The following is a 45,379-nucleotide window of genomic DNA, read 5'->3' as shown; positions in this document are numbered from 1 at the left end:
CTTGGCTCCCTCCCCCGCTGGGGGAGGGTTGGGGTGGGGGCACGGCTGCGCCTGGAAAGACGCGGCACTCATGCGGAGGCCGCATGCCCCATCCCTACCTTCCCCCAGTGGGGGAAGGAGAAACGCGGGCTCAGTCGATCTTGTCGGAGTCGAGCTTGAAGTCGCGCGACTGGAAGCCCGAGGCCGTGTTCGGGCCGTACCACTTGATGAAGATCTTCTGCGCCTCGCCCGACTTCTCGAGCTCGCGCAGCGTGTCATCCACCACGGCCTTCAGGCCGCTCTCGCCCTTCTTGATACCGATGGCCAGCGCCTCGGTGCTCAGGTTCTGCTTGAGCACCACGTACTGCGCCTTCTGCGGGCCGAGCTTGGCGTAGCTGCGCAGCAGCGCGGCCTCGTCGTCCACATAGCCCACGCCCTTGCCCTGCTGCAGCGCCTGGAAGGCTTGCTGGCTGGTGTCGAAGGTCACGACCTCGACGTTGGGCACGGCCTTGCGGATGTTGGGTTCCTGCGTGCCGCCGCGGATGGTCAGCACCTTCTTGCCGGCGAGCTGCGGCACCTCGGTGATGCCGCTGTCCTTCTTCACGATGGCCTTCTGGCCGGTGACGAAGGTGGTGAGCGAGAAGTCGATCTGCGCCTCGCGCTCCTTGTTGTGCGTGAGGCCGGCGGCGACGAGGTCGACGTGGCCCTGCTGCAGTTCGGGAATGCGCGCGGCCACGGCGATCTGCTTGAGCACCGGCTTCACGCCGATCTTCTTTGCAATGGCGTTCACCAGGTCGACTTCGTAGCCGACGATCTGGCGCGTCTTGGGGTCGACGAAGGTCGCGGGCTCGTCGGTGCCGAGCACGCCGACGACCAGCTCGCCCTTTTTCTTGATGTCGGCCAGCTGGTCGGCGTGGGCGAGGGTGCCGAGCAGGAAAGTGGAAGCCGCGAGGGCCGCGGCGGCGATCAGGTTCAAGCGCATGTTCTTCTCCTTGGTGGAAAGCAGAGGGGCGGGACCATATCAATAAAACCGCTGATTATTAAATCGTCAATCGACATATGCATATGGTCAAGCGGAAGGCCGTCCTGGCGGGCTGGGTTAAATTCGCGGCGCGAAAACACGCTTCCGGCGCCTTCCTTCCGGCCCCTCCCGCTTCCCTCCAGCATCTCTTCGAGCGAGATCCTCATGATCATCAAACCCCGCGTGCGCGGCTTCATCTGCGTCACCACCCATCCCGCCGGCTGCGAAGCCAACGTCCGCCAGCAGATCGAGTACGTCAAGGCCAGGCCCGCCATCGAGGGCGGCCCGAAGAAGGTGCTGGTGATCGGCGCATCGACCGGCTACGGCCTCGCGGCGCGCATCACCGCCGCCTTCGGCTGCGGCGCCGACACGCTGGGCGTCTTCTTCGAGCGCCCCGGCAGCGAGGCCAAGCCCGGCTCGCCCGGCTGGTACAACACCGCCGCCTTCGAGCGCGCGGCGCACGCCGAAGGCCGCTATGCGAAGAGCATCAACGGCGACGGCTTTTCCGACGCGGTGAAGCAGCAGGTCATCGACACCATCCGCGCCGACCTGGGGCAGGTCGACCTCGTCGTCTACAGCCTGGCCGCGCCGCGCCGCACGCACCCGAAGACCGGCCAGGTCTTCAACTCGGTGCTCAAGCCCGTGGGCAAGGCCGTGAACCTGCGCGGCCTCGACACCGACAGCGGGGCCGTGAAGGAAACGGTGCTCGAAGCCGCGACGCAGGAAGAAATCGACAACACCGTGGCCGTGATGGGCGGTGAAGACTGGCAGATGTGGATCGACGCGCTGCAGCAGGCCGGCGTGCTGGCCGACGGCGCGAAGACCACGGCCTTCACCTACCTGGGCGAGCAGATCACGCACGACATCTACTGGAACGGCTCCATCGGCGCGGCCAAGAAGGACCTCGACCAGAAGGTGCTGGGCATTCGCGCACGACTGGCTGCCAAGGGTGGCGACGCGCGCGTGTCGGTGCTCAAGGCGGTGGTCACGCAGGCCAGCTCGGCCATTCCGATGATGCCGCTGTACCTGTCGCTGCTCTTCAAGGTGATGAAGGAGCAGGGCGTGCACGAGGGCTGCATCGAGCAGGTGCACGGCCTCTACGCCGAGAGCCTCTACGGCAGCGCCCCGCACATCGATGCCGAAGGCCGCCTGCGCGCCGACTACAAGGAGCTGGCGCCGCAGGTGCAGTCCCGCGTGCTCGAACTGTGGCCGCAGGTGACCAAGGAAAATCTGTACGAGCTCACCGACTTCGCGGGCTACAAGACCGAGTTCCTGCGGCTCTTCGGCTTCGCCGTGGAGGGCGTGGACTACGAGGCCGACGTGAACCCCGATGTGGGCATTCCGGGCATCGTGCAGCTCTAGCAGGCCCCTCAAGGGATACTCCCGCCCATGCAGATACAAGAAAAGCCGCCCGCCGGCACGCCCTTCGACTGGATCGGCGGCGAACCGAAGGTGGAGGCGCTGGTCGAGCGCTTCTACGACCTGATGGACCTCGAGCCCGCGTATGCGCAATTGCGCGCCGTGCACGGCACCAGCCTCGACAACGCGCGCCAGCGCCTGTTCTGGTTCCTCTGCGGCTGGCTCGGCGGGCCGCAGCACTACACCGACCGCTTCGGCCATCCGATGCTGCGCGCGCGCCACCTGCCGCAGAGCATCGGCGGCCACACCATCGGCATCAAGGAACGCGACCAATGGCTGGCCTGCATGGACCAGGCGATGGGCGAGACGGGTGTGCCCGAGGACTTGCGCGCAAGGCTGCGCGACTCCTTTTTCAAAACCGCCGACTGGATGCGCAACCGCGGCGAGTGACCGACCCCACAACGATTCCGAAAGACGTTTCTCTCATCATGAATTCCATCGTCATCATCGGCGGCGGCCACGCCGCGGCCCAGCTCTGCGCCGGGCTTGCCGAAGCGGGGCAGGGCGCGCGCGTGCACCTCGTGTGCGAAGAGGCGTGCGAGCCGTACCACCGCCCGCCCCTGTCCAAGGCCTTCCTGAAGAGCGCGGAGGAAACCACGCAGCCGCACAAGGCCGCCGACTGGTACCGCGAAGCGGGCATCGCGCTGCACCTGGGCGACGCGGCCGTGGCGATCGACCGCGAGGCGCGCACCGTCACGCTGCGTTCGGGCGCGGTGCTGCCGTGGGAGCGCTTGGTGCTGGCCACCGGCACGCGCGCACGCCAGATGCCCGACCTGAAGCCGGGCCTCGAAAACGTCGCGAGTCTGCGTGCCGCCGAAGAAGCGCACCGCCTGCGCGAGCGGCTTGCATCGGCCGAGAAGGTGACCGTGCTCGGCGGCGGCTTCATCGGGCTCGAGGTGGCGGCCACCGCGAAGGCGCTCGGCAAATCGGTGCAGGTGATCGAAAGCGCGCCGCGCCTGCTGGGCCGGGCGGTCTCGCCCGAGCTGTCGGCGCATGTGCTCGCCACGCACCGTGCGGCCGGCATCGACATCGTGCTCGGTGCGCAGACCGGTGCCTTCGAAGTGGAAGGCGACCGGCTGGTGTCGATCCAGGTCAACGGCGTGAAGCAGCCGGTCGACCTGCTGCTGCTCGGCATCGGCGCCGTGCCCGAGACGGCGCTCGCACAGGCGGCCGGCATCGAATGCGCCGACGGCATCGTGGTCGACGGCCACATGCAGACCAGCGCGGCCGGTGTGCTCGCGGTGGGCGACTGCACGCGCTTCCCCGACCGCCGCGCGGGCCGCGCGCTGCGGCTCGAGTCGGTGCAGAACGCCAACGACCAGGCGCGCACCGCGGTGGCCACGCTGACCGGCGCGGCGCGTGCGCACGACGCGGTCGCGTGGTTCTGGTCCGACCAGGGCGGCATGCGCCTGCAGATGGTGGGCCTGATGCCGGCCGAAGGCACGCCGGGCCTCGTCAGCGTTCGCCGCGCGGGGCCGAAGCCCGATGCGTTCTCGCTGTTCCACTACGTCGATGGGCAGCTCGTGTGCGTGGAGTCGGTGAACGCGCCGGTCGACCACATGATGAGCCGCAAGCTGCTTGAAGCGGGGCGTAGCCCTGATGCTGCGGCGGTGGCGGACGCATCGGTTCCGCTGAAGAATCACTTGGCGTAAGCCGGCTGCGTTTCCTGCTCCCTCCCCCGCTGGGGAGGGTAGGGGTGGGGGCACGACGGCGATGGATGAGGCGCTGCCCGTGCAAAGGCCGTGAGCCCCCATCCCAGCCTTCGCCCGGAAGGGGAAGGAGCAAGGCAGAAAGCGTCAGCGCCGCGCGGGCGCCAGCAGCACGACGAGGGCGCCGGCGCCGCCTTCCGCGGGCTTGGCCTGCACGAACGCGATCACCTCGTTCTTCTGGATCAGCCAGCGCTGCGCCTTGGTCTTCAGCACCGGCTGCCTGCCTGGCGAACCCAGCCCCTTGCCGTGCACCACGCGCACGCAGCGCAGCCCCTGCTTGCTGGCGTTGCGGATGAAGCCACCGAGCGCCTCGCGCGCCTCGTCGCTGCGCAGCCCGTGCAGGTCGACCTGCCCCTGGATCGCCCATTCGCCCTTGCGCAGCCGCGCCGTCACGTCGGTGCCGATGCCGGGCCGGCGAAAGCTCATGGCGTCGTCCACGTCGAGCAGCGTGGTCACGTCGAACTCGTCGGAGAGCGACTCGCGCAGCACGCGCTGCTCGTCGAGCTGGTGCTGCACCGGGATCGGTGCCGGCGGCAGCGGCGCAAGCGGCACTGCGGCCTTGCGGCGCAGCGGCTCGGTGGCGCCGATGGCGCGTGCAAAGAGGTCTTTCTCGGCGGCGAGCTTGCGTTCGGCCGCGGCCTTTGCGGCCGCCTCGGCGGCTTCGCGCTCGCGGGTTTCGGCGAGCGTGCGCTGCACCTGCTTGAGGTCGGCGAGGTTCTTGAGAGACGGGGCGCGTGCGGCCATCAGAGCACGCCCTTCTCGGCCATCGAGAAGCTCTGTCCGGGGCTCACGATGATGTGGTCGAGCACCCGCACGTCCACCAGCGCCAGCGCGGCGCGCAGCGTCTGCGTGAGCGACTCGTCGGCGCGCGAGGGCTCGATGTTGCCGCTGGGGTGGTTGTGCGCCAGCACCACCGCCGCAGCCTGGTGGTGGATGGCGCGCGTGACGACCTCGCGCGGATAGACGCTGGTCTGCGTGAGCGTGCCGCGGAACATTTCCTCCAGCGCGATCATGCGGTGCTGCACGTCGAGGAACACCACCGCGAACACTTCGTAGGGGCGCGAGCCGATGTGCAGCTGCAGGTACTGCTTGACCGCGTCGGGCGAGTCGAACACCGTGCGCTCCCTGAGCCTTTCGCCCATGGCGCGGCGCGCCAGTTCGAGCACCGCGATCAGTTCGGAGCGCTTGGCGCTGCCGCCCATGCCCTTGATGGTCTTGAGCTCCTCGGCGCCGGTGTGCAGCAGGCCCGAGAGGCCGCCGAAGCGCTCGAGCAGCTGCTGCGCCAGCTGCAGCACGTTCATGCCCGCCACGCCGGTGCGCAGCAGCAGGGCCAGCAGCTCGGCGTCGGCCAGCGCGGATGCCCCTCGCGAGATGAGTTTTTCGCGGGGACGGGCGTCGAGAGGGAGATCCTTGAATGCCATGAAACCCTGGGGTGAAACCTTGGCGGAGCCGGGTGAAGTCCCGGTCCTTAAAATGAGGTCCAGTTTATCGGGACACCCACCTTGTCTTTGCCCACCTCCGCTGCCCCCATGTCCCAACTCGTGACTTCCGGCTCCTTCCTGACCCTGCACTACCGGCTGGCCGGCCCGGCGGGCGACATCATCAACACTTTCGCCGACAAGCCCGCGACCCTGTCGCTCGGCACCGGCGAGCTTTCTCCGGCCATGGAGCAGCGCCTGATGGGCCTGGAAGAAGGCGCGCATGCCACCTTCGAGCTGCCCGCCGGCGAGGCCTTCGGCGAGCGCAACCCCGACATGCAGCAGTGGGTGGCCAGGAAGCTGCTCGCTCAGATGGGCGACCCCGACGAGCAATACGCCGCGGGCGACGTCGTGCAGTTCCCCACGCCCGACGGCACGGGCAGCTACGCGGGAGCGGTGATCGAATCGAATGACACGGCGGTGCGCTTCGACTTCAACCATCCGCTGGCCGGCCAGCCCGTCACCTTCGAAGTGAAGCTGATCGGCGTGCTATGAACCCCGACATCTCGGAAGTCATCCTTGCCGAACCGCGCGGTTTCTGCGCGGGTGTCGATCGCGCCATCGAGATCGTCGAGCGCGCCATTGCCAAGTTCGGCGCACCGATCTACGTGCGCCACGAGATCGTGCACAACACCTACGTGGTGAACGAGCTCAAGGCCAAGGGCGCGATCTTCATCGAGGAACTGTCCGACGTGCCGCCCGGCGCCACGCTGGTGTTCAGCGCACACGGCGTGAGCAAGGCGGTGGAGCAGGAGGCGCGCGACCGCGGCTTCGAGATCTTCGATGCCACCTGCCCGCTGGTGACCAAGGTGCACGTCGAGGTCGCCAAGCTCGCGAAGGAGGGCTTCGAGTTCATCATGATCGGCCACAAGGGGCACCCCGAGGTCGAGGGCACGATGGGCCAGCTCAGCAGCGGCATTCACCTCGTCGAGGACGTGGCCGACGTGGCGAAGGTCTCGCCCTCGCAGACCGAGAAGCTCGCGGTGGTCACCCAGACCACGCTGAGCGTGGACGACGCGGCCGAGATCGCCGCCGCCGTGCGCACGCGCTTTCCGGCCGTGCGCGAACCCAAGCAGCAGGACATCTGCTATGCCACCCAGAACCGCCAGGACGCGGTGAAGATCATGAGCCCGCAGGTCGACCTCGTGATCGTGGTCGGCAGCCCCACCAGTTCCAACAGCAACCGGCTGCGCGAACTGGCGCAGCGGCTGGGCACCGAGAGCTACATGGTCGATTCGGCCGAAGAGCTCAAGCCCGAGTGGTTCGAGGGCAAGACGCGCATCGGCCTCACCGCCGGCGCCTCGGCCCCCGAGGTGCTGGTGCGCGAGGTGATCGAGCGCGTGCGCGCGTTCGGCGCGGTGTCGGTCCGCAAGATGGACGGCATCGAGGAAACCATCAAGTTTCCGCTGCCCAAGGGGCTCAAGCTCGACGACATTCCCCCTCCAGGACATATCTCTTGAACGACAAGAAAACCTTCGACTGGCGCTCTGAAATAGATAGCGCTTCCCGCAGGCTGAGCGAGCGTGCCGGCCACTTCCTGCGCGAAACCCCGCTGTGGAAGCTGCCGGCGGCCGCCTTCGGGGTCGCGGCGCCGGGCGCCGAGATCTGGCTGAAGCTCGAGCACATGCAGGTCAGCGGCAGCTTCAAGGCGCGCGGCATGATGAACCGGCTGCTGGCCAACGACATTCCCGACAGCGGCGTGGTCGTGGCCTCGGGCGGCAATGCGGGCATCGCCACGGCGGCCGCGGCGCGCGCTCTGGGCGTGCCTTGCCAGGTGTTCCTGCCGGGCGTGTCGCCTGAGGCCAAGCGCGCGCGGCTGCGTGCGCTGGGCGCGGAAGTGGTCGTCGTCGGCGAGCTGTACCCCGATGCGCTGGCCGCCTGCCTGACGCGCCAGAAGGAATCCGGCGCCTTGCTCACCCACGCCTACGACCAGCCCGAAGTGGTGGCCGGCGCGGGCACGCTCGGCCGCGAGATCGAAGAGCAGGGCGGTCTTCCCGATGCGGTGCTCGTGAGCGTCGGCGGGGGTGGGCTGATCGGCGGCCTCGCTGGCTGGTTCGAGCAGCGCGCCCGTGTGGTGGCACTCGAACCCGAAAAGGCGCCCACGCTGTTTCGCGCTCGCGAGGCCGGAGAGCCGATCGACGTGGAGGTGGGCGGCATCGCGGCCGATTCGCTCGGGGCGCGCCGCATCGGCGCCATTTCGTGGGAAATCACGCAGCGGCAGGTGCGGCACGCCCTGCTGCTGTCCGATGAATCCATCCGCGCCGCCCAGCAGTGGCTGTGGAAAGAGCTGAAGCTGGCAGTGGAACCGGCCGCCGCGCTGCCGCTGGCCGCGCTGCAGACCGGCGCTTACGCGCCGCGCGCGGGCGAGAAGGTCTGCCTGATCGTCTGCGGGGCGAACGTCGACCCCGCGACGGTCGCCTGAGAGTCGAAGGCGGCCGCCGCCGGGCCGCCCCAAGGCGAGCCGCGCCTCCCCCTCGGGGGGGCAAATTACACGGAGCGAAGCGCAGTGAAAAGCCGGGGGGCCTTCACTTCTCGCAGTTCACCATCCACGGCACGCCGAACTTGTCGGTGAGCATGCCGAAGCCCTTGGCCCAGAACTGCGGGCCGTAGGGCATCGTCACCTTGCCGCCTTCGGCCAGCGCGTCGAACAGCTTCTTGCCTTCGTCCACGCTGTTCGCCTGCACCGAGAGCGAGAAGCCCTTGTAGCCCTCGAAGGGCCACTCCGGCGGGGCGTCCGAGGCCATCAGCTTGTGGCCGCGGGCCTCGAGCGTGGCGTGCATGATCTTGTCCTTGTGGCTGGCCGGCGTCTGGGCGCCCATCGGGCTCTCGCCGAAGGTCATGCTGAAGGCGACCTTGCCGTCCAGCGCCTTGGCATAGAAGGCGAGCGCTTCGGCGGCATTGCCGTTGAATGTCAGATAGGCTTCCATCGTTTTTCCCTTCGAGGTGGGTGAGTGGGATCGCGATGCTACGCCCACCTAAAATCCCCCCATGCTTGACATCACCCTGCTCCGCAAAGACCTGGCCTCCGCCGTGGCCGGCCTCGAAAAACGCAAGAAGAACCAGCCGTACCTCGACGTGTCGGCGTTCACCGCGCTCGAGGCCGAGCGCAAGACGCTGCAAACCCGCACCGAGGAAATCCAGGCGCGCCGCAACACGCTGAACAAGCAGATCGGCCCGCTCAAGGCCAAGGGCGAATCGGTCGACGCGCTCATGGCCGAGGTCAACGCGCTCAAGGCCGAGCAGGAATCGCAATCCAGGCGCCTCGAAGAGATCCAGCCCGCACTGCACGCGCTGCTGCTCGCCGTGCCCAACCTGCCGCACGCCAGCGTGCCGCTGGGCGAAGACGAGGCCGGCAACGTCGAGATGCGCCGCTGGGCCCCGAAGGGCGGCGCCGGCGCAAATGCCACGCCGCTGGCCTTCGCACCCAAGGACCACGTCGACCTCGGTGCGCCGCTGGGCCTGGACTTCGAGATGGGCGCCAAGCTCTCGGGCTCGCGCTTCTCCGTCATGAAGGGCCCGATCGCCCGTCTGCATCGCGCGCTCGCGCAGTTCATGGTCGACCTGCAGACTGAACAGCACGGCTACACCGAGTGCTACGTGCCCTACGTGGTCAACGCCGCCACGCTCAGCGGCACCGGCCAGCTGCCCAAGTTCGAAGGCGACCTGTTCGCCGCGAAGAAGGGCGGCCAGGACGGCGAACCCGCGCCCGACCATTCGGCGCTGTACCTCATTCCCACCAGCGAAGTGCCGCTGACCAACTTCGTGCGCGACGAGGTGGTGGCCGAGTCGCAACTGCCGATCAAGCTCACGGCCCATACGCCGTGCTTCCGCTCCGAGGCCGGCAGCGCGGGCCGCGACACGCGCGGCATGATCCGCCAGCACCAGTTCGACAAGGTCGAGATGGTGCAGATCGTGCACCCCGAGAAGAGCTACGACGCGCTCGAACAGATGACCGGCCATGCCGAAGCCGTGCTGCAGGCGCTGGAGCTGCCATACCGCGTCGTGCTGCTGTGCACCGGCGACATGGGCTTCGGCGCCGCCAAGACCTACGACCTCGAGGTGTGGCTGCCGGCGCAGGACACCTACCGCGAGATCAGCTCGGTCTCGAACTGCGAAGCCTTCCAGGCGCGTCGTTTGCAGGCCCGTTTCAAGAACGCGCAGGGCAAGAACGAACTCGTGCACACCCTCAATGGTTCCGGCCTGGCGGTGGGCCGCGCGCTGGTGGCCGTGCTGGAAAACCACCAGAACGAAGACGGCTCCATCAACGTGCCCGCGGCGTTGCGTCCGTACCTCGGTGGGCTCGAAGTTTTGCGCGGCTGAGCCCAGGGCTTCAAAAAGTACAATTTCCTCTGCTATAATCGAAGGCTCGACAGCACCGGAGAGGTGGCAGAGTGGTCGAATGTACCTGACTCGAAATCAGGCGTACTAGCGATAGTACCGAGGGTTCGAATCCCTCCCTCTCCTCCAAGAAGTCAATAAACAAGCGCCTTTCGGGGCGCTTTTTTATTTCTTACACCATTGTTCCTACCAATTCGATTGACGGTCGAACTTGGGTACAAAGTGCATTGCCTCGGCCTTCGCAAGGATAGGTCTTGTCCCCTGCTTTCCCCTCGCCAAGCAGATGTTGTCGGCTACGTTGCTCTGACCATGGGCGAGGGCCACGTCCCAGCGTTCCGTTGGTGCAGTCGATCAGGCAGACGTCGCCACGGCCATCGTGCAGCGGCGATCGCCAGCTTCCGCGAGTCGGCTGCCCTTGGGGGGCGAGGCACGCAAAAAAATATGGACGGCGCCAAGGAGGGCGTGCTGACATCCAGCCTTGTTGAGGTCGACTGGAAGCTGGCGCTTGGGGGGAGGCGCGCGATGGCATGCCTTGCATGCACGCCACGTACGCGAAGTGCCTTGCTGTCCTGTGTGAGTGGCGAATTTTTTGAACGCGACCTGCTGTCGCAAAAAAGGGAACTGCGGATCGGCTTTGATGTCTAGGGCAATCCCGGGCTCGAAGCTTGCGTGAAGAAGGCCACACTGGCATGGCTGGTGTCTATCTTCTTTCCATATAGGGCTTCTTCCTCCATGTCTTCCCGTTCATTTCGTCATGGCACCTTGTCCGCCGTTGCCTTGCTGACCCTGGCGCTGGGCGCCAGCGCACAGACGTCGCTGCATCAGCAGATCGGGCCTGTCGTCAACGGTATGTACCCCTCGCTCGACACGCTCTACAAAGACCTGCACGCCAATCCGGAGATCGCCTTCCAGGAAGTGCGAACGGCTGCGAAGCTGGCCGGCGAAATGCGCAAGCTCGGTTTCGATGTCACCGAGAAGGTCGGCGGCACGGGCCTCGTCGCGATCTACAAGAACGGCGCAGGCCCGACCGTGCTCGTGCGCACCGAACTCGACGCGCTGCCCATGGAAGAGAAGACCGGCTTGCCGTACGCGAGCAAGGCCAAGACCCAATCGAACGGCCGCGAGACCTTCGTGGCACACAGCTGCGGCCACGACATCCACATGGCGAGCTGGGTCGGCACCGCGCGCACGCTGCTCACGATGAAAGATCAGTGGAAGGGCACGCTGATGTTTGTCGCGCAGCCCGCTGAGGAAACCGTGTCAGGTGCCAAGGCCATGCTTGCCGACGGCCTGTTCAAGCGCTTTCCCAAGCCCGACTTCGCGTTCGCTCTGCACACCTCGCCGTCGCCCTATGGCTTCGTCGGTTACAAGGTCGGTGCGATCAGTTCTAACTCTGACTCGCTCGAGATCACCTTCAAAGGCCGCGGCGGCCATGGATCGGCGCCGGACAAGACGATCGACCCGATTGCGATTGCCGCCCGTTTCATCACTGACGTGCAGACCGTGGTGAGCCGTGAGAAGGACCCGGCCGAGTTCGGCGTGGTCACCATCGGTGCGGTCCAAGCCGGCACAGTGGGGAACATCATTCCCGACACGGCGGTGTTGCGCGGCACCATCCGCAGCTACCAGCCGGAGGTGCGCGAGAAGCTGCTGGCCGGCGTTCGCCGCACGGCCAACGCGGCCGCGATGATGGGCGGTGCGCCCGAGCCGACGGTCGAGCTGGTGCCCGGCGGGGCTGCGGTGGTCAACGACGAAGCGGTGGTCAACCGGACGGCGGCGGCACTCAAGACGGCGTTCGGCGACCCGAAGGTGGTGCAGGTTCGGCCCATCACCGCGAGCGAGGATTTTTCCGAGTTCGGCAATGCGGGCGTGCCATCGATGATGTTCTTCGTGGGCGTGCTCTCTCCCGAAGAGGTGATGGCGTCGCTCAAGCCCGGCGGCAAGCCCTTGGCCTTCAATCACTCGCCCTTCTTCGCGCCGGTGCCCGAGCCATCGATCAAGACGAGTGTGGAGGCCATGAGCGTGGCCGTGCTCACCACCATGGCACCCAAGTAGCTCGGCGTGCGGCTGCCGCCGGCGACCGTAGTCTTCGACATGGCGTCGGCAGAACGCCGATGTCACGGCGCAAGAATTGGCGATTGGCCTCGTCTGCAATCTGTGGCAGCGCATGGAGACGACCTGATTCGCGCGTGGTACTTGACCAACGGCAGCGATGTGGCACTTGTCACCTACGTGGTAGCGGCGGCAAGCGGCAACGCCGCGGCCGAGCTCGCCGACGCGGGCGCCATCGTCAGGTCCATCGACTTCGGCTGAACGCCGACGGACAGAATGCGGCCAGAACCAGACATTGCCCACCGCTTCTCAGATTCCCTGCGACGACGCCATGTACCTCAATGAACTGTGCCTGATGACGCCGCCCGCAAATCGCAGACACCGCAGAGCCTTATGAAGCTATCGCAAATTTTTGAGCAGGAGCGCAGCCGATATGTGCAGTTCCTGGTGGAGACTACGGCGCGAATTACCGCCGAGTCCAAAAGAGTGGTCGGAGAACTGCTGCTCAGCATAAACAACGAGGCCATCCCGTACCCATATCGTTACGTCCGAGTCGACATCATGTCTGACGGTCTCGATGGCCTGCCAAAGCCAGCCGAAGTGGTGGTCGACGTTGACGAAGCATTCGAAGCGCGGGAATTCAACTTTGGAGCTTTCGCGGTAGAGGTCTACCCCTTCACTTGGAATTCCATCCAGGTGCTGGTAAACGGCCCAATCAAGGACCTAAGGCAGTTGGAAGGCTGGATTACTCGCTGGCTGGACGTTGAGAGCGAAAATCCTCCGGGTCCCTTCGGGACAAGCCAGGCAATTCACTCATTCTCCCAAGTCGAGAGTCAGGATGGATGGTGGTACCTTACCGGCGACTTTGGCACTGCCCCGGCCGATGCGCTATCGGAGTTCATTGAGCTTCTGGCGGGCCAGGGCATGACACGTATTGTCATAAGAAGCGGTCGGTGACTTCTTTCCTAGGCCCATTGTCGCCCTGCGGGGTACAGCAGCCTCCGGCCAGAACCAGTCGTTCGGCGCGAAGGCAGAATTTGCTCCAGACCGGACGCTCGCGGTCGAATCAGGGCGACCTCCAGACACATGCTTCGGTTGCCGGATCTAGATATGCAAGCTCGCCGCCCAGCATGGCCGGCCGTCACCGAAGGAATTGCTTTGGAATCAACACAAGACCAGAACGGCGCATCACCGAGCAAGCTGGAGCGCTACGAAGGCGCCTTGCTTGGGCTCGCGGCTGGTGATGCGGTTGGCACTACGGTCGAGTTTAGTCCTCGAGGCACGTTCGTGCCCATGACTGACATGGTCGGCGGCGGCCCCTTTCATCTCAAGGCAGGAGAGTGGACGGACGACACTTCCATGGCACTTTGCTTGGCGGCTAGCTTGATTTATATCAACGGCTTTGACGCACGCGACCAGATGAACCGCTACTGCAACTGGCGCAACGTTGGCTATCTCAGCAGCACCGCCGAATGCTTCGATATCGGGTTCACGGTGTCGACAGCGCTCAACAGCTACCTCGAGGGCGGAGACCCTTTTGCCGGAGATCCAGACCCGCGCACGGCGGGAAACGGCGCACTGATGCGGCTTGCTCCAATTCCGATGTTCTACTTCGCAGACGAGCAGGAAGCGTGGCGCTATGCGGGAGAAAGCACCAGGACGACACATGGAGCGCAGGAGGCCATCGAGTGCTCACGGCTCTTTGCGCTCCAGCTCAGGGCGGCCCTGGCTGGTGCTGACAAAGAATCCGTGCTCGGTGCGCAGCCGCTGGAGCAGTTGAGTTCGAAGGTCCGAGCGTTGGCTGATGGGAATTATCTGTACAAATCACGTGATGCTGTAAGGGGAACCGGCTATTGCGTGGAATCACTCGAGGCTGCCTTATGGTGCTTTGCGCAGTCTTCGTCCTTCAAGGAGGCCATACTTCTCGCTGTCAACCTTGGAGACGACGCTGATACCACCGCTGCGATTTGCGGGCAACTCTCAGGAGCTTTCTATGGCGTGCAAGGTATTCCCCACGAGTGGCGCAAGAAGCTCGTGATGCTCGCCGAGATGAGCCAGATGGCTCACCAGCTGTTGACGCTTTCCGAACGGCGTTAATCTTGCCAGCCGAGATGCGAACATTTCAATGTTCGTGCGGTAGCCAAGCTGGCCGAGGGACGGCACCCGGCCAGGACCGGTCGCTCGGCGATACGCCACAATTCGCCCCGGTTAGCAGTCATTCGCACCTCTTCCCAAAGGTACCGATGCCACTTCAATTCTTCGACGCATCTCTGGTCGGCCCCTTCTCGAAGCGCGAGCTCGACGAAATGAAGGACATGATCCGCGCCGATTTCCCTTCGTTTGAGTTCGACCCGAGCTACGTGCACGTCGTCGAGGAATTCAACGGTGGCAGGCCCTCAACGAGATACTTTCGCACGCGCGTTGGTCAACTTGCTCCACCGATAGAACGGTTCCTCCACTTCACGGCCGGTCATGACCTTAAGGACCATCAGCTCGGGTTCTTAAACGCCAATGTCTTCTGGTCCGCTCTCGAGAATCGTCTCGGGTCGCTTCTGCCGTTTGCCGTGCTGGCAAACAACGATGCCCTTTGCTTCGACTGCGGTTCGGGCGAGTCGCAGGTCGTCCTCTGGAGCAACGAGCGGTCCGAAGAGGACGAGCCGTCGTACGAGGGTGTAGCGGATTCGTTCGACGACTTCTGCGCAGCACTCTCGTCGGTGGCCACCGAGTGACCGCGATGCGCCGGGCTCGGCGGCCTTGGAGCGGTGCCGAAGCTCCCGCCCAACCGGCTACAGTCGGCCAGAAGGAGTCGGTCGCGCACGCGGTCTGATTGCGCCCGAATGGCTCGTCTCGTTCATAGAACAAGGAGAAGGCATTGAAGGACCCAAACGAGTTGTTCCAGGCAACCCTGGACAGGCTGTCGCCGTTGCTCGAACCGGGGTGGATTGAACTGGTTCTCGACTATCACGTCGATGAAGGACAAAGCGACCTGGCGGGAAGCTATCTCTGCCGCACCGCCTCTGGACTCGAGGAAGTGGCAATCGTGTCTCCGCCGGCGCTCGATGGCCTGTTCCGTGACCTACGGGCCAGCCTGCCAGGTGGCTCGCAACGTCCGTTCTCTCATTGCAAGCTCCGTGTGTCGAGAGGCGACGGTTCTTTCAAGGCCGACTACACCTACGATTCTGTCGATTGGACCGAGTTGTTGACTTCCTCCAACTGGAACTTCACCGAAGCTCCGACCAAGCGCGTATCGCAAACGGGTGTTGGTGCGAAGTAGGGGCGAGCACTGCGGCCGGCTACAGTCGGCCACAAGCCGACCTTCGATAGCGGCTCACAGTTGTGTCAGAAATGAGGAGATTGGAACGGCATGGTGGCGCGTAAAGACGAGGTGACGGTAGAGCTGAGCGACGTGAGAAGCTCGCTCGAACTTCAGAATCGGCTAATGACCGCGCTCGACTTTCCAGGGTGGTACGGCCGGAACTGGGACGCCTTCTGGGACGCAATCGCAGGGTTGGTGGAAATGCCGCACCGGCTGCGATTTGCCGGCTGGGCCGACTTCGCAGACCGCCATCCGCGTGATGCCAAGCAGCTCCGTGAGTGCCTTGCCAGGATGCGAGCCGAACTGCCAACCCATGCCGCCGTGGTTGCCTATGACTAGGGGCGGGATGCGGTCACAGCCGGACTATTGCGTTGTTCACGTTAGGAGCACCCATTGAGCCTGCCTGATACGAAAGAGGCCATTCGCCGCCGGCTCTTCATCGCGGCTGTTCGCAGCGGCAACCAGACTCCACAGTTTGGCTTTCAGATCTGCCCCGACTGCGGCGGCCGAGGCTCCATTTGCGTGGAGCGAGAAGTGAGTGGGCGCCGGAGTGCGGCGTTCGAGGAGTGCCCGGAGTGCCACGGTGAGACCATAGTCCCTGCATAGCAACTCACGCGATACAGCCGATCAAATAGCCCGGCGGTGCATCCGTTTTTGAGTAGCGGCGACTTCTGCTCAGGGTTCGTTCACGACGGGAGCGCGACCGGCTACAGTCGGCCAGGACCGGACATTTAACCGAAGGAGCGGACATGAGCCAAGACGTGAGCCCATCTGACGCGGACAGGGCGAGAAGCGTTGTCTCGGAACACCCGCTTTGGGCAGAGGCTTCGGCTCACGTGTACTGCGAGAGCGATATCTTCAGCTCTCAAAAGAGCCTCATTGAGCGTGCGCGCCTGACTGACGAAGAGCGTGTCGCACTGCAAGCTGCGCTCGCGGATGCAGATTCAGTTTTGGTGGTCAGCTATTACACAGCCGACAAGATGCCGGAGCCGCTCTCGGGGGGAGGAAAACTGTACGGCTTTTTGGTCCATCCCCATTCTTTTGCGCTGCTGCACGCTGGTGAAGGCACTTGGCGCTCGTAGCTCTTTCCACTCTCACGCGCCCAGCCTGGCGCGAGGCTACATTCGGCCAAGAGCAGTCAGCGCGATGACCAATAGCATTCAACATGAGCTTCACTCTTGACTACACAAGCACCGAACCGGTGTCTGAGCGGGTGGCGGCGCAGGTCTCTGCCGACGCCCGCGACCTTCGGAAGTCGTTCGACTGGTGGGCGGAATCCCTGTCGATCGAGTTGGACGAAGACTCCAAGCACTTGAGTGGTGGAGCACGAGTGATGCTGGGCGGCTACGGTTCCGTCCGGATCACGGAACCAGAGGACAACTTGATGATGTGTCGAGACATGCGGCAGATAGTCAAGGCGCTAGTGCGATGGTCGCAGAGCTACAGCATCACTTGGAATCTCAGCGTGGCGGGTCACGACATTGGGCGGGTCACCGGAGACGCGAATGATGCCGTCGCCGCTCGGCTCCTGGGCCCATGCGATCAACCGGGATGGCCGGAGAGCAGGATTCAGGAGATTCTGAAGAAGCACAAGGCGCGGAAGAGCAGGTAGCTCCCCAGGAGGGGGGCTACGGGGGACGTGAACAATTTCCGCTTTTGCGCGCCGGGAAAGATGGCTTCGCGACCGGCTACAGTCGGCCAGAACCGGCCGCTCGGAGCCAAGGCAGAATTCGACCATGACCCGGAGCCCTTCCAGATGACGATGCTGCAGCATGTTCAAGCGTGGATTCAGCACGCTCGCGCTGTTGCCGGACCGTCCTTCGACGACGGCCCGGTACCGGTGGCGCTTTTCGATGCCTTCGATGTTGATGACATCGGGTTTCCTTTTCGCAACATTCCTGTGCGGTCCTGGCTGCTGCACGAAGGGACCTGGGTCGATACTTCCGCGAGAGCTTTGTCCGGAGTGCCATACGCGGCGTTCTGCATCGATGTGCAGACGCGGAAGGCGAGAATTCAGTATGGATGGGCGGCCCGCTATGGGGCAGGCCTTGAGGTTCAGTTTGATTCCGAGGGCGTGGCCACGTCTGAGAAGATGGCTTGGATTTCCTAAGCCAAGGCCTGGTTGAATGGGTCCGCTGGTAGCCCACTGTCGGCCACAACCAGTCGTTCGCTGCAACGACGCAATGCGGCCAAGAGTCGACACCCCAGACGAGCCCTGAATAGAGAACCAACTATGAAATGTTCGCAATGTGGCGGTGTCGATTTTGAAACGCCCGCTGAGCACAGTGCGCTGGAAATCTGGACATGTGAAGGCTGCGGCTCCGAGATGGCGGTTCACTGCCACTACCTTCCTGACATCTCCGGGTTTCCCAAGCAAGATTGGTTCGCCGGGAAATTTCTTGTTGGGGGGAGAGCCAACGCTGCCAAAAGCTATCTGAAGCTAAAGCGTCTTCTCAACGGTTGCGAACGCTTCGACCCGAGCAGGCTTGAGAAGCAGTTTCTTAGTGGGGCTCTCGAGTGGGATTTGGGGCTGTTCCCCGACTTCGAGGTCGAACGCCTCACAAGCGAATCGACGGCGACAGGAATTCAGATCGAATTCGACAAGGTCCCCGAATAGAGGCGGCCAGAATCGATATGGGCAACTCTCGACGGTGCGCGCGAATCTGGGCTTCGACCTCAGACGGCCTGAATCCGGCGACTGCTATCCGGCGCTTTCAAGGACTGCTCACGGTCCATTGCGCCAGGCCTGCGACCAGCTACAGTCGGCCAGCAGCGGTCGTCCGAGACAAGCTATCAACTAAGCCAAGAATCGCACCTTCGATGAGTCACCTCACCATTTCGAGCATCAACTGGCTTTCAGATAGCGAGGACGCCGATGTCACACTTTCCAGCGATGTGGCCACGGTGGTGGCCTTCTGCTTCCAGTGCTCTTACAAGGTTGGCCAAACAGTTCCCAACCTGCTGCATCCGGTCATGGTTGGCGAACTGCAGTCTCCATATCTACAAGACTGGCCGGCGGACGAGAAAGCACTCGTTGGTGCAGAGCGGCTGGAGCGCCACGGGAGCTCCGGGTATCGCGGTTGCGGCGAAGTAGTCGATCAAGCTGAGGGACTGGTCCAGGTTCGCGGCTTTGTCTTCAACTTCGGGGATGTCCCGGCTGGTGCCGAAACTGTCCGGTTTCAGTTTGACCGACTGGACCTTTGGTGAGCACAGATGTGAGCAGATAGACGACTGCTTTCGAGAACAGCGAACTTCGGCTTAGGGCCCCAACCGGTCATCGGGCTCGCTCCGAAGCGGTCATCGGGCTGCTCCTTAGTGGTCATCGCGCCCCGCTCGAATGCGGTCAACGCTGGATGCAGCGTTCGTCTTGAGCTGCCGCTGCCCGCGATGGTAGAACGTCAGGCCATCGATGACGAAGCTAAGCACGCGGTGACCCACTTCAAGCGCGTGAGCCGGCGGCGCCACGTGCCCGATCTAAAGCGGCACGTGCAGGCAACATGCCCGCAACCTGCAGCGCCTGCAGCGCCTGCCGCGCCTGCAGCGCCTGCAGCGCCTGCCGCGCCTGCAGCGCCTGCAGCGCCTGCAGCGCCTGCCGCGCCTGCCGCGCAGATGGCGTAGCCCATGGCCTCAACGCCAACCTCGTTCACAAGTGGCGCCGCATAGCTTGCGACAAGATGGCACAGTGCGCCGCCGTCAAAGGCCCAGCTCGGTCAGACCCGGATGGTCATCCGGACGGCGGCCGAGCGGCCAGTGGAACTTGCGTTCCTCGGCCTTGATGGGCTTGTCGTTGATGCTGGCATGGCGGTCGGTCATCAAGCCGTTCTCGTCGAACTCCCAGTTCTCGTTGCCGTGGCTGCGGAACCAGTTGCCGGCGTCGTCGTGCCATTCATAAACAAAACGCACCGCGATGCGGTTGCCGGTATAGGCCCAGAGCTCCTTGATCAGGCGGTAGTCAAGCTCTCGTGCCCACTTGCGCTCCAGCAGCGCCTGGGCCTCGGCACGGCCCTGCAGGAACTCGGCCCGGTTGCGCCAGTTCGTGTCAGGGCTGTAGGCCAGCACGATCTTGGCCGGATCACGGCTGTTCCAGCCGTCTTCTGCGAGGCGAACCTTCTGGATCGCAGTTTCGAGGGTGAACGGGGGCAGGGGGGGACGGGTTTCCATGGCAATTCCTTTATCAATGAAGGGTCTGTTGTGAGCCACAGACCAGCGGCATGTAGACAGGTCTGTCTACGTGGACGAATTCTGGCGCAAGTAGACAACTCTGTCTATAGTGGAGCTATGAATAAAGTTGTCAGCATCAGCAACAGTGACCTACCGGCTAGAGAACGCATCCTGCGCACAGCACACGACCTCTTCTACGCCGAAGGCCTTCGAGCCACCGGGATCGACCGCGTCATTGCGGAGGCGGGCGTGACCAAGGTGACCTTCTACAGGCACTTTCCAAGCAAAAACGACCTTATCCTGGCGTACCTGGACCTTCGCCACGAACAGTGGATGAAGTGGTTCACCGAAGCTTTGGAGCGCCACGGCGGCCCGTCGAAAGGCGCTCAGGCGCTCCCGCCAGTGATGAAGGAATGGTTCCGCGGCAAGGCGCTCGGCGATTTCCGAGGCTGTGCCTTCCTCAACGGCGTCAGCGAGATGGGACCCAGGATGCCTGCTGTCGTCGAAGCCACCCGCCAGCACAAGCAGCAGATGACCGACGCCATCGAAGCGTTGCTGCCGCAGTCGGGTCAGCGAAAGCGGGCGGCCGAGGCCTTGGCCACTGCTGTGGATGGGGCCGTCGTGCAAGCCCAGTACGGCAGTAATCCGGCACCCGCTCTGCGAGCGCTCCAGTTCATTGTCAACCAGGTGACGGACAAAACCTAAATGCGGCTGAGGGAGGGCCTGCAAAACCTTCCGTCAATCAGACTGGCGAGATGCGTAAGCGGAGAGGGCAATGCTGGGCAAGAGCCTTGACCCGCTGACCAAGAAGACCTTCAAGGAGTGGGAGCAACATCGATCCTGCTCCCGCAAACAGTCCTGCACAGCTTTGCAAACGCCAAGGCGGCAACGGATTGGTACGCATCCCTTCGACGCAACAGGGCGGCTGTGCGCGGGTTAGGTGCCGGGAAGATCGCGATGTTGCAAAGATCCGGGTGCTGCTCGCCAATGGCTTCGGGAAGAATGGTGATCACATGGCTACGCCTGACGACCTCAAGCAGGGCGCTGATGGTGTTGGCCTCTATGGCGATGGAAGGCGATATGGCCTGAGACCTCAAGTACTCGTCCACGTGGACCCGCGTTGCGAAATCAGGACTCAGCACCCCAAGCCGTTCAACCGACAACATCTGAGGCGTGACGGCCTCTCCGAGGGCGGCGAAGCGGTGGGCTCGGCCGACTACGACACTTAGTCGCTCCACCAGAATGGTCTCACAATCAATGTCGTCCGCAGGCCGCGAGACATTGAACGCGATGCCCACGTCCACCTCGTCGGCCGCAACCGCTGCAGCAATGGTGTCGAGAGACATCTCCTTCAGCCGAATGATGATCCCGGGATACTTGGTATGAAAGGCCGTCACCAAGGGGCCGACCAGGTAGGCGGTGAAGGTTGGCGTCGTCGCCAGACGCAGTTCACCGCGCTGGAGATCCTGCACGTCATGAATGGCCCGTCGCGCAGCAGCCAATTCACGCAGCGCTCGGCGCGCATGTTCAATGTAGACGCTACCCGCGTCCGTCACCCTCACGGTCCTGCCGCTGCGGTCTAGAAGCGGCACGCCCAGCGTCTCCTCCAGCTGAATGATCTGCTGCGACAGGGTTGGCTGAGAGACATGAAGGGCCTCCGCAGCGCGCGTGAAATTCCCGTGTTCAGCAACGGCAAGCAAATAGCGAATGTGACGAAGCTGCATGCCCTTGCCTTTCCGTATTTCCAGTGGTGGGAGTGCTATTGGTGGTTCCTATGGGCTCCATCCGAAACCGGTCTTGGACCGCCCGGAGGAAACGGTCGAACATGAGCTCCTCGCAACAACACGGTGATTCACATGAAACCGTTCATCAAAGGCGCGATGAAGTTTCAGGCCGATGTCTTCCCCAAGATGTCGAGCCTGTTCAAAACACTGGCGACAAGTCAGAACCCCAGTGCCCTCTTCATCACCTGCTCGGATAGCCGCGTCGTTCCGGAGTTGCTGACTCAGCAACAGCCCGGCGACGTTTTTGTGATCCGTAACGCCGGCAATATTGTCCCATCCTACAGCTCAGAACCTGGCGGCGTCACCGCCAGCGTCGAGTATGCAGTCGGTGTGCTCGGTGTGACCGACATTGTGGTCTGTGGTCATAGCGACTGCGGCGCCATGACGGCCATCGCGAAGCATACCTGTCTGGATCACCTTCCTGCGGTAGCGAGCTGGTTGCGCCATGCCGATGCCGCCAAGGTGGTGAACGAGGCGCATACCCACGACACGCCAATAGCAAAGGTCAGCTCCATGGTGTACGCCAACGTCGTTGCCCAACTGGCCAACATACGGACCCATCCGACCGTTGCGCTGGCGCTCGAACAGGGCCGGCTCAGCCTGCATGGCTGGGTCTACGACATTGAATCCGGTGAGGTCAAAGCCCTCGATGGCAAGCACGGCATTTTTGTCAGCCTCGCCAAGCATCCCGGCACCGTCGCTTCCGAGCCCCATCCGCAGCTGAAAGCTGCTTGACTCCCCCTCCCCTCTGAAAGGAAAACTGCAATGCTTCACTCCAATGTGACCCAAACTTCGCGCGTTGAATTGACCTCCCGCGTGCTTGCCGCAAAGGCAAGCAAAGACATCAGCTTCGGTGAATTGGCAGAAGGCACCGGACTTCGGGTGGCCTATGTAACGGCTGCACTGCTGGGGCAGCATGCCCTGCCGCGACACGCCGCGGAGCTGGTCTGCAGCCGACTCGGCTTGGACGCCGCCGATGCCAAAGAACTGCAGGCGATTCCCCTGCGGGGCAGCCTCCCCGGCGGCGTGCCGACCGACCCGACCATCTACCGCTTCTACGAGATGGTCCAGATCTACGGCACCACGCTCAAGGCTCTCGTTCACGAGCAGTTCGGTGACGGCATCATCAGCGCCATCAACTTCAAGCTCGACCTCAACAAGGTGGAGGATCCCGAAGGCGGCTCACGAGCGGTGATCACACTGGATGGGAAGTTCCTGCCCAACAAACCTTTCTAAGGCTCCATCGGTCTTTCCCACATGAATGAGGGGCGCCACGATGAATACGAACGAAAACGAACTCATGCTTGCGTGGAGCAAGCCACTGGTGACGGCGCGGCGCCTCACCCTTCACCAGATCCCCGAGGGGTGGCTGGCGAGTCTTGACGGCTTCCCGATGTCGTACGGGGAAACGCCGCGCGTAGCGGTGACGTGGACCTTTATCATGAGTCGCAAATCGGCCTACGAGTGATCGCGGTCGTCGGTTTGATCTGGTGCTTCGTGATCGGATCGCTGGCGGACCGGCGGTCGGGCAGCGTGACCCTGCACCCCTATCGGCGGGCACCTTCCAAGACTTGGAGGTGCCCGTCAATCTTGCGGCGAAGTACCGACGACTGGATGGAAGCGGCGCGCGTGACGTTGAGAGTCAGTCGAAGGCAGCGAACCTCGACCTGCATCGACGCCAACTAGGGTCTCTACGAACGCTCCTCGAAGATCGGCCCCGATTTTCCGGTTGTAGATTTAAGCTGCGCGTTGGCGAGTTCTCCAAGATTTCTTATAGCCCCTTCCAAGCGCGGGTCGCCGAGATGCCCGTAGTTGATGCGCAGGTGCCGGGTGTATCGGCGGTCGGCTGAAAACAAATGGCCCGGCGCTACGCCTATGCCGAGCTGAAGAGCGTCCTGGTGCAGTGCGAGCGAGTCGACGCCTTCTGGCAGCGCGAGCCACAGGAAATAGCCTCCCTCGGGGCGCGTGACCCGCGTTCCAGTCGGAAAGTATCGATCGATAAGTCGCAAGCATGCAGCCTGCTGGCGGCTGAGCGAATGCCGCAGGGCGCGCAGGTGACGATCAAAACTCCTGTGTTGGAGGTACTCCTGCAACGCCAGTTGCGAGGGGAGTGCCGTCGCCAGCGAGCTCATCAACTTGTTCCGACCCAAAGTGGCTGCAAAGCGACCGCCCGCTACCCAACCGATGCGATATCCGGGTGCCAGGGATTTCGAGAAAGAACTGCAGTGCAGCACCCAGCCAGCCCGGTCCCAGGCCTTGGCTGGTGGCGGTCTCCGAGCCCCATGCGCGAGCTCGCCGTACACGTCGTCTTCGATCAGCGGTATGGCGCGGGTGGCGAGCATGCCGACCAGTTGCTCTTTGGCTGCGTCGCTCATGGTGCAGCCCATTGGATTCTGGAAGGTCGGCATGAACCAGCAGGCCTTCACCGGATGCTGGTCGATCACGCGAGCAAGAGAGCTGAGATCCACGCCTGTACGCGGGTGGGTCTCGACCTCGACCGCGCGAAGACCGCGCCGCTCCAGTGCCTGCAACGCACCATAGAAGGTTGGCGTTTCGATCGCCACGACGTCGCCCGGCTGCGTCACCGATTCGAGTGCAAGATTGAGGGCTTCCATAGCCCCGCTGGTGATGACCAGTTCAGACGCAGGAACATCCATTCCGACGCTGCCGTAACGCAGGGAGATCTGATGGCGTAGTTGGGCGTTTCCTGGCGACAAATCTTCGACGGTCTGCCAAGGATCCATCCGCTTGAGCGCTCGCGTCAGGCCGGCGGCAAGTTGTTCGAAGGGAAACAGCTCTGGCGACGGAAAGGCCGAGCCGAGCGGGACCATATCGCGCTCGCGAGCCTGCGCAAGGACCTGAAAGACAAGCGACGAGACGTCGACCGGCATGGACCGGAGGACAGGCTCGCTGGCGGCGAGTTCATTGGTCGGCATTTCCGCCCCCGCTCGAACGAAGTATCCCGACCGCTGCCGCGCTTCGACAAGCCCTTGCGCCTCCAGCAGGTAGTAGGCAGAGAACACGGTGGACGCACTGATGCCCATTTGCGACTTCAGTTCGCGCACGGAGGGAAGGCGATCATTCGCCTTCAGGCTACCCGCGCGAATACGCTGAGCGATGTTGTCGGCAAGCTTCTCGTAGCGGTTCATGGGCATCTCTTTCTGATACGGGCGTTCTGGACCGCTCCCGAGATTGTCATATCAGACGTCGGCCTGCCCGACGCGACTACCGGCCTCCTTGCATCTGGTATGGAGATTTTCAGCTGATCTGGTTCTGTACGTATCAGCCTGGAAGATGAACACTCGACAGCACGATGAGAGTGCTTCTGTGTGCAGGCGGACTGCTCCGCCTTTCGACGCGTCTTGCAGACGCCCATTTAGCTGACCGCTACCGTTTCGTTGGATTGATTAATCAACTAATTAATTAATCTTTCCGTTTCTTCATCGGTCTATTGAGCTACTCGCCGCACTCGGGCACTTCTCGGTCTGTCCCCTGATGTCTTTTCAATCATGAATTCAATCCCTATCTCTTTTGTTATTTTCAAGGTTCTCGTGCTCAGCGTGGGCATGTATTTGGCCGTCAAGTGGCATTACGAACGGGGACAGAGGGACAAGAATCAAAAGACAGCTGCAGTGGTCCTGACATCCATCAAGGTGGGCTCGGCATTCGTCGCTTCTGCGTTCCTCGTGCTCTTCCTCACCTTTGAGTTTTGCAATTGGATGGGTCTGGACCTGACCATACGGTGATTGAAAGTCTTCGTTTTGCATTGGGCGCATTCAGCAATGGGAAGTACGACCGGTACGCCTCAAAGGTCGCGGCCAAAGTCCTGCGGTGGCGTCACAAGACGCGGCAGGCCTCGATGCCCCTGTCTAGCAGCTTCTAGTGCGACGGACGCAGGTAATGCTCGCAGATGACGTCGTCATGCACTGAGGCAAAGTTCTTCCTCAAGAACTGCCCCGGCACCCAAATGGATAGGAACCATGATGGCGTGCCTTGCGAACAGCAATGGTGGACCGGCCTTCTTCCCAAATAGGCCCGCACATCTGACCGGCCGCTCTTGGTCCGCGCGCGCTTCCAGCGAAGCTTGAGCGGCCCGCACTCAACCCGTTGCAAGCACGCGTCGCGAATGTCTGCTTACCGTCAAATTGAGCGGGGTCGGCGGCCGGCCGGTACTGGCCGAATTTGGGCGTTCGGCGTATCGCGATAGATTGCTGACCTGCTAAGAGTGTCCGGGACTGAAGTCGCCCTTTGTCGCCGATGTCGGCGCATCGAGTTCGTTTTTGCAGCGATTCCAGGATAGAAGCGATAGTGTCCGGTGCCGCCTGCCCATAGCTCTCCTGAAGCGCGTTGGCGATGTGGCGGATTGTGTCGGCCAGCAATATGCCCCACGCAGGCGCCTCACTACGACCGTTCTCCTGCCACATGCCGATCTTGAGAGAGCAATGCAGCCCGTTCTCGGCAATCCATGCGCTGAGCATCTGAATCGACTTCTCGTCGCGCTGTGCTGCTGGAGGAACGACCAAAGGTTTCATGTGGTTCAAATGCGTTTCAACGGCCGTTTTAGGTCCAGTCCTAACCCTACGCCGAAGGTCTGCTGGTGGCCGAAGTTTGCCCGATGCGCCGAACGACGGCCGGTTCTGGCCGGATGACCTGCTCCCTACCAGCCGTACCAGCGTCTGCGGCAATGGCTAGGAGGAATGCGGAGGGCGCCGCCGTCGCTTTCAGGCGCTCAGAACGCCATCCGAATGCCCACGTCGTAGCCCAGCGCACGGTGCGGCTGCATGCCGTTGGTGGTCGCGTAGCCCGGCTGAGGGAAGATCGCCGGCAGGCTCAGCACCAGCGGCGTCACGCCCATCACGGTCGGGTTGTTGCGGCCGTTGGCGATGTGGATGCGCGCCACCGAGGCATACAGCGCCGTGCGCTTGGAGAGGTTGTGCACGTAGCCGAGTGCGAGCTTGTTCACCGACGAATTGCCGTCTGGCAGATGCAGCCCGTTGACGAAGCGCACGCGTGCATACGAGGCGCGCAGCATGCCCGCACCCAGTGGCACGTTCACGCCGGCCATGAGGCCGTCGTAGCGGTCGGCCAGGCGCAACGAACCGTTGGCGAACGGGGCGGCACTGTTGCGCACGTCGCGCACGCGCGACCATTCGCCGAACACCTTCACCACGCCGAAGTCGTACGAAGCACCGAGGTTCAGGCTCTTGATCTTCTCGCTCTGTACGGTGGTGCTGGCCAGCGTGCTCTCGCCGTAGCCTAGCGCCACGTCGGCGGGGCCGCTGGCCCAGCCGATGCGCCCGCCCGCGTAGCGCCCGCGTTTGGAGGGGCTGTCGGGCGTGTTGCTGATCTTGGTGTTCTCGTGCAGCGCGTACTGCACCTGGCCGTAGAAGCCGCCCAGGTTTGGTGGCAGGAAGTAGCTGACGGCGTTGCTGGTGCGCAGGTAGCTGTCGGTGCCTGCGGAGAGGCCGCCGTTCAGCAGGCTGCCCGTGGCCAGCGCGCGCGAGGCCGCGATGTTGCTGTTGACCACGGCGATCAGGTTGGTGCCCACGCCGTTGACGCTGAAGGGGTCGAACACCGCGTCATTCCAGAATGAGGCCGTGTAGTCGCGACCCAGGCGCAGTTCGCCGAAGGGGCCGCTGAGGCTGAGCGTGGAGCGGCGCCCGAAGTTCGTGATGCCGCCGCCTGTATCGTTGTTCAGCGGCGCCTCGAGCCAGAAGCTCGCGGCCAGTCCGCCGCCGAGGTCTTCGGTGCCGCGAAAGCCGATGCGGCTGGACGCATTGCCCGAGGGCGACAGCACGGTCTGGCTCTGGCGCAGCTCGGCCGAGCGCAGCGGGTTGTGCGAACTGCTGGTGGTGCGGTAGTGGCTCACGCCTGCGTCCATCACGCCGAACAGCGTGAGCGAGGACTGGGCGAGGGAAGCGCCGGCAGCGAGGGTCGCGGCTGCGGCGGCGACGAGGGTCTTCTTCTTCTTCTTCTTCATGGTCTTGTCTCCTGGTTGTTGTGTGTGTTGTCGTCTCTGTCGTCGTGCGTCAGGGCGCCCAGCGCAGCAGCGCGAGCACCAGCGCGGCGATGAAGACGGTCTCGCCGACCATCAGCACCACCGGCTTGAGGCCCACGTCGACCAGCTCGCGCAGCTGCGTCTTCATGCCGATGCCGGCCATGGCCGCAACCAGGAACCAGCGCGACAGGTCGCTGCCCGCGGTGGCGAGGACCGACGGCAGCCAGCCCGTGCTGTTGAGCGCCACCAGCGCAGCGAACGCCACCGCGAACCACGGCAGCAGCGGCGGGCGCTGGCCGCCCACGGCCTTGCCGGTGGCACGCGTGAACATCACGGCGAACAGGATGACCGGCAGCAGCGCCGCCACGCGCATCAGCTTGACCAGCGTGGCCGTGTCGCCCGTGGCCTGCGACATGCCGTAGCCCGCGCCCACCACCTGCGCCACGTCGTGGATGGTGGCGCCCAGGAACACGCCGGCCGTGTGCGTGTCCATGCCCAGGGCGCGTGCGATCAGGGGGTAGGCGATCATCGTGAGCGTCGACAGCGCCGACACGCCCACCACCGTGAACAGCGTGGCGCGTTCCTTCAGCGGATGCGGCGGCAGCGCCGCGGCCAGCGCCAGCGCGGCCGAAGCGCCGCAGATCGCGGTGGCGCCGCCGCTGAGCAGGCCGAACAGCACGTTGAAGCCCATCAGCCGCGCCACGACCATCGACACGCCGATGGTCAGCACCAGCGACACCGCCACCAGCAGCACCGGGTGCCAGCCCAGCGCCACCACCTGCGCGGCCGTGATGCGCAGCCCGAGCAGCGCCACGCCCCAGCGCAGCACGTGGCGCGCGGTGAACTCGATGCCGGGCTTGCACGGGCCCTCGGCCGAAAGAAAGTTCATCGCCATGCCGAGGATGAGCGCGAACAGCATCACCGGCGCACCGTAGTGCTGCGACAAAAAGGTGGACGCGGCGGCGACCACCGCGCAGGCGAGCGCGCCCGGAAAGAGCAGGCGGCCGCGCGCCGGCCATGCGGCGACAGAAAAGGCGATCATGAAAACCTCAGGGCACGAGCACGGTGGCGCCGGTGGTCTTGCGGCCTTCGAGCGCGCGGTGCGCCTCGGCCGCGTCGGCCAGCGCGAAGCTCTGCTGCGGCTCGCTCACGATGCGGCCGGCCAGCACGTGGCCGAACAATTCGTCGGCCATGCTGAGCATGTGCGGGCGCGGATGGATGTAGTGCACCATCGCCGGCCGCGTAAGCCAGATCGAGCCCTTCGCCGCCAGCAGCTTGGTGTCGAGGACCACGGCGCCAGAAGAGGTGCCGTTGCTTACCAGCGTGCCGCGCGGCTGCAGGCAGTCGAGCGAAGCCTCCAGCGTGTCCTTGCCCACCGAGTCGTACACCACGGGCACGCCCTTGCCGTCGGTGATCTCGCGCACGCGTTGGGCGATGTTCTCGCGCGAGGTCACGATGGTGTGGGTGCAGCCGTTGGCCTTGGCGACGGCGGCCTTCTCGTCGGTGCTCACGGTACCGATCATCGTGACGCCCATGGCACGCGCCCACTGGCAGGCGATGAGGCCCACGCCACCAGCGGCTGCGTGGTACAGGATCGTCTCGCCGCCCTTCAATGGATAGACCTGGCGGAACAGGTATTGCGCCGTCATGCCCTTCATCATCAGCGTGGCGGCGGTGCTGTCCGAGATGCCGTTGGGCAGCGGAATGAGCACATCGGCAGGCATCACACGCACCTGTGAATACGCTCCCTGCGGCCCGATGAGGTAGCCCACGCGATCGCCCACGCGGATGTCGGTCACGCCCGACCCCACGGCTTCGACCACGCCCACGGCGTCGGAGCCCAGGCCGTTGGGCAGCGCGAGCGGATAGCGCCCCGTGCGGAAATAGATGTCGATGAAGTTGACGGCGATGAGGCTGTGGCGCACGCGCGCCTCGCCCGGGCCGGGTTCGCCGACCTCGACGTGTTCGAGCTTGAGCACGTCGGCGCTGCCGGTCTCGTGGAAGCGGATGGCCTGGTTCATGGTGCGTCTCCTGATGCGATGCGTGTGGGGCTGGGATGGAACGGATTCTTGCGGCGCGTTTCAACGTCGGGAAGTGTGGTCTCGGCGATGTCCCAAATCGGCAAATTGATGCCCCAATAAAGCAAGAACTGCGAGCGGAGTGCGCCGGATACTGGCGGCGTTGGCCCACCGAGGCCCGCATGAAAAAACCGGAGACAACCCATGAAACTGCTGCACTTTGCACGCGCCGCCGTGGCGCTGGTCGGATGCTCGATGGCCCTCGGGGCCTGGGCGCTGGGCGACAAGCCCGTCAAGCTCATCGTCCCCGCGCCGCCGGGCGGCACGATGGACATCGTCGCCCGCGTCGTCGGGCAGCAGATGGCGCTGGACATCGGCCGTCCCGTGATCGTCGAGAACCGCCCCGGTGCCGGCGGATCGATCGGCCTGCAGGCCATGCTGCAGGCGCCGGCCGACGGCAACACGATCGTGATGGCGGCGAGCAACGTGTTGGCTGAAACGCCGCAGGTCGTGAAGATGCCCTTCGATCCGCTGAAGGACGTGGTGCCCATTGCCTCGGTGGCGCGCTCGGGCGTGGTGCTCGTCACGGCCGCGAACTTTCCGGCCAAGGATTTCCAGGGCCTGGTCGCCGAGCTGAAGACGCGCAAGGGCAAGGCCAGCTTTGCCAGCTACAGCCCCGGCACCGTGTCGCAGTACGCGGGCCTGATCCTCAGCGACCGCGCGGGGCTCGACCTGCAGCACATCGGCTACCCCGGCTCGCCGCCCGCGCTGCAGGACCTGCTGGGCGGCCAGGTTGACCTGATGTTCGACGGCATGCTCACCTCGATGCCGCTCATCAAGGCCGGCAAGCTGCGCCCTTACGCGTTCACCGGCAAGGCCCGCTCGCGCTTCCTGCCCGACCTGCCCACCACCACCGAGCTCGGCTATCCCGACCTGCAGTTCCGCGGCTGGGTCGGCTTCATTGGCTCCGCCAAGCTGCCGGCCGACGTGCTGGCAAAGCTGCACGCCGCGATCGGCAAGGCCGGCCAGTCGCCCGCCGTGCAGCAGAAGCTGATCGACGTGGGCCTGGAGCCCGAACTCAGCGTCGACACGCCCGCGCTCATCGTCGAGACGAAGGCGCTGTCGGAGCGCAACGCCGCCATCGTCAGGAAGTACCGCATCCAGGCGAACTGAGCTTCGCTCGCCATTTCATCGGAGACCCTTCATGAAGATCAGATCCATCACGCCCTCCATCGGCGCGGAAATCTCGGACGTCCACCTGGGCGAGGCCTCGCGCGACCCCGGGCGCTTTGCGCCGATCCGCGCCGCACTGCTCCAGCACAAGGTGCTGTTCTTCCGCGGACAGGACATCACGCGCGCCGAGCATGCGGCCTTTGCACGCTGCTTCGGCGCGCTCGAAGACCACCCCGTGGTCGGCAGCGACCCCGAGCACCCGGGCCTCGTGCGCATCTACCGCAGCGACAACAAGCACAGCTACGAGAACACCTATCACTGCGACGGCCTGTGGCGCCAAGCGCCGGCGATGGGGGCAGTGCTACGCTGCATCGAGTGTCCCGAGATCGGCGGCGACACCATCTGGGTGAACATGGTGCAGGCGCACGACGAGCTGCCCGAAGAGATCAAGCAGAAGATCGGCAAGCTGCGCGCCAAGGCTGCTATCGAGCATTCGTTCGGCGCCGTCATGCCGATGGAAGCTCGCCTCAAGCTGGGCCAGGACCATCCGCCCGTGGAGCACCCCGTGGTGCGCACGCACCCCGAGACCGGCGAGAAGGTGCTCTACGTGGGCAGCTTCACCACGCACTTCGTGAACTACAGCACCCCCGAGAACGTGCGGCACGGCATCGACAAGACGCCCGGCGCGGCGCTGCTGCTGAACTACCTGCTCAGCCGCGCCACCATTCCCGAGTACCAGGTGCGCTGGTCGTGGCAGGCCGGCGACGTGGTCGTCTGGGACAACCGCAGCACGCAGCACTACGCGCTGAACGACTACTGGCCCGCGCCGCGCAAGATGGAACGCGCCGGCATCGTCGGCGACGTGCCGTACTGAGTTGTCCATCGATTCTGTTTCCTACATCGCAACCCGACAGAAACCACGCCATGAACTTCCTCGACGGCCACCTCTTTCCCGAAAACCAGCAGCCGCTGATCATCACCGCCGCGCCCTATGCGCCGGGCTGGCTTCCTTCCGACTTTCCGGGCGAGATTCCGGTCACGATGGAAGAGCAGATCCAGAAGGCGGTCGATTGCTACAACGCCGGCGCGACGGTGCTGCACCTGCATGTGCGCGAACTGGACGGCAAGGGCAGCAAGCGGCTGTCGAAGTTCAACGAGCTGATCGCCGGCGTGCGCAAGGCCGTGCCGGAAATGATCATTCAGGTGGGCGGCTCGATCAGCTTCGCGCCGGAGAGCGAAGGCGCCGCGGCCAAGTGGCTGAGCGACGACACGCGCCACATGCTGGCCGAGCTGGAGCCCACGCCGGACCAGGTGACGGTGACCGTCAACACCTCGCAGATGAACGTCACGGAGCACGCCGAGCTGGCGGACTTCAAGGGCACCTCGCGCGAGATCCCCGCCATCTACGAAGCCTACAAGGAGATGACGGTGCCGGCGCAGCCGGGCTGGGTCGAGGAGCACATCCGTCGCCTCACGAAGGCCGGCATCCAGAGCGCCTTCCAGTGCTACAACATCAACAGCTTCGAGTCGGTCGAACGCTTGATGCGCCGCGGTGTCTACAAAGGTCCGCTGGTGATGAACTGGGTGGCGATCAGCGGCGGCATGGACGCGCCGAACATCTACAACCTGGCCAACTTCGTGCGTGCGGTGCCCGATGGCGCGGTGCTCACCGTGGAAAGCTCGGTGCGCAACGTGCTGCCCGTGAACATGATAGGTATCGCCATGGGCCTGCACGTGCGATGCGGCACCGAAGACGTGCTGTGGAACCAGACGCGCTCGGCCAAGATCGGTACGGTGGCGCAGATCGAACAACTGGTGGAAATCTCGCGCCAGTTCGGCCGTCCGATTGCCACGGCGCAGCAGGCGCGCGAGATCTCGAAGATCGGCGTTTTCTACGACACAGCGGAAGAGTCGCTGGCGGCCAACGGCTTCGCACCCAATCGCAATGGCGCCAATCAGGGCTTCCTGCGCAAGGCGGCTTGAGAGTGAGCGTGGTGATGACGAAGTCTGTCACGCGCGCCTTTTGGCGCCTGCTCGAAGGCCTTTCGCATGCCCTCCGCTTTGAAGGCCTGGCTCAGAACGCGCGCACCGTCCCCTGAGCCACCGCGCTGGCCGTCTGCTTGCTCCACTGCGAGGCGCTGCAGCCGAAGTGGTGGCGGAACCAGTGGCTGAAGCTGCTTGGCCCCGAGAAGCCCAGCAGCTCGGCCACTTCGCTCAGCGGCAGGTCACTGTCGCGCAGGTGGCGCTTGACGAGGTCGGAGCGCACATGGTCGAGCAGGCTGCTGAAGGTGAAGCCTTCAGCCTCGAGCCGGCGGTGCAGCGTGCGGCGGTCCACGCGCAGGTGCCGCGCCACTTCCTGCGCCGTGCAGCCGCCGCCGGGCATGAGCGCGAGGATGAGTTCGCGGCAGGCTTCGCGCGTGCTCTCGCCGCGGTCTTTCAGGGCCGCCTCCAGGTACTCTCGCGCAAAACGCGCCGCGCCCTGGTCGCCTGATTCGCGCGGCTTGCGCAGATCGGCCGCCAGGCACACGAGCCCATTGAAATCCTGGTTGAACTTGACGTGGCGCCCGAAGAAGGCGCGGTGCGCCGACACGTCCGCCGGCGGGCGGTGCGTGAAGCAGACCTGCTGCGGCCGCCACTGCGGATCGATCAGCTCGGTGAGCACGCGGAACATGATGCCCACGGCCAGTTCCATCGACTGGCGCATCGGCAGCCCGGGGCTGGGCAGCAGGTCTTCGCGCAGGATGACCATGTCGCCCGTATCCTCCAGGCGAAAGCTCAATGAGGCGTTCACCAGCTTCAGGTAGCGGCCCAGCGTGTCGAGCGCGTCGCGGGGCGTGGGCTCTTCCCTCAGCACGACGCTGATCGGCCCGAGCGCCGAGAGTTTGCGCTGCGCCGCGAGCCGCAGCGCGAAATCTTCGGTGCGCGTGGCGCGCGCGGTGATCTCGAGCAGCTCGCGCACGGCGTCACCTGGAATCAGCATCTCGGGGTGCTCGAGCAACTGGGCCTTCAGCCCCACGGTGCGCAGGAAGGCATGCGGGTCCCGGCCGAGCGAGCGCACCAGGTCCACGTAGCCGCTGAGGCTCGCGCTACGCATCAGTCGGCCGAGGTGCTTCATGGTGGATTCTTCAGGAGCCCCGTGCCCGCCCGGGGGCTGATCCTGGATTGCTGTGTCTTGATGATGGCCCGATTGTGATCGGCCATGGCGTTCAGTGTCTGGTGCAGATGGAGACTGCGAAACCGGTCTTCGCACGGACCGTTTCAATGTCCCGCAAAGACAAGTCGCAGTCCCGAATGAGCAAGAAGTTTTCCGGGGTGCGCCAGACACTTTTGGCGCCAGAGCAACTTTCCCACCGGAGACAAACCCCATGAACTTCCTCGACGGCCACCTGTATCCCGAGAACCAGCAGCCCCTGATCATCACGGCCGCGCCCTATGCGCCGGGGTGGATTCCCGCCGACTTTCCGGAAGACATCCCGGTCACGATGGAAGACCAGATCCAGAAGGCGGTCGATTGCTACGAAGCCGGCGCCACCGTGCTGCACCTGCATGTGCGCGAGGCCGACGGCAGGGGCAGCAAGCGGCTGTCGATGTTCAACGAACTGATCGCCGGCGTGCGCAAGGCCGTGCCGGAAATGATCATCCAGGTGGGCGGCTCGATCAGCTTCGCGCCTGAGGACGACGGTGCCGCGGCCAAGTGGCTGAGCGACGACACGCGCCACATGCTGGCCGAACTCACGCCCCGCCCCGACCAGGTGACCGTGACCGTCAACACCACGCAGATGAACGTGACCGAGCACGCCGGCCTGGACGACTTCAAGGGACTGTCGCGCGGCGACCCTAGGCTCTATTCGACGTACAAGGACATGATCGTGCCCTCTAACCCCAGCTGGGTCGAGGAGCACATCCGCCGCCTCACGGCCGCGGGCATCCAGAGCGAGTTCCAGTGCTACAACATCAACAGCTTCGAGACCATCGAGCGGATGATCCGCCGCGGCGTCTACAAGGGCCCGCTGGTGATGAACTGGGTGGCCATCAGCGGCGGCATGGACCAGGCGAACATCTACAACTTGGCCAACTTCCTGCGCGCCGCACCCGATGGCTCGGTGGTCACGGTGGAAAGCTCGGTGCTCAACGTGCTGCCCGTGAACATGATCGGCATCGCCCTAGGCCTGCACGTGCGCTGCGGCATTGAGGACGTGCTGTGGAACCAGACCCGCACCGGCAAGATGAGCTCGGTCGAACAGATCCGGCAACTGGTGCGCATCTCGACTGAATTCGGTCGCCCCATTGCGACCGCGCAGCAGGCGCGCGAGATCATGAAGATCGGCGTGTTTTACGAAACCATCGAAGAGACGCTGCAGGCCAATGGCTTCGCGCCCAATCGCAACGGTGCCCAGCAGGGCTTCCTGCGCAAGCCGGCCTGACGCATGAGGTACACCGGAGTTCTTGACGTACTGTCGGCTGGCGAGCTCTTGCCGGCGGCTCCATAGCGGTGCTTGTCGTGCAAGCCACTCGGCATGACGCGCAATGTGAGCGTCACAGGAAGAGCCAAAAAGCGAGTGGGCTTCTCGCTGCTGCCTGCAAGGAGGGCCGGTTTCGAATGAGCGGCGCCTGCATCAGCCCCGGCCGAACTGCCAGGCTCGAGCTGCCTTCCCCGGCTGTCGCCGTCGCGCAAGAGCCAGGTTGGCCGTGATCATGGCCGCGACCAGCGTGATCAGCCACGAGAAGTACACCCACAGCAAGAAGATCGGAAAGGCCGCGAACGCCCCGTACAGCGCCTTGTAGGTCGGCACCTTGACGAGATAGGTGGCGAAGCCCCGTTTGCCCAGCTCGAAGGCCACGCTGGCGATCAGGGCGCCCGCGACGGCGTCGCGTAGCCGCACCTTCGTGTTCGGAACGAAATAGAACATGCTCGTCAGCGCGGTCACGCCGAGCACGAGCGGCCCGAGGTCGAGCACGAAGGCGAGCGATGGTGGCAAGGCGCCGATCAGACCCAGGGAAACGCCCAGCACGTACGACGTTGCCCACAGACTCAGACCCATCACGGGTGGCCCCACGGCCAACATCAGCAAGTACAGGCCGACTCTTCTGAAGAAAGGCCGATTCCTCCTCACCTCCCACATCTGGTTCAAAGCGTTCTCGACGGTCAGCAACATCGCGACTGCGGTCCCCAGCAGGAAGAGCGAGCCGACCCAGGTCAGGCTGCTGGCATTCGCGGCGAACTGGTCCAGATACTTGAGGACCGTGCGCGCGATGTCTGGCGGCAGCAGCCTGCTCAGCAGGAACTCATGAATCGCATCCTTGAATCGCTTGAAGATCGGGAATCGCGTGAACAGCGCGAAGCTCGTCGCCAGCAAGGGCACGATGGACAGCAAGGTCGTGAATGTCAGGCTTCCGGCGACCTGGGGCAAGCGTTCTTTCCTGGCGCGGTGGATCGTCAGGCGGGTCAGAGTGAACATGTATCGCTGAAAGAGGAGGGGGCGGCTGGCTTCGCGGACGAGCAAGCCGCTGCATGCGATTTTGAGGCCTGCTGCTGACGCCTTTCGGCAAGGTCCATCTTCGATGCGTCGTAGATCGAGGCATTCACTCAGCCGCCCCGCTGCCGGATCTTCGGCAAGCATGACAGCAGCGCCTTCACCTGCGGCGAATCGTCGGACTTGCGCCAGATGGCGACGGTCTCGACGATGGTCTTCTCGCCCTTCATGCTTCGATAGACGACCCCCTCGCGATGCAATGCCTGCACGCTGCCGGGCACCAGCGCCACGCCGATGCCGCCGGACACGAGGCTCACGATGGTGTGCATTTGCCGCGCCGGAAACAGCTTGGGGCTGAAGCCATGCCGCATGCAGGTGGCGACGATGGCGTCGAACATCATCGGACCCTGATGGCGCTCGAATCCGAGGAAGCGTTCGTTCGACAACTTTTCGAGCGCGATGCGCGTGCCGCCGGCCAGGGGGTGCGATGCGGGCAGCGCCACGAGCAGCGGTTCCGTATGGACCAGCCTCGAGTTCAGTGCCGCGGGCAGGTCGGGCGTCCGGAACACCAGGCCGACATCGAGCCTGCCACTCTCTATGTCGTGAATGATCTGGTCGGTGGTGCCTTCCAGCAGCGACACGTTCACGCGCTGGTAGTCCTCCGTGAAGGCGCGCAGCATCGGCGGCAGGAATGAATAGGCCGGCAGGCTGATGAAGCCGAGCGACAGCGAGCCCATCAAGCCCTGAACGGCCTCCAGGGCGCGCTTGCGCAGGGTGTCGGCCGCGGCCAGCACGGCGCGTGCGTCGCGCAATGCGTCCTCGCCGGCCTGTGTGAGCGCGATGCGGCGCGAGGTTCGCTCGAGCAGGGTGACGCCCAGTTCTTCTTCCAGCTCCTTGATCGCCAGGCTCACGGGCGGCTGGGTGAGGTGCAGCCGTTCGGCGGCGCGGCCGAAGTGCAGCTCCTCGGAAACAGCGACGAAGCAGCGCAGGTGGCGCATGTCCATTGATTTGCCTTCTGTATCGACCGATCCAGATTTTAAATTTCTCTGGATCGAAGCGCATCCCTAGACTGCATCGCATCCCGCGCGCCAAGCACGTGAACGGGGGCGCTCCCACAAGTGGCAGCAGGAGACACAACACCGATGTTCGATCGCATCGTCGATGCGATGACGCTGATCGAAGGCGGCCCCAATGCCCTGGGCTCCTGCCTGTCACGCCCGAGGAATGGCCGCCGGCTTCCGGATCCCGGGTTCCTTTTTCCCTTCAACCCAACCCACCACATCATGAGCACCACATCACCAGCCCGCATCGCAGTCGTCACCGGAGGCGCCCGCGGCATCGGCCGCGCCGTCGGCGAATGGTTTCTTGGTCATGGCTGCAAGGTCGTCTTGCTCGACTGCGACAGCGCAACGCTCGACAGCACGATATCGGAGATCGGGCGCCCCGGCGATCTGCTCGGCGTCCATTGCGACGTGTCCGATCCGGCGCAGGTCGACCGCGCCGTGGCGGCCGTCGTTGCAAAGTTCGGCCGCGTGGACGCGCTGGTCAACAATGCCGGCGTGGCCATCTTCAAGCCGGTGCTGGAAACCTCCTTCAAGGAATGGCGCACGGTGATGGCCACCAACCTCGATGGCGCCTTCCTCTGCACGCAGGCCTTCGGCGCGGTGATGGCCGGCAACGGCGGCGGCGCCATCGTCAACGTCGCCTCGATCTCCGGGCTGCGGGCCAGCACGCTGCGCGTGGCCTATGGCACCAGCAAGGCCGCGCTCATCCACATGACGAAGCAGCATGCGGTCGAGCTCGGCGATGCCGGCGTGCGCGTGAACGTCATTGCCCCCGGCCCGGTAGAAACCGAAATGGCCAAGCTCGTGCACAGCGTGGCGATCCGCTCCGACTACTACGACGCGATTCCGCTGAACCGCTATGGCACCACCGAGGAGATGGCGAATGTCATCGGCTTCCTGTGCAGCCCCGAAGCGAGCTTCATCAACGGTCAGGTCGTGGCCGTCGACGGCGGCTTCGATGCGGCAGGTGTCGGCCTGCCGACCCTTCGCCGCCGCAAGGCCGAAGCCGGGGCCGAACTGCAAGGGGCCAAGGCATGACGAAACTGCCGTACATCGGCTGAGGCCACACGCGCTTCGGCAAGCTCGATGGGGCGAGATCGCCGTCGCGAGCCGGCCGGGCCTTACGGCCGAGGCGCTGCGCCAGGTACCGCTGGCCGCGCCGCTTCTTCTTCTGGGATTCGCTGCCGAAGCCGGGTTACGGCAGGTTCACCAAGAACGACATCCGAACGCGCCTCGTCGAGCGTGGAGAATCGCAGCCGGCCATGCACGGCTGAGCCACCGATCACAATGACGAACCACCAAGGAGACAAACCATGAACATTTCCCGTCGCACCATTCTTCGCAGCGCCGCCGCGGCCGCCGTTGTCGCCGCCCCCGCGGGCAGCGCCTTCGCGCAAACCAAGGCCGAGTTCACCTACAAGTACGCGAACAACCTGCCGGTGACGCATCCGATGAACCTGCGCGCCAAGGAGATGGCCGATGCGATCCGCACCGAGACCAACGGCCGCGTCCTCATCCAGATCTTCCCGAACAACCAGCTCGGCTCCGACACGGATGTGCTCAGCCAGCTGCGCTCGGGCGGCGTCGAGTTCTTCACCCTCTCGGGCCTGATCCTCTCGACGCTGGTGCCGGCGGCATCGATCAGCGGCGTCGGCTTTGCGTTCAAGGACTACCCGAGCGTGTGGAAGGCGATGGATGGCGAACTGGGTGCCTACATCCGCGCGCAGATCGCCAAGGCCGGCATCGTGCCGATGGAAAAGATCTGGGACAACGGCTTTCGCCAGATCACCTCATCGTCCAGGCCCATCGCGACGCCCGCCGACCTGAAGGGCTTCAAGATCCGCGTGCCGGTGTCGCCGCTGTGGACTTCGATGTTCAAGGCCCTCGATGCCGCGCCGGCGTCGATCAACTTCGCCGAGGTCTATTCCGCGCTGCAGACGAAGATCGTCGACGGCCAGGAGAACCCGCTGGCCATCATCTCGACGGCCAAGCTCTTCGAGGTGCAGAAGTACTGCTCGCTGTCCAACCACATGTGGGACGGCTTCTGGTTCCTGGCCAACCGCCGCGCCTGGGAGAAGCTGCCGGCCGATCTGCGCGCCATCGTTGCCAAGCACATCGACGCGGCCGGCCTGAAGGAGCGCGACGACGTGGCGCAGCTCAACGCCGGGCTGCAGACGGAACTGGCCGGCAAGGGCCTGGCCTTCAACCAGCCGGACGCCGCCGCCTTCCGCGACCAGCTTCGCAAGGCCGGCTTCTATGGCGAATGGAAGAGCAAGTACGGCGACGAGGCATGGGCCCTCCTGGAACGCTCCGTCGGCAAGCTGGCATGAGCGCGATGAGCCCCGCCGGCCACAGCGTGCAGGCGTCTCCGGCGGTGGGCCCCGCTTCGCGGGCGACGCGCATCGACCGCGTTCTCGGGTTTATCGTCGAAGCGGCCGCTGGTGCGCTCGTGCTGGCGGACATCGCCGTGCTGCTGGCCGGCGTCGTGGCGCGCTTCGCGTTCCATAGGCCGCTGGTCTGGTCCGACGAACTCGCCTCGATGCTCTTCATCTGGCTGGCGATGCTCGGTGCCGTGGTCGCCCTGCGGCGCGGCGAGCACATGCGCATGACGGCGCTGGTCTCGCGCCAGGCGCCCGCGCGCCAGCAGTTGCTGGAGGCCATCAGCGTGTGCGCGTCGCTGGCCTTCCTCGCGATGGCGGCCTGGCCAGCGTGGGAATACGCCTCGGAGGAGCGCTTCATCACCACGCCGGCCCTCGAGATCTCGAACGCATGGCGCGCTGCGGCGCTGCCTTGCGGCATCGCCTTGATGATGCTGTTCTCGGTGCTGCGGCTGTTCAAGGATGCCGACTGGCGCACGGGCACCAAGGCCTTCGCCGCAGTGGCCATCGTGATCGGCGCCTTCGCGCTGGGCCGCGGCGTCTTCGAAGACCTGGGGCGCTACAACCTGCTGATCTTCTTCGTAGGCGTGGTCGGGGCGAGCGTGTTCAGCGGCATTCCCATCGCCTTTGCGTTCGGCCTGGGGACCATCGGCTACCTGGCGCTGGGAACGGACACCGCGCTGCCGGTAATCATCGGCCGCATGGACGAGGGCATGTCGCACCTGATCCTGCTGGCCGTGCCCCTGTTCGTGTTCCTGGGGCTGCTCATCGAAATGACCGGCATGGCCAAGGCCATGATCGCCTTCCTCGCGGGCCTGCTGGGCCACGTGCGCGGCGGCCTGCAGTTCGTGCTGGTCGGGGCGATGTACCTCGTCTCCGGCATCTCGGGGTCGAAGGCCGCCGACATGGCCGCGGTGGCGCCCGCGCTCTTTCCGGAAATGAAGAAGCGCGGCGCCAGCGAGGGCGACTTGGTGGCGCTGCTCTCGGCCACCGGCGCGCAGACCGAGACCGTGCCGCCGAGCCTGGTGCTGATCACCATCGGATCGGTCACGGGCGTCTCGATTGCGGCGCTGTTCACCGGCGGCCTCCTGCCGGCCGTGGTGCTGGGTCTCACGCTGTGCGTCGTCGTCTGGCTGCGGGCGCGGGGCGAGGATCTCAGCCATGTCGAGCGCCCCTCGCGGCGGCAGGTGGCCAAGCTGGCGGCGATTGCAGTGCCGGCGCTGGCGTTGCCTTTCATCATCCGCGCGGCTGTCGTCGAAGGCGTGGCCACGGCCACCGAGGTCTCGACCATCGGCATCGTCTATGCCGTGCTGTCGGGCCTGCTGGTGTACCGCCAGTTCGACTGGAAGCGCGTCGGACCGATGCTGGTGGCGACGGCGTCGCTGTCGGGCGCGATCCTGCTGATCATCGGCACCGCGACGGGAATGGCCTGGGGGCTGACGCAGTCGGGCTTCTCCAGTTCGCTGGCGCAGGCCATGACCGGGCTGCCGGGCGGCGCGCCGATGTTCCTGGCCGTTTCGCTGGTCACCTTCGTGGTGCTCGGCTCGGTGCTCGAGGGCATCCCGGCCATCGTGCTGTTCGGCCCGCTGCTGTTCCCGATCGCCCGCCAGCTCGGCATCCACGAGGTGCACTACGCCATGGTCGTCGTGCTGTCGATGGGACTGGGGCTGTTCGCGCCGCCGCTGGGCGTGGGCTACTACGCGGCATGCGCGATCGGGCGGGTGCACCCGGACAAGGGCATCCGGCCCATCGTCGGCTACATGCTCGCGCTGCTGGTCGGCACCGTCCTGGTCGCCGCGGTGCCGTGGCTCTCCATCGGGTTCCTTTGATGGAGCCTGCTCAAGGTGTCGCCGCGCGGCACTGGTAGCTGGACGCCTGCATGCGGTCGCCGCCTGTGTAGTGCGGGTATGCCGGGTAGCGGCACATCGGTCGGGACGCCTGGACGACAAACGGCGGCAGCGGCGCGTTGACCGTTTGCACCAGCGCGTCTGCGGGCGCAGCGCCCGTGCTCACCCATCGGTCCAGCGGATCCAGGAGGTCCACCATCGTCGGCACCGGCGCGCCGCCTCCGACCGCCCGGGAATTGCCACTGTGTGTCGAGCCCGGTGAAACATACAGCCGCACGGATCTTTCCACGGCCGGTGCTCCCATGCGCGCCACAAGCGCGCCGTGGTACTGGATTCCCATGAGGGGGCTCTGTGCGCGGTCGGCGGCGTTCTCGCGCACGATCAGCTTGCCGCCGCGAGCGAAGAACGCCGAAAGGTCCGGGTCGGTGGCGTCGATCATCGCGGAGGTCTTCTGGACCTGCGCCCGGAACTCCTGGGGACGATAGCGGCGCACGTCGTAGTCCTTGTCGCGGGCGACGGCGTAGCGGATCCAGTTGCTGCCGTAGATCCACTGCGTCGAATGGCGCGCTGCATCCGGAGGGGCAACGGGCGCCGCCGTGCCGGAGACCCAGCGCACCATGTTCAGGGCGGAGGGACCGTCGAGGCTGTCCTCATGGCCGTACAGCCACTGCGGGTAGGTGGTGAGCCCGTTGGCGATGGGAAAGGGAAAAACATACGGCGAGTGGATGCCGCGCACCAGTCGCAGCTGCGCGTCCGACAGGCATTGCAAGCCTGCATCGCCGCCACCGGGGCAGCGCAGCGGCTGCAGGTCGACGCGGGCCTGGCAAGCCATGTAGTTGTTGACGACGCCGTCGGCCAGCCCGTCGAGCGCGTCGCAGGCATCGGAGGTGGCTTTCGCGATCAGCGGGATCTTGCCGGCCTGGAGCCAGTCGTCGTGCTGTGGCACCTGGTTGCGTACGAATGCATGGAACAGGCCGGTCCAGTTGATGACGGGCACCACGCTGACGATGCCGTCGTAGTCGGCCGGGAAGCGCTGCGCCATCATCATTCCCTCGCGCCCGCCTTCCGAGCCGCCGAAGTAGTACGTGCGCTGCGGCGGTCGTGCGTAGTAGGCGCGCATGAGGTCCACGGCCGCGTCCTTCACCTTCTTGTACGAAGCGAACGCGAAGTTCTCGAGCATCTCGTCGTTCAGCGCGAAGGCGCCTGGCTCGCCGGGAGGGAAGGCGCTCGCCTGGTGGCCCGAGTCCTGGCCAAAGGTCGCATAGCCCCGCGCGATGGGTAGCGGGTCGCCCGGCGCGGCGTCGCGCAAGGGCGCGAGGCCGGTGATCAACACGCCGTTGAAGCCGCCGCCACCGTACTGCAGGGCCTTTCCGTTCCATTCGGTCGGAAGGTTCAGCTGGAAGTTGATGACTTGCGCGGCAGGGTCACGCGATGCGATCGTGCCCGTGACCTTGCAGAACCGGGGAAGGGCCGGCACAAATGCACCGGCGTTGGCCGTTCCTGCCGTGGCGGGCGTCAGCACGGCGGAGGTGACCGAGGCCCTTCCGCTGGGCAAGCCGATGGCTCCCGGTTCGATGACATGGCGTGCCAGAGACGCACAGGAAGTTGCTGGCTGCTCGGCGGTCGGCGGCACGGTGCCGCAAGCCGTCAGCGAGAGCCCGGCCGCGGTGAGGGCGGCTCGAGCGAAGGCACGGAGGGTGAAACGGGGCATCGTGTCTCCAGACACCGCTCTGCGGCGGCGCGGCGCCATCTTACGGTCGAAACCGCCGGCGGACCGTGCGTTCGGCATGGCCCGCCGCGGAGTTCACCGCTGCGCAGACACCTCGATCTCCACGCGGCGGTTCGGGGCGAGGCAGTCGATCAGGTCCGCGCGCCTCGTCTGTGCGCACTGCACCTTCGGCTCCGATTCGCCCTTGCCCTGCACCTGCACAGCCTGCGCCGGCACGCCGGCCTGCACCAGGTAGTCGCGCACGGTGCTGGCGCGCGCCAGCGAGAGCGCCTGGTTGTAGCTGTTGCTGCCGAGCCGGTCGGTATGCCCGGTCACCCTGATCGAGTCCACCGGTCTGGCGCTGCTCCCGAGGTCGCTTGCCAGTGCGTCCAGTTTGCGCCGGCCTTCGGGCAGCAGGTCGGCCAGCGAGCGGCCGTCGAAGCGGAACAGGCCGTCGGCGCCGAGCGTCGTCTTTGCAGGCAGAACCACCGGCTGGACGGTAGCGGCGGGCTTCGTCGCGGCCATCGGCTTGAGCAGGTCCGCGCAGCCCGGTCCCTTCCAGTACATGCCGTTGGTCAGCACGTCTGCATTGAAGCGGACCATGTACTGGCAGGTGACGTATTCCGGACCGGCGCTGGTGCGAAAGTGGAAGATGTAGTTCCACTCGCGCACGCCGCCCAGGCCTTCGCGAAAGTGCGGAAAGCCCAGCAGCTCGCGCACCTGGTCCTTGCCCATGCCGGCACGCATGGCGCGCAGGGCCTCGAGGCTCGGAAAGGCGCCTTGCTGCCATTTGGCCGAGTCCAGCGCGGGGAAGTCCTCGTCCTTCGGCGGTGCCGGGTTCTCCGAAGCGGCCCTGGCCTGCATCTCCGGCGTGATGGTGTAGCTCGGGTTGGCGCAGCCGCCGGCCACGAGTGCCGCGAGGCAGAGCGCGGCGAGCGGTGCGGTACGGACCGTGAAGAAAGTCTTGGCTTGAAGAGGCTTGTTCATGATGGAGTTCGTTCAGTTCATCCGTATGGCGATCAGTTGAAGACCCATTCCGCGCCAACGGTGGCGCCCACCCCGGCACGGCTGGTGGCCACGCCGCCGGTGATGCTCCAGGCGTTGTTCTCGGAGGTGCGCCGGAAACTGATGCCCACCGCGCCCTGGCCCTTGAAGGAGCCCGCGCCGATGCGCATGACCGTCTTGCCCGGAACGTAGCTCGCAGGCATCTGCAGGGCCATGGCCGCGGCAACGCCGGCATACGCGTTCTTCTCGACGTTGTCGATGCGGCTGTTGGTCGCATCGATGCGGTTGTTCAGGCCGCCGCTGACCGCGTTCAACTGGTTCACGTTGACGGCGTCGGTGCCCGCCACGCCCGGCGCCACGTTGTGCACCGTGACCGGGCCGGTGGCGTTGCTGCCGCCCATCGTCACGCTGTTGTGGTTGATCGTGCCGTCCGCATTGCTGTCGTACTTGACCGCCGACTGGTCGATCGCAGCGACCGTGCCCTGTACACCCCGCAGCTGCGAAACGTTGACCGCATCGCTGTCGGCCGTGCCCGCGGCCACGCCGGTGATCTGCCGGAACTGGCCGCTGGCTGCATTGCCCACCGATACCGCCGCCAGCGTGCTGGTGGTCGCGCCGATGGCAATGCGCTGCGCGGCAGTGGCGGTGGGCGGGATGTAGCCGGCCACGCCCGCGGCGGTGGAGGCCACCGAGCCCGCGCCCAGCGCCACGCCGCCGGCCTGCGTCACGCTGGTGCCCGCGCCCAGCGCCACGCCTTGCACGGCGGCGGCCGACGACTGCGTGCCCAGCGCGATGGAGTCGGCCATGTGCGAGGTCGCGCCCTGGCCGATCGCAATGCCGCCCGGCGCGCTTTGCTGCACCACCGCGCCGTTGCCGATGCCCACGCCGTTGTTGCCGTTGACCACGGTCTGCGGGCCCACGGCCACCGACTCCGCGCCAATGGCCAGCGAGTCCGCCGCGGCGGAGTTGGCATGGAAGTACAGCGTCGGCGTCACCGCGAAAGACGTCAACGCGCCAGACAGCTGCCGCACCGTGACCGCGTCCTGCGCTTGCGTGCCGTCGGCCACGTTGGTGATCTGGCGGTAGGTGGTCGCACTGCCGACCGACAGTGCGCCCAGCAGGGTGCGGTCGGTGGTGTTGTAGGAGATCAGCGAACTGCCGGCCGGAATGCTGCCGGTGGAAGGCGCGACCGCCCGGTCGGAGACGGCACCCGAACCGATGGCCACCGCACCGGCAACCGTTGCGCTCGCATCCTTGCCCGACGCGATGGCATCGGCACCCGTCGCACCGAGGTTGTCTTCGTTGCCGCCGCCGGTGGAGTTGACGCTGTAGTACCTGATCTTGTTGGCCGTGACCGTGGTGCTGAGATTCTCGATCGATTGGTTGGTGGCGAACAGCTGCGAGCCGTTGATCGCATCGGTGCTGGTGTTGGAGATCCGGCCGGCGGCCACGTTGGT

General features: G+C 64.9%; 50 protein-coding genes, 1 tRNA gene and 1 pseudogene. 34 read left to right on the top strand and 18 right to left on the bottom strand.

The genetic code is table 11. The features are described from left to right. Positions 1-130: 130 nt before the first annotated feature. Entirely contained in the window at positions 131-961 is an 831-nt protein-coding gene (locus tag ACCD11_RS24070) for an ABC transporter substrate-binding protein (protein WP_413315736.1), read from the bottom strand. Between the two features lie 204 nt (positions 962-1,165). On the opposite strand from ACCD11_RS24070, the gene fabV reads away from it, so the two are divergent. From fabV to ACCD11_RS24055, 3 genes are read left to right on the top strand one after another with little or no spacing between them, the layout of a single operon-like run. Then, positions 1,166-2,362, top strand: coding sequence for an enoyl-ACP reductase FabV (gene fabV / locus ACCD11_RS24065; protein WP_413315735.1), 1,197 nt, complete (start codon positions 1,166-1,168; stop codon positions 2,360-2,362). Between the two features lie 27 nt (positions 2,363-2,389). Further along, on the top strand, positions 2,390-2,809 hold the full coding sequence (locus tag ACCD11_RS24060) for a group II truncated hemoglobin (RefSeq protein WP_007839268.1): 420 nt from the start codon (positions 2,390-2,392) through the stop codon (positions 2,807-2,809). 38 nt (positions 2,810-2,847) lie between these two features. Beyond that, positions 2,848-4,071: an NAD(P)/FAD-dependent oxidoreductase gene (locus tag ACCD11_RS24055; protein ID WP_007839269.1), complete on the top strand. Its 1,224-nt coding sequence runs from the start codon at positions 2,848-2,850 to the stop codon at positions 4,069-4,071. A 144-nt stretch (positions 4,072-4,215) separates the two neighbouring features. Here the strand turns inward: ACCD11_RS24055 and ACCD11_RS24050 are convergent, their stop codons facing one another. Beyond that, positions 4,216-4,872, bottom strand: a complete 657-nt coding sequence (locus ACCD11_RS24050; RefSeq protein ID WP_056593769.1) for a Smr/MutS family protein — start codon at positions 4,870-4,872, stop codon at positions 4,216-4,218. After that, entirely contained in the window at positions 4,872-5,549 is a 678-nt protein-coding gene (gene radC, locus ACCD11_RS24045) for a RadC family protein (protein ID WP_007839271.1), read from the bottom strand. Before radC ends, ACCD11_RS24050 begins: the two co-directional genes overlap by 1 nt. A 108-nt stretch (positions 5,550-5,657) precedes the next feature. On the opposite strand from radC, the gene ACCD11_RS24040 reads away from it, so the two are divergent. From ACCD11_RS24040 to ACCD11_RS24030, 3 genes are read left to right on the top strand one after another with little or no spacing between them, the layout of a single operon-like run. Next, complete coding sequence (locus ACCD11_RS24040; protein ID WP_007839272.1) at positions 5,658-6,101, top strand: FKBP-type peptidyl-prolyl cis-trans isomerase; 444 nt, start codon at positions 5,658-5,660, stop codon at positions 6,099-6,101. Further along, positions 6,098-7,066: a 4-hydroxy-3-methylbut-2-enyl diphosphate reductase gene (gene ispH, locus ACCD11_RS24035; RefSeq protein WP_007839273.1), complete on the top strand. Its 969-nt coding sequence runs from the start codon at positions 6,098-6,100 to the stop codon at positions 7,064-7,066. The genes ACCD11_RS24040 and ispH overlap by 4 nt, the downstream gene beginning before the upstream one ends. Further along, a complete protein-coding gene (locus ACCD11_RS24030; protein WP_413315734.1) occupies positions 7,063-8,028 on the top strand; it encodes a threonine/serine dehydratase in 966 nt (321 codons plus the stop codon). The genes ispH and ACCD11_RS24030 overlap by 4 nt, the downstream gene beginning before the upstream one ends. Before the next feature lie 103 nt (positions 8,029-8,131). Here the strand turns inward: ACCD11_RS24030 and ACCD11_RS24025 are convergent, their stop codons facing one another. Then, complete coding sequence (locus ACCD11_RS24025; protein ID WP_413315733.1) at positions 8,132-8,533, bottom strand: VOC family protein; 402 nt, start codon at positions 8,531-8,533, stop codon at positions 8,132-8,134. Positions 8,534-8,594: 61 nt separating this feature from the next. Here ACCD11_RS24025 and serS point away from each other — a divergent pair, with 61 nt between their 5' ends. The 15 genes from serS (at position 8,595) to ACCD11_RS23950 (ending at position 18,519) form a co-directional block, all read left to right on the top strand. Further along, positions 8,595-9,926: a serine--tRNA ligase gene (serS, locus tag ACCD11_RS24020; RefSeq protein ID WP_413315732.1), complete on the top strand. Its 1,332-nt coding sequence runs from the start codon at positions 8,595-8,597 to the stop codon at positions 9,924-9,926. A 57-nt stretch (positions 9,927-9,983) separates the two neighbouring features. Next, a tRNA-Ser gene (locus ACCD11_RS24015) sits at positions 9,984-10,073 on the top strand. A 312-nt stretch (positions 10,074-10,385) separates the two neighbouring features. Next, positions 10,386-10,589, top strand: coding sequence for a hypothetical protein (locus ACCD11_RS24010; RefSeq protein WP_413315731.1), 204 nt, complete (start codon positions 10,386-10,388; stop codon positions 10,587-10,589). 87 nt (positions 10,590-10,676) lie between these two features. After that, the gene (locus tag ACCD11_RS24005; RefSeq protein WP_007836079.1) at positions 10,677-11,999 is read left to right on the top strand and encodes an amidohydrolase; all 1,323 of its coding nucleotides are present in this window, start codon (positions 10,677-10,679) and stop codon (positions 11,997-11,999) included. A 102-nt stretch (positions 12,000-12,101) separates the two neighbouring features. After that, the gene (locus tag ACCD11_RS24000) at positions 12,102-12,257 is read left to right on the top strand and encodes a hypothetical protein (protein ID WP_413315730.1); all 156 of its coding nucleotides are present in this window, start codon (positions 12,102-12,104) and stop codon (positions 12,255-12,257) included. 87 nt (positions 12,258-12,344) lie between these two features. Next, positions 12,345-12,953, top strand: coding sequence for a hypothetical protein (locus ACCD11_RS23995; RefSeq protein WP_413315729.1), 609 nt, complete (start codon positions 12,345-12,347; stop codon positions 12,951-12,953). Positions 12,954-13,106: 153 nt separating this feature from the next. Further along, positions 13,107-14,093: an ADP-ribosylglycohydrolase family protein gene (locus ACCD11_RS23990; protein ID WP_413315728.1), complete on the top strand. Its 987-nt coding sequence runs from the start codon at positions 13,107-13,109 to the stop codon at positions 14,091-14,093. Between the two features lie 146 nt (positions 14,094-14,239). Next, positions 14,240-14,725 carry an SMI1/KNR4 family protein gene (locus ACCD11_RS23985; protein ID WP_413315727.1) on the top strand — a complete coding sequence of 162 codons (486 nt, stop codon included), beginning with the start codon at positions 14,240-14,242 and terminating at the stop codon, positions 14,723-14,725. Positions 14,726-14,868: 143 nt separating this feature from the next. Then, positions 14,869-15,270, top strand: a complete 402-nt coding sequence (locus tag ACCD11_RS23980) for a hypothetical protein (protein ID WP_413315726.1) — start codon at positions 14,869-14,871, stop codon at positions 15,268-15,270. 90 nt (positions 15,271-15,360) lie between these two features. After that, entirely contained in the window at positions 15,361-15,651 is a 291-nt protein-coding gene (locus ACCD11_RS23975; RefSeq protein ID WP_413315725.1) for a barstar family protein, read from the top strand. 410 nt (positions 15,652-16,061) lie between these two features. Then, on the top strand, positions 16,062-16,394 hold the full coding sequence (locus ACCD11_RS23970; RefSeq protein ID WP_413315724.1) for a hypothetical protein: 333 nt from the start codon (positions 16,062-16,064) through the stop codon (positions 16,392-16,394). A gap of 83 nt (positions 16,395-16,477) precedes the next feature. Next, a complete protein-coding gene (locus ACCD11_RS23965) occupies positions 16,478-16,924 on the top strand; it encodes a hypothetical protein (RefSeq protein ID WP_413315723.1) in 447 nt (148 codons plus the stop codon). 144 nt (positions 16,925-17,068) lie between these two features. Next, positions 17,069-17,422, top strand: a complete 354-nt coding sequence (locus ACCD11_RS23960) for a hypothetical protein (protein ID WP_413315722.1) — start codon at positions 17,069-17,071, stop codon at positions 17,420-17,422. A gap of 123 nt (positions 17,423-17,545) precedes the next feature. Then, positions 17,546-17,929: a hypothetical protein gene (locus ACCD11_RS23955; protein WP_413315721.1), complete on the top strand. Its 384-nt coding sequence runs from the start codon at positions 17,546-17,548 to the stop codon at positions 17,927-17,929. Between the two features lie 203 nt (positions 17,930-18,132). Next, a complete protein-coding gene (locus ACCD11_RS23950; protein WP_413315720.1) occupies positions 18,133-18,519 on the top strand; it encodes a hypothetical protein in 387 nt (128 codons plus the stop codon). A gap of 232 nt (positions 18,520-18,751) precedes the next feature. Here the strand turns inward: ACCD11_RS23950 and ACCD11_RS23945 are convergent, their stop codons facing one another. Then, positions 18,752-18,943 carry a hypothetical protein gene (locus ACCD11_RS23945; protein ID WP_413315719.1) on the bottom strand — a complete coding sequence of 64 codons (192 nt, stop codon included), beginning with the start codon at positions 18,941-18,943 and terminating at the stop codon, positions 18,752-18,754. 62 nt (positions 18,944-19,005) lie between these two features. Continuing rightward, entirely contained in the window at positions 19,006-19,473 is a 468-nt protein-coding gene (locus ACCD11_RS23940; RefSeq protein ID WP_413315718.1) for a DUF1348 family protein, read from the bottom strand. 117 nt (positions 19,474-19,590) lie between these two features. Here ACCD11_RS23940 and ACCD11_RS23935 point away from each other — a divergent pair, with 117 nt between their 5' ends. Beyond that, the gene (locus ACCD11_RS23935; protein ID WP_413315717.1) at positions 19,591-20,178 is read left to right on the top strand and encodes a TetR/AcrR family transcriptional regulator; all 588 of its coding nucleotides are present in this window, start codon (positions 19,591-19,593) and stop codon (positions 20,176-20,178) included. 110 nt (positions 20,179-20,288) lie between these two features. On the opposite strand, the gene cynR is transcribed toward ACCD11_RS23935, so the two are convergent. Beyond that, positions 20,289-21,197: a transcriptional regulator CynR gene (gene cynR, locus ACCD11_RS23930; protein ID WP_413315716.1), complete on the bottom strand. Its 909-nt coding sequence runs from the start codon at positions 21,195-21,197 to the stop codon at positions 20,289-20,291. Positions 21,198-21,329: 132 nt separating this feature from the next. Between cynR and ACCD11_RS23925 the strand changes: the two genes are divergently transcribed. From ACCD11_RS23925 to ACCD11_RS23915, 3 genes are read left to right on the top strand one after another with little or no spacing between them, the layout of a single operon-like run. Next, entirely contained in the window at positions 21,330-21,992 is a 663-nt protein-coding gene (locus ACCD11_RS23925) for a carbonic anhydrase (protein WP_413315715.1), read from the top strand. Between the two features lie 30 nt (positions 21,993-22,022). Next, positions 22,023-22,493, top strand: coding sequence for a cyanase (gene cynS, locus ACCD11_RS23920; protein WP_413315714.1), 471 nt, complete (start codon positions 22,023-22,025; stop codon positions 22,491-22,493). Positions 22,494-22,533: 40 nt separating this feature from the next. Then, positions 22,534-22,725 carry a hypothetical protein gene (locus tag ACCD11_RS23915; RefSeq protein WP_413315713.1) on the top strand — a complete coding sequence of 64 codons (192 nt, stop codon included), beginning with the start codon at positions 22,534-22,536 and terminating at the stop codon, positions 22,723-22,725. Between the two features lie 223 nt (positions 22,726-22,948). Here ACCD11_RS23915 and ACCD11_RS23910 read toward each other — a convergent pair whose 3' ends face one another. Then, positions 22,949-24,406 carry a PLP-dependent aminotransferase family protein gene (locus ACCD11_RS23910; RefSeq protein WP_413315712.1) on the bottom strand — a complete coding sequence of 486 codons (1,458 nt, stop codon included), beginning with the start codon at positions 24,404-24,406 and terminating at the stop codon, positions 22,949-22,951. A 360-nt stretch (positions 24,407-24,766) separates the two neighbouring features. On the opposite strand from ACCD11_RS23910, the gene ACCD11_RS23905 reads away from it, so the two are divergent. Together ACCD11_RS23905 and ACCD11_RS23900 are read left to right on the top strand one after the other, a co-directional pair. Beyond that, the gene (locus ACCD11_RS23905; RefSeq protein ID WP_413315711.1) at positions 24,767-25,003 is read left to right on the top strand and encodes a hypothetical protein; all 237 of its coding nucleotides are present in this window, start codon (positions 24,767-24,769) and stop codon (positions 25,001-25,003) included. A 164-nt stretch (positions 25,004-25,167) separates the two neighbouring features. Then, a pseudogene (locus ACCD11_RS23900) lies at positions 25,168-25,212 on the top strand (hypothetical protein); the annotation flags it as partial. On the opposite strand, the gene ACCD11_RS23895 reads toward ACCD11_RS23900, so the two are convergent. The 4 genes from ACCD11_RS23895 to ACCD11_RS23880 form a co-directional block, all read right to left on the bottom strand. Further along, on the bottom strand, positions 25,202-25,789 hold the full coding sequence (locus ACCD11_RS23895) for a DUF5076 domain-containing protein (protein WP_413315710.1): 588 nt from the start codon (positions 25,787-25,789) through the stop codon (positions 25,202-25,204). The pseudogene ACCD11_RS23900 and the gene ACCD11_RS23895 overlap by 11 nt on opposite strands. Before the next feature lie 197 nt (positions 25,790-25,986). Further along, positions 25,987-27,237, bottom strand: coding sequence for a porin (locus tag ACCD11_RS23890; protein ID WP_413315709.1), 1,251 nt, complete (start codon positions 27,235-27,237; stop codon positions 25,987-25,989). A 49-nt stretch (positions 27,238-27,286) separates the two neighbouring features. Beyond that, positions 27,287-28,297: a YeiH family protein gene (locus ACCD11_RS23885; RefSeq protein ID WP_413315708.1), complete on the bottom strand. Its 1,011-nt coding sequence runs from the start codon at positions 28,295-28,297 to the stop codon at positions 27,287-27,289. A gap of 7 nt (positions 28,298-28,304) precedes the next feature. Next, positions 28,305-29,276, bottom strand: coding sequence for a quinone oxidoreductase family protein (locus ACCD11_RS23880; RefSeq protein ID WP_413315707.1), 972 nt, complete (start codon positions 29,274-29,276; stop codon positions 28,305-28,307). Positions 29,277-29,477: 201 nt separating this feature from the next. Between ACCD11_RS23880 and ACCD11_RS23875 the strand changes: the two genes are divergently transcribed. The 3 genes from ACCD11_RS23875 to ACCD11_RS23865 are packed head-to-tail and all read left to right on the top strand — an operon-like array spanning position 29,478 to position 32,429. Further along, positions 29,478-30,446, top strand: a complete 969-nt coding sequence (locus ACCD11_RS23875) for a Bug family tripartite tricarboxylate transporter substrate binding protein (RefSeq protein WP_413315706.1) — start codon at positions 29,478-29,480, stop codon at positions 30,444-30,446. 31 nt (positions 30,447-30,477) lie between these two features. Continuing rightward, a complete protein-coding gene (locus tag ACCD11_RS23870) occupies positions 30,478-31,320 on the top strand; it encodes a TauD/TfdA dioxygenase family protein (RefSeq protein ID WP_413315705.1) in 843 nt (280 codons plus the stop codon). Between the two features lie 50 nt (positions 31,321-31,370). Then, positions 31,371-32,429 (top strand): 3-keto-5-aminohexanoate cleavage protein, encoded by a 1,059-nt coding sequence (locus ACCD11_RS23865; protein WP_413315704.1) that lies wholly within the window; start codon positions 31,371-31,373, stop codon positions 32,427-32,429. Between the two features lie 91 nt (positions 32,430-32,520). On the opposite strand, the gene ACCD11_RS23860 is transcribed toward ACCD11_RS23865, so the two are convergent. Further along, positions 32,521-33,561 (bottom strand): AraC family transcriptional regulator, encoded by a 1,041-nt coding sequence (locus ACCD11_RS23860; protein WP_413315703.1) that lies wholly within the window; start codon positions 33,559-33,561, stop codon positions 32,521-32,523. A gap of 250 nt (positions 33,562-33,811) precedes the next feature. Here ACCD11_RS23860 and ACCD11_RS23855 point away from each other — a divergent pair, with 250 nt between their 5' ends. Continuing rightward, positions 33,812-34,870 carry a 3-keto-5-aminohexanoate cleavage protein gene (locus ACCD11_RS23855; RefSeq protein ID WP_007836071.1) on the top strand — a complete coding sequence of 353 codons (1,059 nt, stop codon included), beginning with the start codon at positions 33,812-33,814 and terminating at the stop codon, positions 34,868-34,870. 192 nt (positions 34,871-35,062) lie between these two features. Here the strand turns inward: ACCD11_RS23855 and ACCD11_RS23850 are convergent, their stop codons facing one another. After that, the gene (locus ACCD11_RS23850) at positions 35,063-36,067 is read right to left on the bottom strand and encodes a YihY family inner membrane protein (RefSeq protein WP_413315702.1); all 1,005 of its coding nucleotides are present in this window, start codon (positions 36,065-36,067) and stop codon (positions 35,063-35,065) included. Further along, positions 36,034-36,924 carry a LysR family transcriptional regulator gene (locus ACCD11_RS23845; protein WP_413315701.1) on the bottom strand — a complete coding sequence of 297 codons (891 nt, stop codon included), beginning with the start codon at positions 36,922-36,924 and terminating at the stop codon, positions 36,034-36,036. Before ACCD11_RS23845 ends, ACCD11_RS23850 begins: the two co-directional genes overlap by 34 nt. A 279-nt stretch (positions 36,925-37,203) precedes the next feature. Here ACCD11_RS23845 and ACCD11_RS23840 point away from each other — a divergent pair, with 279 nt between their 5' ends. The 3 genes from ACCD11_RS23840 to ACCD11_RS23830 all read left to right on the top strand — a co-directional run bounded on the left by ACCD11_RS23840 (position 37,204) and on the right by ACCD11_RS23830 (position 41,191). After that, positions 37,204-38,022 carry an SDR family NAD(P)-dependent oxidoreductase gene (locus ACCD11_RS23840; protein ID WP_413315700.1) on the top strand — a complete coding sequence of 273 codons (819 nt, stop codon included), beginning with the start codon at positions 37,204-37,206 and terminating at the stop codon, positions 38,020-38,022. 275 nt (positions 38,023-38,297) lie between these two features. After that, the gene (locus ACCD11_RS23835; protein WP_007836067.1) at positions 38,298-39,314 is read left to right on the top strand and encodes a TRAP transporter substrate-binding protein; all 1,017 of its coding nucleotides are present in this window, start codon (positions 38,298-38,300) and stop codon (positions 39,312-39,314) included. After that, a complete protein-coding gene (locus ACCD11_RS23830) occupies positions 39,311-41,191 on the top strand; it encodes a TRAP transporter large permease subunit (protein ID WP_413315699.1) in 1,881 nt (626 codons plus the stop codon). The genes ACCD11_RS23835 and ACCD11_RS23830 overlap by 4 nt, the downstream gene beginning before the upstream one ends. 10 nt (positions 41,192-41,201) lie before the next feature. Here the strand turns inward: ACCD11_RS23830 and ACCD11_RS23825 are convergent, their stop codons facing one another. The 3 genes from ACCD11_RS23825 to ACCD11_RS23815 form a co-directional block, all read right to left on the bottom strand. Then, entirely contained in the window at positions 41,202-42,920 is a 1,719-nt protein-coding gene (locus ACCD11_RS23825; RefSeq protein ID WP_413315698.1) for a tannase/feruloyl esterase family alpha/beta hydrolase, read from the bottom strand. Positions 42,921-43,013: 93 nt separating this feature from the next. Then, on the bottom strand, positions 43,014-43,904 hold the full coding sequence (locus ACCD11_RS23820) for an OmpA family protein (protein ID WP_413315697.1): 891 nt from the start codon (positions 43,902-43,904) through the stop codon (positions 43,014-43,016). 32 nt (positions 43,905-43,936) lie between these two features. Continuing rightward, a partial coding sequence (locus ACCD11_RS23815; protein ID WP_413315696.1) for a YadA family autotransporter adhesin occupies positions 43,937-45,379 on the bottom strand: 1,443 nt, incomplete at its 5' end.

Origin of the sequence: Variovorax sp. Varisp36, from assembly GCF_047304235.1 — a bacterium.
Lineage (GTDB): Bacteria > Pseudomonadota > Gammaproteobacteria > Burkholderiales > Burkholderiaceae_C > Variovorax.
This window is presented reverse-complemented; position numbering and strand designations above follow the sequence as displayed.

Coding starts and splice junctions, on each gene's coding strand:
- ACCD11_RS24070 (WP_413315736.1), bottom strand. CDS start 961: ATGCGCTTGAACCTGATCGCCGCCGCGGCCCTCGCGGCTTCCACTTTC.
- fabV (WP_413315735.1), top strand. CDS start 1,166: ATGATCATCAAACCCCGCGTGCGCGGCTTCATCTGCGTCACCACCCAT.
- ACCD11_RS24060 (WP_007839268.1), top strand. CDS start 2,390: ATGCAGATACAAGAAAAGCCGCCCGCCGGCACGCCCTTCGACTGGATC.
- ACCD11_RS24055 (WP_007839269.1), top strand. CDS start 2,848: ATGAATTCCATCGTCATCATCGGCGGCGGCCACGCCGCGGCCCAGCTC.
- ACCD11_RS24050 (WP_056593769.1), bottom strand. CDS start 4,872: ATGGCCGCACGCGCCCCGTCTCTCAAGAACCTCGCCGACCTCAAGCAG.
- radC (WP_007839271.1), bottom strand. CDS start 5,549: ATGGCATTCAAGGATCTCCCTCTCGACGCCCGTCCCCGCGAAAAACTC.
- ACCD11_RS24040 (WP_007839272.1), top strand. CDS start 5,658: ATGTCCCAACTCGTGACTTCCGGCTCCTTCCTGACCCTGCACTACCGG.
- ispH (WP_007839273.1), top strand. CDS start 6,098: ATGAACCCCGACATCTCGGAAGTCATCCTTGCCGAACCGCGCGGTTTC.
- ACCD11_RS24025 (WP_413315733.1), bottom strand. CDS start 8,533: ATGGAAGCCTATCTGACATTCAACGGCAATGCCGCCGAAGCGCTCGCC.
- serS (WP_413315732.1), top strand. CDS start 8,595: ATGCTTGACATCACCCTGCTCCGCAAAGACCTGGCCTCCGCCGTGGCC.
- ACCD11_RS24010 (WP_413315731.1), top strand. CDS start 10,386: ATGGACGGCGCCAAGGAGGGCGTGCTGACATCCAGCCTTGTTGAGGTC.
- ACCD11_RS24005 (WP_007836079.1), top strand. CDS start 10,677: ATGTCTTCCCGTTCATTTCGTCATGGCACCTTGTCCGCCGTTGCCTTG.
- ACCD11_RS23990 (WP_413315728.1), top strand. CDS start 13,107: ATGCAAGCTCGCCGCCCAGCATGGCCGGCCGTCACCGAAGGAATTGCT.
- ACCD11_RS23985 (WP_413315727.1), top strand. CDS start 14,240: ATGCCACTTCAATTCTTCGACGCATCTCTGGTCGGCCCCTTCTCGAAG.
- ACCD11_RS23975 (WP_413315725.1), top strand. CDS start 15,361: ATGGTGGCGCGTAAAGACGAGGTGACGGTAGAGCTGAGCGACGTGAGA.
- ACCD11_RS23970 (WP_413315724.1), top strand. CDS start 16,062: ATGAGCCAAGACGTGAGCCCATCTGACGCGGACAGGGCGAGAAGCGTT.
- ACCD11_RS23965 (WP_413315723.1), top strand. CDS start 16,478: ATGAGCTTCACTCTTGACTACACAAGCACCGAACCGGTGTCTGAGCGG.
- ACCD11_RS23960 (WP_413315722.1), top strand. CDS start 17,069: ATGACGATGCTGCAGCATGTTCAAGCGTGGATTCAGCACGCTCGCGCT.
- ACCD11_RS23955 (WP_413315721.1), top strand. CDS start 17,546: ATGAAATGTTCGCAATGTGGCGGTGTCGATTTTGAAACGCCCGCTGAG.
- ACCD11_RS23950 (WP_413315720.1), top strand. CDS start 18,133: ATGAGTCACCTCACCATTTCGAGCATCAACTGGCTTTCAGATAGCGAG.
- ACCD11_RS23940 (WP_413315718.1), bottom strand. CDS start 19,473: ATGGAAACCCGTCCCCCCCTGCCCCCGTTCACCCTCGAAACTGCGATC.
- ACCD11_RS23935 (WP_413315717.1), top strand. CDS start 19,591: ATGAATAAAGTTGTCAGCATCAGCAACAGTGACCTACCGGCTAGAGAA.
- cynR (WP_413315716.1), bottom strand. CDS start 21,197: ATGCAGCTTCGTCACATTCGCTATTTGCTTGCCGTTGCTGAACACGGG.
- ACCD11_RS23925 (WP_413315715.1), top strand. CDS start 21,330: ATGAAACCGTTCATCAAAGGCGCGATGAAGTTTCAGGCCGATGTCTTC.
- cynS (WP_413315714.1), top strand. CDS start 22,023: ATGCTTCACTCCAATGTGACCCAAACTTCGCGCGTTGAATTGACCTCC.
- ACCD11_RS23915 (WP_413315713.1), top strand. CDS start 22,534: ATGAATACGAACGAAAACGAACTCATGCTTGCGTGGAGCAAGCCACTG.
- ACCD11_RS23910 (WP_413315712.1), bottom strand. CDS start 24,406: ATGAACCGCTACGAGAAGCTTGCCGACAACATCGCTCAGCGTATTCGC.
- ACCD11_RS23905 (WP_413315711.1), top strand. CDS start 24,767: ATGAATTCAATCCCTATCTCTTTTGTTATTTTCAAGGTTCTCGTGCTC.
- ACCD11_RS23895 (WP_413315710.1), bottom strand. CDS start 25,789: ATGAAACCTTTGGTCGTTCCTCCAGCAGCACAGCGCGACGAGAAGTCG.
- ACCD11_RS23890 (WP_413315709.1), bottom strand. CDS start 27,237: ATGAAGAAGAAGAAGAAGAAGACCCTCGTCGCCGCCGCAGCCGCGACC.
- ACCD11_RS23885 (WP_413315708.1), bottom strand. CDS start 28,297: ATGATCGCCTTTTCTGTCGCCGCATGGCCGGCGCGCGGCCGCCTGCTC.
- ACCD11_RS23880 (WP_413315707.1), bottom strand. CDS start 29,276: ATGAACCAGGCCATCCGCTTCCACGAGACCGGCAGCGCCGACGTGCTC.
- ACCD11_RS23875 (WP_413315706.1), top strand. CDS start 29,478: ATGAAACTGCTGCACTTTGCACGCGCCGCCGTGGCGCTGGTCGGATGC.
- ACCD11_RS23870 (WP_413315705.1), top strand. CDS start 30,478: ATGAAGATCAGATCCATCACGCCCTCCATCGGCGCGGAAATCTCGGAC.
- ACCD11_RS23865 (WP_413315704.1), top strand. CDS start 31,371: ATGAACTTCCTCGACGGCCACCTCTTTCCCGAAAACCAGCAGCCGCTG.
- ACCD11_RS23860 (WP_413315703.1), bottom strand. CDS start 33,561: ATGAAGCACCTCGGCCGACTGATGCGTAGCGCGAGCCTCAGCGGCTAC.
- ACCD11_RS23855 (WP_007836071.1), top strand. CDS start 33,812: ATGAACTTCCTCGACGGCCACCTGTATCCCGAGAACCAGCAGCCCCTG.
- ACCD11_RS23850 (WP_413315702.1), bottom strand. CDS start 36,067: ATGCTTGCCGAAGATCCGGCAGCGGGGCGGCTGAGTGAATGCCTCGAT.
- ACCD11_RS23845 (WP_413315701.1), bottom strand. CDS start 36,924: ATGGACATGCGCCACCTGCGCTGCTTCGTCGCTGTTTCCGAGGAGCTG.
- ACCD11_RS23840 (WP_413315700.1), top strand. CDS start 37,204: ATGAGCACCACATCACCAGCCCGCATCGCAGTCGTCACCGGAGGCGCC.
- ACCD11_RS23835 (WP_007836067.1), top strand. CDS start 38,298: ATGAACATTTCCCGTCGCACCATTCTTCGCAGCGCCGCCGCGGCCGCC.
- ACCD11_RS23830 (WP_413315699.1), top strand. CDS start 39,311: ATGAGCGCGATGAGCCCCGCCGGCCACAGCGTGCAGGCGTCTCCGGCG.
- ACCD11_RS23825 (WP_413315698.1), bottom strand. CDS start 42,920: ATGCCCCGTTTCACCCTCCGTGCCTTCGCTCGAGCCGCCCTCACCGCG.
- ACCD11_RS23820 (WP_413315697.1), bottom strand. CDS start 43,904: ATGAACAAGCCTCTTCAAGCCAAGACTTTCTTCACGGTCCGTACCGCA.